Origin of the sequence: Micromonospora sp. NPDC005087 (assembly GCF_042872965.1) — a bacterium.
Classification (GTDB): domain Bacteria; phylum Actinomycetota; class Actinomycetes; order Mycobacteriales; family Micromonosporaceae; genus Micromonospora.
Genome location: NZ_JBIALB010000012.1, coordinates 171,587 through 212,524 on the forward strand (window position 1 = coordinate 171,587; position 40,938 = coordinate 212,524).

42 protein-coding genes and 2 pseudogenes are annotated in these 40,938 nt (G+C 70.0%); 14 read left to right on the forward strand and 30 right to left on the reverse strand.

Annotated elements, in window-relative coordinates; all coding sequences use genetic code 11:
- Positions 1–316: 316 nt before the first annotated feature.
- Positions 317–796: a hypothetical protein gene (locus ACFYPS_RS25620; RefSeq protein ID WP_354965752.1), complete on the reverse strand. Its 480-nt coding sequence runs from the start codon at positions 794–796 to the stop codon at positions 317–319.
- Positions 797–861: 65 nt separating this feature from the next.
- Here ACFYPS_RS25620 and ACFYPS_RS25625 point away from each other — a divergent pair, with 65 nt between their 5' ends.
- A complete protein-coding gene (locus ACFYPS_RS25625; protein ID WP_354965753.1) occupies positions 862–2,409 on the forward strand; it encodes a gluconokinase in 1,548 nt (515 codons plus the stop codon).
- On the opposite strand, the gene ACFYPS_RS25630 is transcribed toward ACFYPS_RS25625, so the two are convergent.
- Genes ACFYPS_RS25630 through ACFYPS_RS25645 form a run of 4 tightly spaced genes read right to left on the reverse strand, consistent with a single transcriptional unit; the run spans position 2,387 to position 6,511 of the window.
- A complete protein-coding gene (locus ACFYPS_RS25630) occupies positions 2,387–3,274 on the reverse strand; it encodes an ABC transporter permease (RefSeq protein WP_354965754.1) in 888 nt (295 codons plus the stop codon). The two genes, ACFYPS_RS25625 and ACFYPS_RS25630, sit on opposite strands and share 23 nt — an antisense overlap.
- Positions 3,274–4,173, reverse strand: a complete 900-nt coding sequence (locus tag ACFYPS_RS25635) for an ABC transporter permease (protein ID WP_354965755.1) — start codon at positions 4,171–4,173, stop codon at positions 3,274–3,276. The genes ACFYPS_RS25630 and ACFYPS_RS25635 overlap by 1 nt, the downstream gene beginning before the upstream one ends.
- Positions 4,170–5,294 carry an ABC transporter ATP-binding protein gene (locus ACFYPS_RS25640; RefSeq protein ID WP_387327578.1) on the reverse strand — a complete coding sequence of 375 codons (1,125 nt, stop codon included), beginning with the start codon at positions 5,292–5,294 and terminating at the stop codon, positions 4,170–4,172. The genes ACFYPS_RS25635 and ACFYPS_RS25640 overlap by 4 nt, the downstream gene beginning before the upstream one ends.
- Positions 5,291–6,511 carry an extracellular solute-binding protein gene (locus ACFYPS_RS25645; protein WP_354965757.1) on the reverse strand — a complete coding sequence of 407 codons (1,221 nt, stop codon included), beginning with the start codon at positions 6,509–6,511 and terminating at the stop codon, positions 5,291–5,293. The genes ACFYPS_RS25640 and ACFYPS_RS25645 overlap by 4 nt, the downstream gene beginning before the upstream one ends.
- Before the next feature lie 255 nt (positions 6,512–6,766).
- On the opposite strand from ACFYPS_RS25645, the gene ACFYPS_RS25650 reads away from it, so the two are divergent.
- Positions 6,767–7,849 (forward strand): LacI family DNA-binding transcriptional regulator, encoded by a 1,083-nt coding sequence (locus ACFYPS_RS25650; RefSeq protein ID WP_354965758.1) that lies wholly within the window; start codon positions 6,767–6,769, stop codon positions 7,847–7,849.
- Positions 7,850–8,345: 496 nt separating this feature from the next.
- Positions 8,346–9,323 (forward strand): glycoside hydrolase family 11 protein, encoded by a 978-nt coding sequence (locus tag ACFYPS_RS25655; protein WP_354965759.1) that lies wholly within the window; start codon positions 8,346–8,348, stop codon positions 9,321–9,323.
- Positions 9,324–9,488: 165 nt separating this feature from the next.
- On the opposite strand, the gene ACFYPS_RS25660 is transcribed toward ACFYPS_RS25655, so the two are convergent.
- Positions 9,489–10,943, reverse strand: coding sequence for a protein kinase (locus tag ACFYPS_RS25660; RefSeq protein ID WP_354965760.1), 1,455 nt, complete (start codon positions 10,941–10,943; stop codon positions 9,489–9,491).
- Between the two features lie 108 nt (positions 10,944–11,051).
- On the opposite strand from ACFYPS_RS25660, the gene ACFYPS_RS25665 reads away from it, so the two are divergent.
- Positions 11,052–11,777 (forward strand): TOPRIM nucleotidyl transferase/hydrolase domain-containing protein, encoded by a 726-nt coding sequence (locus tag ACFYPS_RS25665; protein ID WP_354965761.1) that lies wholly within the window; start codon positions 11,052–11,054, stop codon positions 11,775–11,777.
- A gap of 88 nt (positions 11,778–11,865) precedes the next feature.
- Here the strand turns inward: ACFYPS_RS25665 and ACFYPS_RS25670 are convergent, their stop codons facing one another.
- A complete protein-coding gene (locus ACFYPS_RS25670; RefSeq protein WP_387327583.1) occupies positions 11,866–12,849 on the reverse strand; it encodes an NAD(P)-dependent alcohol dehydrogenase in 984 nt (327 codons plus the stop codon).
- Between the two features lie 114 nt (positions 12,850–12,963).
- Between ACFYPS_RS25670 and ACFYPS_RS25675 the strand changes: the two genes are divergently transcribed.
- Both ACFYPS_RS25675 and ACFYPS_RS25680 read left to right on the forward strand, forming a co-directional pair.
- Positions 12,964–13,680 (forward strand): TetR/AcrR family transcriptional regulator, encoded by a 717-nt coding sequence (locus tag ACFYPS_RS25675; protein WP_387327586.1) that lies wholly within the window; start codon positions 12,964–12,966, stop codon positions 13,678–13,680.
- Positions 13,681–13,827: 147 nt separating this feature from the next.
- A pseudogene (locus ACFYPS_RS25680) lies at positions 13,828–14,105 on the forward strand (hypothetical protein); the annotation flags it as partial.
- Positions 14,106–14,157: 52 nt separating this feature from the next.
- Here the strand turns inward: ACFYPS_RS25680 and ACFYPS_RS25685 are convergent.
- Positions 14,158–15,105 (reverse strand): NADP-dependent oxidoreductase, encoded by a 948-nt coding sequence (locus tag ACFYPS_RS25685; RefSeq protein WP_387327589.1) that lies wholly within the window; start codon positions 15,103–15,105, stop codon positions 14,158–14,160.
- A 101-nt stretch (positions 15,106–15,206) separates the two neighbouring features.
- Between ACFYPS_RS25685 and ACFYPS_RS25690 the strand changes: the two genes are divergently transcribed.
- Positions 15,207–15,770, forward strand: a complete 564-nt coding sequence (locus tag ACFYPS_RS25690) for a TetR/AcrR family transcriptional regulator (RefSeq protein WP_387327592.1) — start codon at positions 15,207–15,209, stop codon at positions 15,768–15,770.
- Positions 15,771–15,837: 67 nt separating this feature from the next.
- On the opposite strand, the gene ACFYPS_RS25695 is transcribed toward ACFYPS_RS25690, so the two are convergent.
- The 4 genes from ACFYPS_RS25695 to ACFYPS_RS25710 all read right to left on the reverse strand — a co-directional run bounded on the left by ACFYPS_RS25695 (position 15,838) and on the right by ACFYPS_RS25710 (position 18,739).
- The gene (locus tag ACFYPS_RS25695; RefSeq protein ID WP_387327595.1) at positions 15,838–16,281 is read right to left on the reverse strand and encodes an OsmC family protein; all 444 of its coding nucleotides are present in this window, start codon (positions 16,279–16,281) and stop codon (positions 15,838–15,840) included.
- A 59-nt stretch (positions 16,282–16,340) separates the two neighbouring features.
- Positions 16,341–16,739 (reverse strand): VOC family protein, encoded by a 399-nt coding sequence (locus ACFYPS_RS25700; RefSeq protein WP_354965767.1) that lies wholly within the window; start codon positions 16,737–16,739, stop codon positions 16,341–16,343.
- A 37-nt stretch (positions 16,740–16,776) separates the two neighbouring features.
- Entirely contained in the window at positions 16,777–17,544 is a 768-nt protein-coding gene (locus tag ACFYPS_RS25705; RefSeq protein ID WP_387327599.1) for a hypothetical protein, read from the reverse strand.
- Between the two features lie 109 nt (positions 17,545–17,653).
- The gene (locus tag ACFYPS_RS25710; protein WP_387327602.1) at positions 17,654–18,739 is read right to left on the reverse strand and encodes a hypothetical protein; all 1,086 of its coding nucleotides are present in this window, start codon (positions 18,737–18,739) and stop codon (positions 17,654–17,656) included.
- A 216-nt stretch (positions 18,740–18,955) separates the two neighbouring features.
- Here ACFYPS_RS25710 and ACFYPS_RS25715 point away from each other — a divergent pair, with 216 nt between their 5' ends.
- Positions 18,956–19,669: a hypothetical protein gene (locus ACFYPS_RS25715; protein WP_354965770.1), complete on the forward strand. Its 714-nt coding sequence runs from the start codon at positions 18,956–18,958 to the stop codon at positions 19,667–19,669.
- Between the two features lie 234 nt (positions 19,670–19,903).
- On the opposite strand, the gene ACFYPS_RS25720 is transcribed toward ACFYPS_RS25715, so the two are convergent.
- The gene (locus tag ACFYPS_RS25720) at positions 19,904–20,293 is read right to left on the reverse strand and encodes a RidA family protein (RefSeq protein WP_354965771.1); all 390 of its coding nucleotides are present in this window, start codon (positions 20,291–20,293) and stop codon (positions 19,904–19,906) included.
- A gap of 115 nt (positions 20,294–20,408) precedes the next feature.
- Here ACFYPS_RS25720 and ACFYPS_RS25725 point away from each other — a divergent pair.
- Positions 20,409–20,645 (forward strand): annotated as a pseudogene (locus ACFYPS_RS25725) (SAM-dependent methyltransferase); the annotation flags it as partial.
- Positions 20,646–20,681: 36 nt separating this feature from the next.
- On the opposite strand, the gene ACFYPS_RS25730 reads toward ACFYPS_RS25725, so the two are convergent.
- The 16 genes from ACFYPS_RS25730 to ACFYPS_RS25805 form a co-directional block, all read right to left on the reverse strand.
- Positions 20,682–21,041 (reverse strand): hypothetical protein, encoded by a 360-nt coding sequence (locus ACFYPS_RS25730; RefSeq protein ID WP_387327605.1) that lies wholly within the window; start codon positions 21,039–21,041, stop codon positions 20,682–20,684.
- 112 nt (positions 21,042–21,153) lie between these two features.
- On the reverse strand, positions 21,154–22,323 hold the full coding sequence (locus ACFYPS_RS25735) for a hypothetical protein (RefSeq protein WP_387327608.1): 1,170 nt from the start codon (positions 22,321–22,323) through the stop codon (positions 21,154–21,156).
- Entirely contained in the window at positions 22,320–22,835 is a 516-nt protein-coding gene (locus tag ACFYPS_RS25740) for a SigE family RNA polymerase sigma factor (protein ID WP_387327611.1), read from the reverse strand. The genes ACFYPS_RS25735 and ACFYPS_RS25740 overlap by 4 nt, the downstream gene beginning before the upstream one ends.
- Positions 22,836–23,007: 172 nt before the next feature.
- Positions 23,008–23,997, reverse strand: coding sequence for a DMT family transporter (locus ACFYPS_RS25745; RefSeq protein ID WP_387327614.1), 990 nt, complete (start codon positions 23,995–23,997; stop codon positions 23,008–23,010).
- A complete protein-coding gene (locus ACFYPS_RS25750; protein ID WP_387327616.1) occupies positions 23,994–25,424 on the reverse strand; it encodes an aldehyde dehydrogenase family protein in 1,431 nt (476 codons plus the stop codon). The genes ACFYPS_RS25745 and ACFYPS_RS25750 overlap by 4 nt, the downstream gene beginning before the upstream one ends.
- Positions 25,421–26,596: a Glu/Leu/Phe/Val dehydrogenase dimerization domain-containing protein gene (locus ACFYPS_RS25755; RefSeq protein WP_387327619.1), complete on the reverse strand. Its 1,176-nt coding sequence runs from the start codon at positions 26,594–26,596 to the stop codon at positions 25,421–25,423. Before ACFYPS_RS25755 ends, ACFYPS_RS25750 begins: the two co-directional genes overlap by 4 nt.
- The gene (locus tag ACFYPS_RS25760) at positions 26,593–28,203 is read right to left on the reverse strand and encodes a 5-guanidino-2-oxopentanoate decarboxylase (RefSeq protein WP_387327622.1); all 1,611 of its coding nucleotides are present in this window, start codon (positions 28,201–28,203) and stop codon (positions 26,593–26,595) included. The genes ACFYPS_RS25755 and ACFYPS_RS25760 overlap by 4 nt, the downstream gene beginning before the upstream one ends.
- Positions 28,204–28,215: 12 nt before the next feature.
- On the reverse strand, positions 28,216–29,025 hold the full coding sequence (locus ACFYPS_RS25765; RefSeq protein WP_387327625.1) for an SDR family oxidoreductase: 810 nt from the start codon (positions 29,023–29,025) through the stop codon (positions 28,216–28,218).
- The gene (locus ACFYPS_RS25770) at positions 29,022–31,121 is read right to left on the reverse strand and encodes an acetate--CoA ligase family protein (protein WP_387327628.1); all 2,100 of its coding nucleotides are present in this window, start codon (positions 31,119–31,121) and stop codon (positions 29,022–29,024) included. The genes ACFYPS_RS25765 and ACFYPS_RS25770 overlap by 4 nt, the downstream gene beginning before the upstream one ends.
- Complete coding sequence (locus ACFYPS_RS25775) at positions 31,118–32,287, reverse strand: acyl-CoA dehydrogenase family protein (RefSeq protein ID WP_387327630.1); 1,170 nt, start codon at positions 32,285–32,287, stop codon at positions 31,118–31,120. The genes ACFYPS_RS25770 and ACFYPS_RS25775 overlap by 4 nt, the downstream gene beginning before the upstream one ends.
- A gap of 65 nt (positions 32,288–32,352) precedes the next feature.
- Positions 32,353–33,480, reverse strand: a complete 1,128-nt coding sequence (locus ACFYPS_RS25780) for an ABC transporter ATP-binding protein (protein WP_387327633.1) — start codon at positions 33,478–33,480, stop codon at positions 32,353–32,355.
- 24 nt (positions 33,481–33,504) lie between these two features.
- Positions 33,505–34,308 (reverse strand): ABC transporter permease, encoded by an 804-nt coding sequence (locus tag ACFYPS_RS25785; RefSeq protein ID WP_387327636.1) that lies wholly within the window; start codon positions 34,306–34,308, stop codon positions 33,505–33,507.
- Positions 34,305–35,234, reverse strand: a complete 930-nt coding sequence (locus tag ACFYPS_RS25790; RefSeq protein WP_387327639.1) for an ABC transporter permease — start codon at positions 35,232–35,234, stop codon at positions 34,305–34,307. The genes ACFYPS_RS25785 and ACFYPS_RS25790 overlap by 4 nt, the downstream gene beginning before the upstream one ends.
- Positions 35,231–36,286 carry an ABC transporter substrate-binding protein gene (locus ACFYPS_RS25795; RefSeq protein WP_387327642.1) on the reverse strand — a complete coding sequence of 352 codons (1,056 nt, stop codon included), beginning with the start codon at positions 36,284–36,286 and terminating at the stop codon, positions 35,231–35,233. The genes ACFYPS_RS25790 and ACFYPS_RS25795 overlap by 4 nt, the downstream gene beginning before the upstream one ends.
- Before the next feature lie 282 nt (positions 36,287–36,568).
- Positions 36,569–37,207 carry a TetR/AcrR family transcriptional regulator gene (locus tag ACFYPS_RS25800; RefSeq protein WP_354965786.1) on the reverse strand — a complete coding sequence of 213 codons (639 nt, stop codon included), beginning with the start codon at positions 37,205–37,207 and terminating at the stop codon, positions 36,569–36,571.
- A gap of 278 nt (positions 37,208–37,485) precedes the next feature.
- Positions 37,486–38,103 carry a DUF2249 domain-containing protein gene (locus ACFYPS_RS25805; protein ID WP_387327645.1) on the reverse strand — a complete coding sequence of 206 codons (618 nt, stop codon included), beginning with the start codon at positions 38,101–38,103 and terminating at the stop codon, positions 37,486–37,488.
- Positions 38,104–38,157: 54 nt separating this feature from the next.
- Here ACFYPS_RS25805 and fdxA point away from each other — a divergent pair, with 54 nt between their 5' ends.
- From fdxA to ACFYPS_RS25825, 4 genes are read left to right on the forward strand one after another with little or no spacing between them, the layout of a single operon-like run.
- Positions 38,158–38,514 carry a ferredoxin gene (fdxA, locus tag ACFYPS_RS25810; RefSeq protein WP_354965788.1) on the forward strand — a complete coding sequence of 119 codons (357 nt, stop codon included), beginning with the start codon at positions 38,158–38,160 and terminating at the stop codon, positions 38,512–38,514.
- A gap of 5 nt (positions 38,515–38,519) precedes the next feature.
- Positions 38,520–39,185 carry a helix-turn-helix transcriptional regulator gene (locus ACFYPS_RS25815; protein ID WP_387327648.1) on the forward strand — a complete coding sequence of 222 codons (666 nt, stop codon included), beginning with the start codon at positions 38,520–38,522 and terminating at the stop codon, positions 39,183–39,185.
- Positions 39,182–39,607 carry a hypothetical protein gene (locus tag ACFYPS_RS25820; protein WP_387327651.1) on the forward strand — a complete coding sequence of 142 codons (426 nt, stop codon included), beginning with the start codon at positions 39,182–39,184 and terminating at the stop codon, positions 39,605–39,607. Before ACFYPS_RS25815 ends, ACFYPS_RS25820 begins: the two co-directional genes overlap by 4 nt.
- A 40-nt stretch (positions 39,608–39,647) precedes the next feature.
- On the forward strand, positions 39,648–39,980 hold the full coding sequence (locus ACFYPS_RS25825; protein WP_354965791.1) for a cupin domain-containing protein: 333 nt from the start codon (positions 39,648–39,650) through the stop codon (positions 39,978–39,980).
- A 20-nt stretch (positions 39,981–40,000) separates the two neighbouring features.
- Here ACFYPS_RS25825 and ACFYPS_RS25830 read toward each other — a convergent pair whose 3' ends face one another.
- Positions 40,001–40,675, reverse strand: a complete 675-nt coding sequence (locus tag ACFYPS_RS25830; RefSeq protein ID WP_387327654.1) for a hypothetical protein — start codon at positions 40,673–40,675, stop codon at positions 40,001–40,003.
- Positions 40,676–40,717: 42 nt separating this feature from the next.
- On the opposite strand from ACFYPS_RS25830, the gene ACFYPS_RS25835 reads away from it, so the two are divergent.
- A partial coding sequence (locus ACFYPS_RS25835; RefSeq protein ID WP_387327657.1) for a transposase occupies positions 40,718–40,938 on the forward strand: 221 nt, incomplete at its 3' end.

Below are 40,938 nucleotides of genomic sequence, written 5' to 3' on the forward strand. Positions count from 1 at the left end.
CCATCGGAGCTGGCGCGAAGCGCGCTCCAGCGAATCCACCAGGCTGCCGTGAGACATCGGGACCTTGAGCTACACCACGCGGCCGACGACATCGTCCGAGCGGCCCTGGCGAGGGGCCTCGATCCGGGGCCTGTCGAGTCGTACCGCCCCTGCCCCATGTGCGGTGCCGAGGCGGGACAGTTGTGCATCAACGTCCCTGGTCACCCCGTGACCCCGGCCGACATGCACCTTGAGCGTACGCAAAAGGAGACCCCGTAGAGACCTGGTTTGGTCCCGGTAAGCCCTCGAAGGCGACCTCGCCAGGCTCTGCGGGCAGCTACCGCACGCAGCCCATCTCCATCAACGGGGCCTTGACCCTGTTCGGTAGGCCGACCGCGCGAAGCATGCGGTCGGGTTGGCGGCGCAGTCGCTCCATCGCCCGCGCCGTCGCGTCATCGGCCGGCAGGAGAACGACCAGCTCCTGCGCGTCGGTTCGCGGCAACTCGAGCTTCTCCCGCTGCCACCGAAGCTCCTGCCCGATGGGATGGTTGAGCCGAAACGGGGCGGGCGGTGGGGGCAGGTGGCGGTTGAGTCGTCGGGTGAACTCCATGCCAGCCAGGGGGGCGAGCTCGGCACGGAACCATTCGGAGGTTTCCGCAGAAGGCCCCAGCCACAGGTCGAAGGCACGCTCGTCGGCCACCTGCTCCCAATCGGGGAAGAATGTCCGGGCACGCGAATCGGTGAACACGTAACGCGTCAGGTTTGGCGTTCCGCTCTCGAGCAGCCCGATCCCACGCATCAGCAAGTTGTTGCTCAACCAGGGCGACGACAACTGCGCGCAACCGCTTGCCGGCCCACCGGACGCCGCTCGACCATGTGCGCATGCGGCCAGGACGTCGTGTCATTCTCGGGGTCGACGTGGGCGCCACGGCGGTGCGGGCGGCCGCGTTCGCGCTGGACGGCACCGCGCGACACGTCGCGAGGCGGAAGTACCCGCTCCTGCAGCCGGCGCCCGGCTGGCAGGTACAGGATCCGGACGTACTCGTGGCGGCCACCCTGGAGGCGACGTCCGCGTGTGTCGCCGACACCGCCGGGGCGGAGGTCGTCGCCCTCGCGATGAGCTCCGCCATGTACGGCCTGATCGGGCTCGGCGCGGCGATGACGCCGGTGACGCCGCTGCTGACCCGGGCCGACTCGCGGTCGTCGGAGGCGGCCCGCGACCTGCGGATCTCCGGGCAGGGCCGGGAACTGCACTGGTTGACGGGCACGCCGGTGCACCCGATGAGCCCGCTGTGCAAGCTCATGTGGTTTGCCCGCCATGAGCCGTACCTCTGCACGGCGACCCGGTGGTGGATCGGCCTCAAGGACTACCTGCTCTACCGGCTCACCGGCAAGCTGGTGACCGAGCTGTCCTCGGCCTCCGGAACCGGGATGTTCGACGTCCACCGTCGGGCGTGGAGCCGCGCCGTGCTCGACCTCGTCGGTGTGTCGGAGAGTCAACTGCCCCCGGTCCTGCCCACGACCGCGGCGTTGCGGCTCTCGGCCCCTGCCGGACGGGCCGTCGGCCTCCCGTCCGGTACACCCGTCGTCGTGGGTGCGGGCGACGGCCCTTTGCACAACCTCGGCGCGGCGGCGATCGACAGCACCGTCGGCAACCTGTCGCTCGGGGCCACCGGGGCCCTGCGCACGGTCGTCTCGGCTCCGCTCGTCGACGAGGCGGAAACCCTCTTCTGCGACGCGCTGACCGAGGACGCGTGGGTTGTCGGCGGAGCGGTCAGCAACGGCGGCAACGTCGTACGTTGGGCGGGACGTGCCCTCGCGCCCGACCTCGACCATGCCGCGCCCACGCTTCTGGATCTCGCCGAGCGGATTCCCCCGGGAAGCGACGGCCTCGTGATGCTCCCCTATCTGCTCGACGACCCGGCAGCAGGATCCGACCCGCCGGGGGCGTACCTGGGGCTGCGGAGCGAGCACTCCCGCGGCCACCTGGTGCGGGCCGCCGTCGAAGGCGTGTGCCTGCAACTCGGTGTCGTCCTCGACCGCGTGGCCGAGCTGACGCCGATCAGCAGCGTCCGGCTGACCGGTGACGCCTTCCGCTCTCCACTGTGGCGCGAGGTGATGGCCGCCGTTCTGGATCGTCCGGTCCAGGCGGCGGGTGACGGCGATGACGCCGCCCTCGGCGCGGCCGCGCTCGGACTCTTCGCGATCGGCCTCGCTCCCGATCTCAAGGGGGCTGTCACCCAGCTCGATCCCGGCCGTGCCCGCAGCGAGCCGATCGCGGTCGACCCCGCCCTCGCCGCGACCTATCGCGGCCTGCGCGCGAAGCTGCCCGCGCTCATCAGCGCCGCGGGCCGGGTGGGTGAGATCCTCGACGAGGTGGCGGCCGGACCGTCCCCACCCGTGGGCTTCAGTGCTCCGGCTCCTCCTTGACCTGGGCCACGAGCTGGGTCGGGTTGACGTACCGCAGCGCGACGACGAGGAGCACGAGCATCATCGAGGTGTAGATCACCGCCATCGCGTCGACTGACTGCTGCGCCCTGATCCCGGACGCGGACATCGAGTAGTAGAGCGCCACGACGATGGTCTGCGAGTCGGGCCCCGCGGTCAGGAAGGTGAGCTCGAACATGCCCACGGTCCGGACGAGCACGAGGATCGCGGAGGCGAGGATGCCCGGCACCAGCAACGGCGTGAGGACCCGGAGGAAGACCGTCCGCAGGCCCGCGCCGCACATGCGCGCGGCGCTCTCGATCCGCGGGTCGATCTGCTCGATGAACGGGGTCATGGTCAGGATGACGAAGGGAACCGACGGTACGAGGTTGGCGAGCACGACCCCGGACATGTTCCCGGCCAGCCCGAACTTGTAGAGGACGGTCGCCAGCGGGATGCCGTACGTGATCGGGGGCATCAGGATGGGCAGCAGGAACACGAGGAAGATCAGCCGCTTGCCGGGGAACGACCGCCGCGCGAGGACGTAGGCCGCCGGCACGCCGATCAGCAGCGAGAGGCCAACGACGAGCACGGAGACCTCGAGCGTCACGACGATGACCTGCATGAGCGCGAACTCGTCCCAGGCCCGGCCGTACCAGCTGGTGGTGTAGCCGTCGGGGAGCCAGGTGTCGAACCAGCGCTGGCCGAACGAGCTGACCAGCACGGACGCCACGACGCCCAGCAGGTTGAGGAAGAAGAAGATGACGACGCCCCACACGATCCAGGCGGCCGGTCGCGCGGCGATGCGCCGCCGCCGGTCGGTGGTGGCGGGGGGCCGCGCTGGTGGCGCCTGGGTGATCGTTGCCATCAGCCCTTGCCTCCGGTGGAGCCGGTGTAGAGACGGTTGCGCGCCGCCAGGACCACCGCGATGATGACCAGCTCGACGAACCCCATGATCATTGCGATCGCCGAGGCGTACGGGTAGTCGTACTGCTCGTACGCCGCCTGGTACGCGGCGAGGGAGATGACCCGCGTCTCGCCCGCCGGATTGCCGACCAGGACGGCCGACGGGAACACGCTGAACGCCAGCACGAACGTCAGGCAGAAGGTCGTGGCCAGGCCCGGCATCAGCAACGGGAGCGTGATCCGCAGGAACCGGCGACGCCAGTCCGCCCCGAGCGTCGCGGCCGCCCGTTCCAGGGTCGGGTCGATGCCCGAGAGATAGGAGAGCACCAGCAGGAACGCGAACGGAAAGCCGGTGATCACCAGCGAGAAGAACACGCCCCAGTAGTTGTGGATCAGCCGCACCGGCTCGTCGACGAGGTTCGTGGCGAGCAGGATCCGGTTGAACCAACCGGTCGGGCCGAGGAAGTTCAGCAGCCCCTGGGCGGTGAGCACCGTGCCGAGCGTGATCGGCACGACCAGCAGTGTGGTGACCAGCCGCTTGCCCCGGAACCGACCGCGCATCCGGTAGGCGATCGGCACGGCGGCGAGGACGTTCAGGAGCGCGGCAGGCAGCGCGATCCGCAGCGTGATCCAGATCGTGCCCCGCTCGTACGCGTCGGAGAAGAACCGGGCGTAGTCGCTGAACGGCCCGCCGTTGGTCGGCTGGAACGAGAGCGTCAGGCCGTAGAAGAACGGGTAGAGGAACAGGGCGATGACGAAGATCAGGGCCGGGACCAGCAACCAGAGTTGCCGATCGACGCCCCGCTCCGCGAGACGGTGCCGCCAGTGCGCCAGCGGCCTGCCCGGCCCGGCGCCGCTCACCGCGCGGCCTCCGAGGTGTCCGCGAGCTGGTCGGGCCGGGGGTCGGTGGCCTGCTCCGCGCCTGCGGAATAGACGAGGAGCCGCTGCGGGTCGATGGCGACCTTGACCTGGTCGCCCGGTGCGATCCGCTGCTCGGTACGCAGGTGCAGCAGCTGTCCCGTCTCGGTGCGGGCCTCGGCGGCCAACTCGCGGCCCTGGTACTCGACCACCTCGATGCTCGCCGACATGGTGTTGTGGGCCTCGCCGGGCCCGTCGACGCGGATGTCCTCCGGGCGTACCGCGACCACCGCCTCCGCACCGGCCTGGAGGTCGCCCATGGCCTCGCCGAGCAGGCGATGACGGGAAGACTCGACCGTGGCCCGGGCGCCGTCCAGCTGCTCCACCCGTCCCCGCCACAGGTTGCGGTAGCCCATGAAGTCGGCGACGTGCCAGTTCGCCGGCCGGTTGTGCATCTCGCGTGGCGACCCGATCTGCTGCACCCGCCCCTCCCGCAGCACGACCAGCCGGTCGGCCAGGGAGAGCGCCTCCTCCTGGTCGTGGGTGACGTAGACGGTGCTGAGCCCCAGCGACTGGTGCAGCCGGCGAATCTCGGTGCGCATCTCCAGGCGCAGTTTGGCGTCGAGGTTGCTCAACGGCTCGTCCATCAGCACGAGGGAGGGCTCGAACACGACGGCTCGGGCGATGGCGACGCGCTGCTGCTGGCCACCCGAGAGTTGGCCGGGCAGCTTGTCGACGTGGGCCTCGAGCCGCACCAGCCGCACCGCCTCCTGCGTACGCCGGCGAATCTCCTCCTTCGGTAGCCGCCGCATGCGCAGCCCGAAGGCGATGTTCGCGCGGACCGTCAGGTGGGGAAAGAGGGCGTAGCTCTGGAACACCATGCCGAAGCCGCGGCGCTCCGGTGGCAGCGTGTCGATCCGGCGCTCGTCCTGCCAGATACTCCCCTGCGTCAACGGCAGGAGCCCGGCCAGGCAGTTCAGGGCCGTCGACTTGCCGCAGCCGGACGGGCCGAGCAGGGCGATGAACTCGCCCGCCTCGATTGTCAGGTCCAGCTCGGTGAGCGCGTCCTGGCCGCCGAACCGGCGGGACACGCCATCCAACCGCAGCTGGGAGAAGGCGCTCATCCCTGCTTGACCTTCCCGCCGCCGATCTCGCGGTCCCAGCGGTTGAACGCCGCCACGAGGCTCTTCGCGTCGAGCGGGACCTCGGTCGGGTTGCCGGCGATCAGCGCGTCGTACTCCGGGCGGCCGAACTCCCGGATCGCGTCCTGGCTCTTCTGCGGCGCCGACGAGAGCTGGACGTCCTTCACCGCCGGCCCCGGATAGAAGTAGCCCTCGTCGTACGCCTTCGCCTGCTGCTCAGGGGTGAGCATGAACGCCAGCAGGGCCAGCACCGCGGCCTGCGTGTCGGTCGACACGCCCTTGGGCATGACGGCGTAGTGCGCGTCGGTGACCCAGTGGAAACCGTCGATCGTGGCGATCCTGGCCTCCTTCGGCACCGTACCCAGCACGCGGGGGTTGATGTCCCAACCGGTCGTGCTGACGATCAGGTGAGCGGTGCCGTTGGCGAGGTTCTTCATCGTCTCGGTGGTGCCGGACGGGTAGTAGTCGACGTACTGGCCCAGCTCCTTGAGAAAGGCCCACGTCTTGTCCCACCCCGCCGCGGGATCCTTCGGGTTCGTGTCGCCCAGGATGTAGGGCAGGCCCATCAGGAACGTCCGGCCCGGGCCGGAGTTGGCCGGCCGGGCGTACTGGAACTTGCGGGGGTTCGCCTTGGCCCAGGCGAGCAGGGCGTCCGCGCTCGTCGGCGGCGCGGAGAGGCGGGACGGCAGGTATTCGAGCAGCGGGCCGGACGGATAGTAGGTGACCGTGACGCCGGCGTTGCCGGCGAGCTGCTGCATCGCGGCGGCCGGTTCCAGGTAGTTCCGCATGCCGCCGAGGCGGTCCTGGAACTTCGGCAGCACGTCCGTCCAGAGCCCCTGCTCGATGCCGGCCGCCAGGCCGTCGACGCCGGTCAGCACGAGACCGATGTCCACCCGGTCGGCTCCCTGCTGAGCCTTGATCTTGCCGGCCAGTTCGGGCGCCGGCGCCTTCGAATACGTCACCCGGGAGATCACGTTGGGGTTCTTCGAGACGAACTCGTCGATCATCGCCTGCGTCAGCTGCAGGTTGCCGGCGACGTCGAGAACGTTGAGCGTCACGGCCCGGGCGGGCCGCTCCGGTACCTCGCCCGTGGTGTCGCCCGAGGTTTTGCCGGGACCTTCCGGCGCCCCACACCCGACCGCGCCCACGAAGAGCGACGATGCCGTGACCATGAGAGCGCCGCGCCGCGTCATACCCATGAGTCGTTCCCTTCATCGACTACCCGGGCCGGCCAGGTAGGTCCACGCTCTGCCCAGGTGGGTCGCCTCGGCGAGGCCGCCCTACATGCGCCATCTGTGGAGCATTGAGACAGCCTGCGGGGCCGAACAGCAACGGGTTGCCATGTATTGCCTCGCGCGAATGCGCGCAGGAGAACCGACTGTTGCGAGGGCATTGCCGAGTACTCACCGGCGTCATAGCATGATCATGGCGCGTAGCCCGGGGGGAGCATGAAGATGCCCGACCACACCAGGCCGCCAGACAAGAGGGCCACGATCTACGACGTCGCGGCCGAAGCCAATGTCTCACCGTCCACGGTGTCCCGCGCCTTCTCCAAGCCGAGCCGCGTCAATTCCGAGACGGCCGAACGGGTCCGGCAGGTCGCCGAGCGGCTGGGCTACCGGACCAACCCGCTGGCACGCGCCCTCACCACGTCCCGGACGCACATGATCGCGCTCGTCATCCCCGACATCACCAACCCGGTCTACGCCGAGATCGTCCGCGGGGCGCAGGAGGCATCGCTCGGCGGCGAATACACCACCGTGCTGATCGACGCCCAGGAGTCCGACCGCCTGGAACGGGCGGTGATCGAACGAACGATGTCGACCGTCGACGGGTTCCTGCTGGCCAGCAGCCGGATGTCCGACTCGGCCATCCGGATGTTCGCCAAGCAGCGGCCGGTGGTCGTCCTCAACCGCGCCATCGCCGACGTGCCCTGCGTCGTGACGGACAACCCGCGCGGGGTTCGGCGGGCCGCCGAGCACCTCGGCGAGTTGGGGCACGACCACATCACGTACGTCGCGGGGCCGGAGGCGTCCTGGGCGAACGGTATCCGCTGGCGGTCGCTGCTCGAAGCGGGCATGGAGCTGGAGATCAAGGTACGCAAGATCGGCCCGTTCAGCCCGACCATGGAGGGCGGCGAGCGGGCCGCCGAGGAGCTGTGCGCGCATCCGGCGACGGCTGTCCTCGCCTTCAACGACCAGATGGCGATCGGCCTCATCCGCGGCCTCAGCTGGATGGGGGTCAACGTTCCCGGCGACGTCAGCGTCGTCGGTTTCGACAACATCCTCGCCGCTGACATCGTCACGCCCGGGCTGACCACGGTCGCGGCACCGTTCTACGCGGAGGGCTCGGCCGCCACCCGGCACCTGCTCACGATGATCGAGGGAGCGCCCGGGCACACCGGCAGACCGATGGTCCTGCCGGTACGCCTCGTGGTCCGCCGCTCGACGGCCGAACGCAACCCAAGCCCGGGGCAGGCCCGACCGCCATGGCTACGGCAGCGGCCGGCACCCAACCCGGCGGCCCACCTGTCGTGATCCCGTAAGCCACGGGCCGACGGTGTCTGCACCTACCCCTGGTCAGCCCGGCTGCGGTCCGGAAAGTCTCCGGAAATTCCGACGGTGACAACCCCGATTTCGGCTTCTGGGCCGGGACATCGAGGTGGTCAGCTCAAGCCGAAGTCGATCTGATAGGGCTGTTGGGCAGGATGAATGCCCTCCCGAGGAATGCCGATCGCCCAGGCCAAGCTTCCAACGCTGTTTCCGAAAATTGTTGACAAGCCGACCGGAGGGTCAATACGGTCGCCATCGACGGTGCTCGATCACCGTCGATGGCACCCACCGCGACCCACTCCCCCGGTCGTCGCGCAGGACGACCAACCACCACCACGTGGTACGCGCCGATGCCCGCCCGGCCATCGCCTGGCCGCCGGTTCGTGCCGCACCGCTGGCCTCCCGCCAGCCGTCACGAGGAGGACGCACGTCCATGGACGACATGAACCACACACCCACCAGACCGAGAGGGCGCGGCCGCATGCGGTTGCTCCTCGGCGCCGCGTGCGCCGCGGTGGTGGCCGTCAGCAGCACGGTGCTGGCCACCAACGCGTACGCCGAGGCCGATCGGACCGTCAGCTCGAACGCCACCGGCACGCACAACGGGTTCTTCTACTCGTTCTGGAAGGACAGTGGCAACGCCAGCATGACGCTGCGCGCCGATGGCCGATACTCCAGCCAGTGGGGCAGCGGCACCAACAACTGGGTCGGTGGCAAGGGTTGGGCCACCGGCAGCCGCAGGACGATCAGCTATTCGGGCACCTACAGCCCGAACGGCAACAGCTACCTCGCCCTGTACGGATGGACGCGGAACCCGCTGATCGAGTACTACGTCGTGGAGAACTTCGGCACCTACAACCCGAGCACCGGCGCCACCCGGGTCGGCTCCGTCACCACCGACGGCGGCACCTACGACCTGTACCGCACCCAGCGGGTCAACCAGCCGTCCATCGACGGCATCGCCACGTTCTACCAGTACTGGAGCGTCCGTCAGCAGAAGCGCACCGGTGGCACCATCACCACCGCCAACCACTTCGACGCCTGGGCCCGCGCCGGCTTGAACCTCGGCACCAACCACAGCTACCAGATCATGGCCACCGAGGGCTACCAGAGCAGCGGCAGCTCCGACATCACCGTCCGGGAAGGCGGTGGCGGCAACCCCGGCCCCGGGCCCACCACCGGCAACCCGGGAGGCGGCAACTGCACCGCGACGCTCTCCGCCGGCCAGCAGTGGGGCGACCGGTTCAACCTCAACGTCGCGGTCAGCGGCACCAGCAACTGGGTCGTCAGCCTCGGCCTTGGTGGCGGCCAGAGCCTGCAGAACAGTTGGAACGCCTCCGTCAGCGGCACGAGCGGAACCATCACCGCCAGACCGAACGGCAACGGCAACAACTTCGGCGTGACGATCATGGCCAACGGCAACTGGACCTGGCCGACGGTCACCTGCCGAACCGGCTGACCCCGACCAGCTCCGGACAACCGCACCTGTGGCGGGGGGGGGGGGGGGGCGCGCGCCCCCCCCCCCCGGGGGCGGGGCGCCCCCCCCCCCCCCCGCCACAGCAGGTCTGTCATCATCCCGCCCGCCTCTGGCCCGACCTGGGGCGACTTGGGCCGGATCCCCGGGTCACCCGTCGAGGCGGGCGGTGAGGTCGGCGCCCGTGGCATCCGCCGTCGCCGACTGGACCGGCGCCACCGCGTTGCCTCCGGCCGCCGACTCCTCCGCCGTCGGTGCATCCGCCGGCTCCTCGGTCGGTGCCGCTGTCGTTGCGCCCGTGGGAGCCGGCGTCGGTTCCTGCGGGGCGCTTTCAGAGGTGGTGGGGCCGGGTGAACCCTGACTGCTGTCGCCTGAAGGCGTGGACCGGCCCGTCGTGCCCTCGGCTGCTGGACGGCTGGTCGTCGGGGTCGCGGATGCGGGCACGCGTACCGGCGGACCGGCGGAATTGCGTGTGGCGGGTTCGCCGCCACCGACGCCAGGGCCAGGCTTGTCCTGCCCGGGTGGCACCGATGTCCGCACCGCGGGCGGTACCGCGGGAGGTCCCGACGGTCGCCCGGCCGGGCCCGGCCGCATCCCGGTGGGATCAGCCAGCACCAGGACGGCAGCAACAGCGGCCAACGATCCGAGAAGCACCGCGAGCGTCGTACGTCCGGGACGGACACCCCGGCTCAATGCGCCGCCGAGGGCCAACCGCCGGGTGTTCGGGTGCTCGGTCCGCGGCCCGGTCGCGGTCGCCCAGGTGGCGGCCCTCAGTTGCGGGTCGGACGAGTCCGCGAGCGCCTGCGCCGCGGTGGCCAGGGCCGCCGCCGTCGGGAACCGGCGGGTGGGCTCCTTGGCCATCGCGATGGCCACCAGCTGCCGTACCTGCGCCGGGACGCTCTCGGGCAGCGGCGGTGGTTCCTCTTCGAGGTGGCGCAGCGCCACCGCGACGGCGTTGTCGCCCTGGTACGGGGGTTCACCGGCGAGGCAGTGGTGGACGACAGCGCCCAGCGCGTAGATGTCGATCGCCGGTGTGCTCTCGTTCTTGGACACCTGCTCGGGCGCCATGTACAGGGCGGTGCCGACGACCTGGTTCACCCCGGTCAGGCTCGCCGCCTCCGGCATGACGGCAACGCCGAAGTCGACGAGCACGACGTGCCCGTCCGGCTCGATGATCAGATTGTTGGGCTTGACGTCCCGGTGGACGATGCCGGCGTCGTGCGCGGCCTGCAGGGCTCGGGCGGTCTGCGCGGCGATTGACATCGCCTCGGCCGCGCCCAGCTGGCCGACCTCGGCGATCCGCTCCGACAGGGACTGTCCCTGCACACATTCCATCACGATGTAGGCGAGGACCGGCTCTCCGGGCCGGGACATCTCGCCGTAGTCGTAGACCTGGGCGACACCCGGGTGACGCAGGGCCGCCATGGCGCGTGCCTCGCGGCGGAACCGCTCGCCGAAGCCGGCGTCGGCGACCAGGCGGGGGTGCAGCATCTTGACGGCCACGCAGCGGTCCAGGGTCTCGTCAACCGCCCGCCACACGTCGCCCATTCCGCCGCTGGCGATGCTCTCGACCAGGCGGTAACGGTCTCCGACGACTTGCCCCACACTCGGCATGATGCTTTCGGTACCCCGGACTCATCGTTCTCAAGCACCGCGCCGCCGCCCGGTCGCCCGACCTCCGATATCGGGTTGTCGCCGCCATACGCCTCGACGATGATGGCCACGACCCGCATCCCAGCCGACGGAACCACCATGGATCTCGCCCAACGTCGTGAGCTAGCCCGCAGGGCGCTCGATGGCTACGAGAGTGGCCCTGACGCCACAACCCGGGCGATGACCAGCGCCCGGGCGAAGATGGGCGACGCTGTGGCCCTGGTCCTGGTCGAGGGTCTCAGCGACCAGATCGCGCTCGAGACGGCCGCGACCGGCGGCGGCCGGGATCTCGAAGCGGAGCGCGTCGTGATCGTGCCGATCGGCGGGGCACACGCGATCGGCCGCTTCCTGACCGAGCTGGGCCCGCTGACCACTCAGGTGCGTCTCGCCGGCCTGTACGACGTGCGTGAGGAGGAAGTCTTCCGGCGCGCACTGGTCGCCGCCCAGATCGGCTCGCCCCACACTCGCGCCGACATGGAGCGCCTCGGGTTTCACGTCTGCGTCAACGACCTCGAAGAGGAACTGATCCGGGCCGTGGGCGCCGCAGAGGTGGAAGCCCTGTTCGACTCGCAGGGCGATCTGGGTTCGTTCCGCTCGCTGCAGAACCAACCCGCCTGGCGCGGCCAGGAACCCGAGCGGCAGATGTGGCGGTTCCTCCGCAGCGGCGCGCGTCGCAATCTGCGCTACGCACGACTGCTCGCCGAGGCGGCAATCGGCCGGGGTGCGCTGCCTCGGCCACTCGCCGCGCTGCTCGAGGCGGCGAGGACCGACAGGGCTGTGGCGTGACAGAGGGATGGGATCGGCGATGGACGGCCCGACCCGGGTTGCGCCGGCCGCCGATCCGACGACCCGTCGATGCCCGCCGGCGCGCACGTCAGACGGTGATGACGACTTTCGCCCGCGCGTGTTCACCTTCGAGGTATCGCATGGCCTGGGGCACCTCGTGCAGCGGATAGGTGCGGTCGATGACCGGGGTGAGGCGGCCGGTCTCGGCGTGCGCGCGGAGCGTGTCGAGGTGCTGCCGGCTGGGTGCCGCCGTGAGGATGACGATGCGGTGTCGGACGAAGGGTGCCAGCAGCCGCCCCCGCGCGATGAGCTTGACCGGTCCGATGAGGCTCCCGCCGCGGTACACGCCGCCGCCGGAGAGCACCAGCGTCCCGGTCGGGGTCAGCACCCGCCGGAGCGCGGTGAGTGAGCGGTTGCCGACCAGGTCGAACACGACGTCGTAGCGGCGGATGTCGCGGGTGAAGTCGTCCTGGGTGTAGTCGACGACGTGGTCGGCGCCGAGGGAGCGGACCAGGTCGACGTTGCGGGTGCTGCACACACCGGTCACGGTCGCTCCGAGCGTCTTGGCCAGTTGGACGGCCATGGTGCCGACGCCGCCGGAGGCCCCGTTGATGAGAACGCGGTGGCCCGACTCGACCTGCCCGACACCGCTCAGGCCCATGAGCGCGGTGATGCCGGCCAGTGGCAGGGCGGCCGCCTGCTGCGGCGTCAGGTTCGCCGGCTGCGGCGCGACAAGGGTCTCGGGTACGCACACGTACTCGGCGAACGCGCCGTTGGCGTCACCGAGGTCGCCGAAGACGGCGTCACCCGGGCGCACCTGGCGAACCTGCTTGCCGACGGCCTCGACCCGGCCGGCGAAGTCGCGGCCGCGGATGCGTGCTCGGGGCCTTGATCGGCCCATGGCCAGCCGCGCCATCCGGGGGTCACCACGCATGGCATGCCAGTCGTACGCGTTGAGCGCGGCGGCCTCCACCCGCACGAGCACTTCGTCGGCGGCAGGGACCGGCGCGTCCACCTCCGCGAGCGTGAGCGTCTCCGGCGGGCCGTAGCGGTCTTGAACGATCGCCTTCATCTTGCTCCCCTTCCCCGAGTGTACGGCGTACACCCTTAGAAACAAGGTAGGTGTACGCCGTACACCTGTCAAGAGGATTATGGTTCAATCGGCCGCCGAACGATGAGGAGCGAGATGGCTGAGCAGGCTGAGACGCTGCGCCGGACGCCGCTGAGCAGGGACCGGGTCCTGCACGCCGCCGTCGCGCTCGCCGACGGGGCCGGGATCGAATCCCTCAGCATGCGCAACCTCGCTCAGGAACTGGGCGTCGTGCCGATGGCCCTCTACAAGCACGTGGCCAACAAAGACGAACTGCTCGACGGCATGATCGACGTCGTCGTAGGCGAGATCGACCCGCCCGTGCCCGACGCCGACTGGAAGCTCACCGTCCGCCAGCGCATCCTCTCGGCGCGGCAGGTGCTGCAGCGCCACCCCTGGGCGCCGCTCGCGATCGAGTCACGGAACATGGCGACGCCGGCCATCCTGTCCTACCTCGACTCGATGATCGGAACGTTCCGGGCCGGCGGGTTCTCCGTCGACCTCGCGCACCACGTCATGCACGCGATGGGTAGCCGGATCCTGGGCTTCAGCCAGGAGCTGTTCGACGCCGCCCGGCGCGCCGGCCGGTCCGGCACGACCACCCCGGAGCCACCGGCGGCCCTGCCCCCGGAGATCGCGGCCAGATTCCCACACGTCGCGGAGATCGCCATGGCGGCGTCCCACGACGACGCGTCCGTCCTCGGGCAGGGCTGTGACGACCAGTTCGAGTTCGAGTTCGCGCTCGACCTGCTCCTCGACGGCATCGAACGGCTGCAACAGCAGGGCTGGGCATCGCCACGCCGGCCTCGCTGAGCCGTCGGCCAGTGGTGGCGGTCCTGCCACCCGGACCATTCAGCCCACCCCTGCCGCGCCCAGCCCACTCCCCCAATCGAGCCGGCGGCCGACCCGTGCACGCACGGTACGGTCGGCGGTCGAGTTGCTAGCGTTCGGCGCTTGTGCGATGAGGAACGGACGGCGGCCGGGGAGAACGCGTTCGGCCTGGCCGCGTTCGGCTCGGCGAGTGAGATCTGCGCCGACGTATGGATCCCCGGTTTCGCGGGCGCGCCCGCGGACGCCCGACCACGCACCGGCGACGGGCACCGGACCGTGCGCGGCGGCACCGCCGACCTCTACCCGTGGCAGGGCTGCGACGAGTGGCTATTGCTGCTTTCCGGCACCGGTACGAGCACGCCCAGTTCACCTCGGTCCGTCCGGTCGCACCGCTGCCAGCCCGTTAGGGTCTGTCGAAGTCGGCGACAGCCCGTGATCTCGTCCGCCGCCTGCGGATCGTCAGATGTCCGCCCGGTCGTCGCTGACGATGATGGCGATCTTGCCGCGGCGGGAGCCTTCGCCTGCGGCGGTATGCGCGGCGGCAGCCTGATCGAGGGTGAACACGGCCTCGATCGGCATCCGGAAGCGGCCCTCAGCGAACAGTGCCGCCGCCTCGGCAAGGCCGTGGCGTCCGTCGGGTTGGCCTCCGAGCTGTCCGGTCGAGATGCGGACGTTGTGCCGGGCCGCGCCGAAGTCGGCGAGGGTCACCACCTTCTCGGGTGTCCCGGTGATCTCGATCAGTTCCGGGAGCGAGCCCGCCCCGGCGATGTCGAGAGCGCGGTCGACCCTGGTCACGCCGAGTGCGGGGATGCGGTGCGCAAGTCCCGGGCCGTACGTGGTCGGGGTGGCGCCCAACTCGGTGATGAAGGCGTGGTTGTCGGACCGTCCGGTCCCGATGACGTGCGCGCCGCGTGCGGCGGCGAGTTGCACGGCGACACTGCCGACACCGCCGGCGGCACCGTCGACGACGATGGTCATTCCGTCCCGCAGGTCGAGGAGGTCGAGGGCCCGGGTGGCGGTTTCGATGCTCGATCCTGCGGCTCCGGCCTGTGCCCACGGCATCGAGGCAGGCTTGTGCGCCCAGAGCCGCAGTACCGCGAATTCGGCGTGGGCGCCGCCGAGCCGGGCGACGTTCACCGTGCCGAACACGTCGTCGCCCACGCCGACACCCGTGACACCCGGTCCGACCGCGTCGACGACTCCGGCCGCGTCGACGCCCGAAATGTGTGGTAGCGACAATCGTGTGCTCATCGGGGTGGCCCCGGACCGGAGGCCGAGATCGACCGGCGAGAGTCCGCCCGCTCTGACCCGCACGCGGATCTCGCCAGCGCCGGGGTGAGGCATGTCGGCGCTACCCACCTGGAGAACCTCGGGGCCGCCAAACTGATGGAACTGAAGTGCGAACACCGCTTCCTTCCCTGGCCGGAGGGTCCGGCTCCGCAGTACCGTAACGACGAAACGGAGCAGGTGTTCCAGATGCGGTCGAGGTGAGAGAGCAGGGACAACGGATGTCTCGGATCGAGCGCTCGGACGCTCGGGCCAACCGCGAACGCGTCGTGACCGCGGCGCGCGAAGCGTTCGCCGAGGGTGGGCTCGAGGTACCCGTCCGGGAGGTGGCTCGCCGTTCGTCGGTTGGCATCGCGACCGTCTACCGGCATTTCCCGACCCGGGCGGACCTCATCACGGCGGTGCTCTCCGAGCGGGTCGCCGTGTGCGGTGCCGAGATGCGTCAGGCGCTGGCAGACCCGGACCCGTGGCGGGCGCTCTCCGGCACGATTCTGCGGTTCGCGGACCGACAGGTACAGGACCGAGGGCTCAACGAGGCGCTGCTCGGATCACACGAAGCCGGGCTCGCGTTCAGACGGGAACGGAAAGAGCATTCAGCAGCCTTCGAAACGCTCGTCGGACGGGCACACGCCGCGGGAGTTCTCCGCGAAGGTGTCACGGTCGACGACGTCCGGGCTGGCCTCCTGGCGATCGCGTCCTTCCGGGCTCTGCCGCCGGAGAGAAGCGCAGTGTTGATTCGACGGCTGGGCAGACTGGTGCTAGCGGGGCTGCGCGCTCCGAACTGACACCTGCGCTGCGTCGCGTGGCTCGGGTGACGTGAGGAACGGACGTCCGCTCGTCCGCCCGGAAACCTCACTCCTCGTCGGGTCCGGCAGCCTCGACGATCGAGACGGGAGTGCCAAGTTCGACGGTACGGGAGACGGTGCACAACCGTTCGTGCGACTGCTGCAACGACCGGGGCAGCGCCTCGCGGGCCCTGTCGCCGTCCTCGCCCACCGGGAACGTCACGGTGAACTCGACCCTGAGGTTCTGCATCCGGTTTCCTCCGGCCTCATCCCGGATCTTGTCGCCCGTGACGTCGACGGAGAACCGGGTCGGCTCGGCGCGGCGGCTGGTGATGTGGTCCACGTCCACCGCGGTGCAGCCGCCGATGGCAGCCAGCAGCAGTTCCACCGGCGTGAAGCTGGCGTCCTCGCCCGTGCCCATCGACAGCGAACCGCCGCGGATGTTCCGGGCGACGTAGTTCCCCAGACCGGTGCGCTCGATCTCCACCGAGCGGAAGGTGTCGTCACTCATGACAGGAAACTACCCAACCCTCCTGGTCCCCCGAGCCACCGGCCTGCGCTGGGAAGGAGTCAGACGTCGGCTTCGAGCGCGAAGGTGTTGCCGTCCGGGTCCTGGAACCACGCGATACGTCCACCGCCGGCCCGAGCGGTGATCCCCTTGGCGTCGTGTGCGAACTGGTCGTAGCGCGTGAACTCGACGCCGGCCGAGGTGAGCTCGTCAACAATCTGGTCGATGTCGTCGACGTACCACGTCGCGAGCGTCGCCGAGGTCTTCCCGGCAGTGACCGACTGGTACACGTTCAGCGCCGGCCCGCCACCAGACCCATAGACACGGCTGCCATCGGCGATGGTGGCACTGGGGCCGGACCGCAGCGCCTGGAGGCCCAGTTTGCCTTCGTAGAAGGCGACCGCCTTTCGTATGTCGGACACGGCGACCGAAGCTCTGAGGTGGTACCTGTTCAAGGGCATGAGCCACCTTCCCACACCCGCGGAGCCGGGCCGACGGTCAGCCGCCCATGCCCAGCTGGGGATACAGGGCGTCGGGGGCGGCGACCGCGCCTCGCGGCCGCGTGACGTCGATGGCCGCGCCGAAGTCGCTGTAGCGAAGGGACGCGTTCGGCATCCCGCTGGCGGCTGGGATCAGGAAACTGACCAGCCGACCCTCGGTGTCCAGCGTTGCGCGGAACGCGTGGCTGCGCACGCTGTCGGGAAACGTGCCACCAGGGCCGGGGTTGAAGTTGATCCCGTTGCCGGCGCCGATCCGGGTCACGTCGATCGTCCCGGTGATGTGCGAGCCGTCTGCTCGTGCGGTGACGATCGCGTTGATGAGGCGGGCCGAGCCGCCGGGGTCGTTCTTGCCTGGGGCGAAGCTCAGGGCGAAGGCTGACGGCACCCGGGCCGGGTCGAGGGTCATCCATTCGTGGCCGACACCCGGCAGGTCCACGTCGGTCTTCATGTAGACGTCGTTGTCGATCATCCGGATCTCGGTGATCCGGCCGAACGTCGAGAGCGTGGCGTCGGCGCGCTTGTTGACGTTGTCGGCGTGCAGCAGTGACGTGACCTGACTCGCGATGTCGACGTCGACGCGAAAGCTCGTGTGATCGATGAACTTCGTACCTGCCCGCAGCAGGTCGATCGCCTTGGCCGTCGTGGCGGCCTCAACGTTGACGGTCGGCACCGGGGCGGGTTCGCTTCCCGTCCGCGGGCCAGCCGAGTAACCCAGAAGAAGCAGTGTTCCCGCGAGAATGCCGGCCATCGCGGCTCGACGTGTCATAACCACACATGGTATGCGGCTGTCGCAGTGCAACGGCATTTGTCGATCAATCCACCTGGTCCCGCACCGTCGGGTCGGCCTCGTTCCCTGCCGGCGCGTTCACCCGTGCTCAGGCGACTTTGAGGCTGAAGGCGCCGACCTGGTTGCCGCGCTGCACGTAGTGCGGCAGGTAGAGCTTCCACGTGACCGTCAGCTCCCGCCCCGGGTGCATGGAGGCCGGCACCTCGGCGACCATTTCGAACACGGCGGTGCCCCCGGCGGGGATCTTGGTCAGCGGACGGCAGTTCAGCCGGTACAGCTGAGACGTGTTCACGGCCTCATTCGTCGCATCGCCGAGGGAGAAGCGTTCCATCAGATAGCCCGGACAAGGGTCCAGCGCGAGCGGGCCACCGGTCGGGTTGCCGAGTGTCACGCGGAAGGTGAGCCGCGACCCGGCCGCGGCGGCTGGCGGCCCCGCGACAGTGACGGTGAGCTCGTCGAGCGGCGAGGATGGAGGCCTCGACGCCGCGACCGGCTCGGTGAACCCGCTCACGTACAGCGTCGCCCGCGCGTTGGGATTGACCCCCTCGCCCTGCTGGCAGCCGGGGCGGTCGTCCGCGGTGATGGGTGCGCGTAACGTGCCGCCGCCGTCCGGCACCTGGATCGCAAGCTCCAGCGCCCCGTCAGTCGGTTGGCAGAACGGCCCGGACCAGTCCAGGCGCAAGCTGGCGTGGCCACCGGCAGGCACGGCGACCACCCGGGCCCGAGCCTCGCCGTTGATGCCGTGCTCGTAGAGCATGGGAATTTCACGGCCGTCAGCGAACATGGTGGTGGGCACTTCACCCTGCAACGTGCACTCGACCTTCGACGAGTTCCGCACGTCCACCTCTCCGATGAGCTTGCCGATGGCGGCATCCCTGCCGCGGGGTGTCTCACCGCCGTTTCCGGGCCGCGTCCAGCGGACGAGTCGGCCGGACAGCTGCTGCGCCCGGCACGGCTTGCTTGCGGCTGCCGGGACCCGTGGTCCGGCCGGGCGCCCGTTGAGGTCCTCCGCCGTGATCTTCAGGTCAGCCCACGGGACGCTGCCGTCGGCGAGCAGCGAGGTGGGCGCTGGCTCTGCGGCCGACCGGTCCGGACGACCCGGCTGGGCATTCGGCCCGGCGCAGGCCACGGCAACAGCGAGCACGATCAGCAGCTGCGGTAGCAGTCGACGCATGACCACCACCCTCGCACGACGGGACGGCACGGCGCCTAGGTAGCCGTGCTCAGAGACAGGGTCATACGCCCCGTGCAGGTCACGAGCTCGCCGGCCGGGCGGGCGTACACCGCCAACATGGTCAGAGACCATTCATCCCACCCCGTCCCAATGCGAGGGAGGCCCGAGGCACTAGCATTGCCGCGGTCCGGGACGGCTCTGCTGAAACGAGGCGAAATGCGGTGGCTGCGGCGGTTGCTGGGCGGCGGGCGGGTCCAGCTTGATCCCGAGCGGCAGCAGGCGCTGCTACGGGACGTCCAGTACCGGTACGGCGCCCACGCGCAGATCCGGTTTTCCGAGCAGGTCGAAGCGGTCACCGCACTGCTGAAGGGCGACGACGGCTTGGTGGTGGCAGCCCGGATCGTGAGCCAGGTCGCCGACGAGGCCCATGCGGACCTGCAGGCCCAGGCCCACGACATACACCGCCGGACGGGCCGGCGGCTCCTGGTGCACCGCCGGAACTCCCGGCCGCTGTGGAAGGAGGCCGGCCCGGCCCTGCGGTGGCCACTGTTCGCGTTGCCGTGCGGCTTCCACCCGTACGCGCAGGTGGCCGCCGCGGTCGCCGTCGTCGGCGACCATGCGGGGCGGCTCGACCGGGTGACCGACCCGAACCCACTCGTGACCCGCGTGTTCGAGGTGCTCGACCTCACCACCGCCGGTTGGGAGTACGGGCGGGTGCGGGTGGACACCGACGCCGCCGCCCTGGCCGATCGACTGATCTCGACCGCCGGGCAGGTCCTCGCAACCATGGACGACCCTCCCCGGCTGCCACCTCCGGTCCGTGAGCTGATGCGCCGCAACAACACCCTCGACGTTCATGACCCGACCGGCCCTCGGGTGGTAGGTGCGATCAACCTGGGTGCGAAGATGCGAGAGCGCCTCCTGGTCTGACCTCCGCTTCCCAGAAGGGGCCAAGGCGGAGCACCGCCGATCAGCTGAATCGTGCCGTGAATTGGTCCAACTCGCTGACCTCGTCAGACATTGTTGAGCACTAATCTGGGCCGGTGCAGGACCAGCGGCCGGTGGAGCCAACGTTCCGCGGAGCGTCCCGCCGCCTGCTCGTGGATGGGCTGGTCGGACACTTCGACGACGCCTCCCGTTCCCCCAGGCCTGGTGCGCGGGCCGCTACGTGGTGGCTCGCCGTGCGTACACCTCGATTTCGATCTTCATCCGAGGGTCGGCGAGGCCGCACACGAGCATCGTGGCGGCTGGCCGGACCTCGCCGAAGGCGCGACGCAAGGTCGGCCAGCAGGGCTCGAAGTCGGCCCGTTCGGGCAGCAGATAGCGCACCCGGACCACATCGGCGAAGGTGCACTTCGCCTCGGTCAGCGCGGCATCTATGTTGCGCAGGCACTGCTCGGCCTGCTCCACCACGTCGTCGGAAATCGTCATGGTGGCGTAGTCGAAGCCGGTCGTCCCGGACACATGCACCCAGTCGCCATCGACCACGGCGCGGGCATAGCCGATCTGCTCCTCGAACGTCGAGCCGCTGAGGATGGAACGTCGCTCTGTCATGCGCCGAACACTAGGTGACCGGCACAGGGGGGCGAGGCAGCTGTGCCCCGGGGCAGCACACGACGGTACCCCTCGGCGCGCATCCGAGATGGTTCCTATAGTCACCCGGTGACCATTGAGCAGGTTCGGGCGAGCCATGGCCCCGTCCGGAACGTTGGTGCTGGGCTTCTTCGACGGTGACGAGGTCGCGGCCTTCGACCACAAGGTCGTGACCGCCTATCGCTGGCCCGTCGACGAGCTCTCCGAGCGACTGACGCGCGCCGGCTTCACCGAAGTTGAGCGCCTGCACCGGCCCGCCGACGGCACTCATCGGCCGCACGCCGCCATCGCTGCCATCGCCACCGAAGGCTGAGCCGAGCGGATCGCCTCGAACTACTCCACGCGTTGCCTACCGCAGCCACCGCAGTGCGGCATCGGCAGTGTCCTCAGGGCTGCTGTTGAAGGCGATGGCCGCCCGGGGCGCGTGCTGCCGAACAAGGTTGACCACCTTCTCGAAGAACTCGAGCAGAGGCTCATGCTTGCGGATACCGCCCCCCACCACCACGCAGGCGTAGTCCTTCCCGGTCAGAGCCTCAACGATCGCTCCCTCGGCGTTCTCGTCGGGTACCACCAGGCACATGTCGGCCTCGATGCCATGATCAGCGAAACGGGCCTGGCCGCGCGCGATCGCCGCTACGACCGGTTCAGGATCCCAGCCAGGAATCCGGACGGGATCGAGACCAATCACCAACACTCGCCCCGGTGCCATGCATGCTCCTTCTTCGTCCACCCGATGCTGCCACAGGTGGTGCCAGGCGTGCTCGGTCCCCGGCCGCCGCAGCCGACACCAGTGCCAGCGGCAGGGACCGAGCGCGCGACCTTCAGCGGTGGCAGCGCCACACCAGCGGCCGGTACACCTGGTTCTCGTAGACCGCGCCGACCACGGTCAGACCGTCGTCGCTGATCCCATTGGCCGTGTACGTGCCCGCCTCGGTCGCCCGGACCTCGGGCCGACCCGGCAACCGGCGGGACGTGCCGTCCGGGGCGACGACCAGCGGTGCGCCGTCGCCGACCAGCAGGTCGCCGTTGCCGGCGATGCCGGCCGCCCCGGGGAACGGCAGCAGGTTCACCGCCCCGGTCGTGAGATTCCAACGTACCGGCAGCATCTGCACGGCGCCGCCCTGCTGCCCGCCCGGAACCATGCCGATCGCCCATTCGCCGTGCGCCGAGTCGACCGATGCGCGCGGGTAGCCGTCGGGCACCGCGAGCGCCGCCCCGCGGCCCTGCGGCGTCCACCGGTAGGGCAGTTGGCCCATCGCGCCTACGACAGTGCCGTCCTCGGTGATGCCGGTCGCGGTGGATCCCGGCCGTCCGACGAGTCGGTACTCCTGCGGGCGGTCCACCGACCACAGCACGGCGTGGTGCGAGTCGCCGGCTCCGCTGGCGGTGCCGGCGATGTCGCCCCGGCCGTTGACCGCGTGCACGAGGACCGCGTGGTAGCCGGGTGGGGTGGCCAGGAAGCGCAGCTTTCCATCCCGGTAGACCCAACCGGTGCCGTCGCCGTTGGTGCCGACCACGACGCCGTCAGCGTTGACCGCGGCCGCGTGCCGCGCCCCGGCCGGCAGGACGCCTGCCCGGCCGTCGGTCCACCGGACGACCCGCCCGTCCTCCCGCCCGGTGCCGATGTCGCCGACGATGTACCGGCCGGTGGGGTCGACGCCGTTCGCCACCGCGACCGAACCGTCGATCGGCTGCGGCAACCACGACGCCTCGCAGGTGACCGGTGAGACCGGAGCGGTCGACCTGGTCCCGGCCGGTGAGTCCGCGAGGGCCGGCGTGGTCGGAGCCGGCCCACCGACGGCCCCGGTGAGCTGGACCGCGCCGACGACGCCGAGCCCGGCCAGCACCGATACTGCGGCGATCCCGCCGACGCGGCGGCGCTGGCGGCGACGCCGGCCGTCGCGGATGGCGCGGCCGACGTCAACCCTCGGCTCGGGAACCGGCGCCGATCGCAGCAGTTCGGCGATTCGTTGGTCGTCCAACGTGGTCATCTTGCGTTCCTCCCGGACATCTCGGTGACGTCGAGCACCTGGCGGACCGCTGCCAGCGCCCGAGCCGTCTGCGACTTCACGTTGCCTTCGGAGCAGCCCATCGCGGCGGCTGTGTCCGCCAGCGACAGGTCGCGCAGGAACCGCAGGACCAGCACGGTGCGCTGGCCCCGGGGGAGGTGGGCGAGCGCGGCGACGAGGCTGTCCCGCTCGGCCAGCTCGTCCTGCGGGGTGACCGGCGGGCGCTCTGGAGCTGGCACCGACCCCAGCAGCTGGACCTTCGCCCAGCCCAACCGCTTCTCGTCGACGAGCTTGTGGACCAGCATCCGGTGCACGTACGCGTCGACGTTGTCGGCCCGGCTCACCCGCCGCCAGTTCACGTACAACGCCGTGATCGTCTGCTGTACCACGTCGTCCGCCAGATGCGCGTCGCCGCACATCAGAAACGCGGTCCGATGCAGGCTCGGCAGTCGCGCTGACACGTACTCCACGAACTCATGCTCGGCATCCACCATCGAGGCTCCCTCCTCCGCAAGCTCGACGGGTCCGGGCGACCACCAGGTTGCGTCCACGCCGAAGTTCGAACCACGATCAGCCCTCGGTGGCGGTCGGGAAACCACGTCGGTCAGGTTTCGTCCCCTGGCGGCGGTCGCAGATTGCGGGCGGGTGCGACAGTGGCCTGGCCCGTCATGGTCTCCTACCTTCCAGCTGCCGCCCCGGCGGTGTCTGACGAGGCGCGCGGGCAGCGCCCGGTCGCCGTCGCGACGAGAACATGGACGCTGCCGGCGGTCCCGGCGCCGGTCGACGGGTCGTCACCACAAACAGCATCGCGACCAGTACCAGGGACCCGCCGGCGACGCCGCGTAGGTCGAGGGTCTCGCCCCACAGCGCGAACCCGAAGAACGCCGCCCACACCGGTTCCAGCACCATCAGCACCGCCGCCCGGGCCGCGGACACGTGCGCCTGCGCCCACGTCTGCACCAGCATCGCGACCGCTCCGGCGACGACTGACAGGTAGAGGAACGACAGCAGGTCGCCCCACTGTGGGCCGTGCAGGCCGTCCGCCGCCCCGATCGCCAGAAAGCAGACTCCCATGGTGAGCAGCTGCACGAAGGTGAGCGGGTAGGCCGTACCCGCCGACGTCCAGTGGCCGAGGGCGAGGATGTGGACGGCGTACAGCAGTGCCGCCACCATGGTGAGCACCTCACCGAAGCCCAAGGCGTAGCCCCGTAACGACATCGCCGCCACTCCGGCCGTAGCCACAACGGTTGCCAGCACGGTCAGCCGGTCCGGGCGTACCCGCAGCAGCAGCGCGCCGAGCAGCGGCGTGAACACGACGTACATGGACACGACGAAGGCCGAGACGGTCGCGGCGGTGTGCTTCAGGCCGACGAACTGCAGCAGTTGGCCGGCGCAGTAGACCAGGCCCAGCGCGATGCCGATCAGGGCGCCACGCCGGTCCAGCCGCAGGATGGCCCTCGGGCGTACCAACCCCACCACCAGCGCGGCGAGCAGAAAGCGCAGCGCGAGGTAGTCGGTGACCGCGATCCGGGTGAGCAGGTCCTTCGACAACGAGAACGTGGAGCCCCAGATCACGGTGACCCCGACCAGCGCCAGCGCTGCGGAGCTGAGTGCTCGTCGGTGCGGCGGTCCGGGCGTGACCGCCTGCGCTGTCACCATTGCACCGACTTGGTCTCCAGGAACTCCTCGATGCCCCACCGGCCCAACTCCCGGCCGTTGCCGGACCTGCGGTAGCCACCGAACGGCGCGACAGGGTTGAAGGTCCCGCCGTTGATGTCGACCTGGCCGGTTCGCATGCGACGAGCGAAGGCGAGCGCGCGGTCCTCGTCGGCGGCCCACACCGCCCCGGCGAGGCCGTACGTCGTGGCGTTGGCCATCGCCAGGGCCTCGGCCTCGCTGTCGTACCCCTGCACAGTGAGGACCGGGCCGAACACCTCCTCGAGGACGATCTCCGCGTCGGGCCGCACGTTGGTGAGCACCGTGGGCCGCACGTAGTGGCCCCGGTCGAGGCCGTCGGGTCGCGCGTGCCCGCCCGCGGCGACGACCGCACCGGCTTCGACTGCCCGGGCCACGAAACCCAGGACGGTGTCCCGCTGGGCGGCCGAGACGACCGGTCCGATGGCCGTGGCGGCGGCGGTCGGGTCTCCCACGACGAGGCGCGCCGTGGCCTGCCCGGCCACGACGACCGCATCGGCCAGCAGGTCGGCCGGCACCAGCAGCCGCGACCAGGCGCTACAGGTCTGGCCGGAGTTCAGCATCGCGGACTCGACGGTGGCCGTCACGGCGGTGGCCAGGTCCGCACCGGGCAGTACGACGCTCGCCGACTTCCCGCCCAGCTCGAGGCAGACCCGCTTGATGGTGGGTGCGGCCAGCGCCGACACGCGGGCGCCGACAGCGGTCGACCCGGTGAAGGACAGCACGTCGATTCCGGGATGGCCGGCCAGGGCCTCCCCCACCACCCGACCCGCCCCGGGCACCAGGTTGAACACGCCGGGTGGCAGGCCAGCGTCCGCGGCGGCGTCGGCAAGCAGGTACGCCGACAGCGGGGTCAGCTCCGCGGGTTTGAGTACGACGGTGCTGCCCGCCACGAGTGCACCACCGACCTTGGCCAGCACCTGGTAGAGCGGGTAGTTCCACGGGGTGATGCACGCGGCGACCCCGGCCGCTTCCCGCAGCACCAGCGAGTTGCCTACCCGCTCCTGCCACACCACGTCCGGCGCCGCGGTCAGGTAGCCCGACAGAACCGCGAGGCCGCTGTCGACGTGCGCCTGCTCGGCGACCGTCCGGGGCGCGCCGACCTCGGCGATCGTGGTTTCGACCAGCAGGTCCCGCCGCGCATCGAGCACCTTCAGCCAGCTGGTGAGCAGGTCTACCCGCTCGTCGACCGGTCTGGTCGACCAGTCGACGAAAGCCGCCGTGGCCGCGGCGACCGCATCGTCGACCTCACCCACGCCGGCATCCGCGGCGGCGCCGATGGGCTCTTCGCTCGCCGGGTTGTCGACCGCGACGGTCCGTCCGTCACGCGTGGGCCGCCAACGGCCACCGACGAACACCTCCGCCCGGTGCCACTCCGCGCGGCTCACCCGGTCACTCCGGCGCGCTCGGTCACCGCCTCGGCATTGCGCCGCGCCAGTTGCAGGGCACATGCACGCAGGGTGCGGCCGGTGCGATCGGCCTCGACGCTGACGGCCTCGACCAGCCGGCGCATGGTGCTGTCGATCTTCGAGTAGGACGAGGCGGCGGTCGGCTCGATGTCACCGAAGACGATCCACCACCACCACGCGTTGGTCATCACGTTCGCCAAAAAGTCGGGGACGACCGGGATGCCCCGTGTCACCAGGGCGGCCTCCGCCTCCGGGAGGGTGGGCATGTTCGCACCCTCGACCACCACCCTGGCCGTGATGCGGGATGTGTCGGCCTCGGTGATGACGTACGACATCGCCGCCGGGACCAGCAGGTCGCACGGGACGTCGAGCCAGGCCTCACGCGGGCCGGTGCGGTCCTCCGGGCGAAGCACCGCCCGGTCGATCACGCCGAGACCGTCGCGGGCGCCAAGGAGCAGTTCGACGTCCAGGCCGGCGTCGTTGCGGATCAGCCCGTCCCGGTCCGCCACCGCGATGACCCGGACCCCTGCGGCGGCCAGATAACGGGCGACCGCACCGCCGATCGAGCCGAAGCCCTGCACCACGGCGGTCACCCGCTCATGGTCCAGGCCCATGCGTTCGGCGGTCACCAGGCACGCCTGGGCGACACCGTACCCGCCGACCAGGTCGGCCAGGCAGAGGCCGTCCACGTTGACGGCGAACGCCTCGGCCAGCCGCTGCCGTGCGGCGTCGGCATCCGGGAGGATGGCGAACACGGCCTCCACGGTGGAGGCCAGACCGAGATCGGCGGCGACCTTGTCGAGGGTCTCCTGGCGTAGCCCGAAGTCCTCGCCGGTGTTCCACTGCTCCTTGACGATCGGACGTACCGCGGCGAGGAACCGGCGTAGAACCTCGGGTGCCTCCGGGTCGCCGGGGTCGATGTCGATACCGCCCTTACCCCCGCCCAGCGGGAGGTAGCGGTCGGCCGGGTCGTAGACCAGCGACTCCTTGCGGGTCATGCCCTGGGCCAGGCCGCGAACCTCGTCGAGGGTGCAGCCGTCGCGCAGCCGCAGGCCGCCGCTGGCCAGGCCGCGGATCAGGGTGTCGATCACCACGTAGCCTTTCCGCGACGTGACGGGGTCTGTCCAGGTGATCTCGAGTAGCGAGCTCATGCGAGTGGTCCTTCGGAGGCGATGGCGGCGGGGTCGTGGTGCTTGAGGTGGATCACCGTGGGCCGGTCGGCGGCGAGGGCCTCGCGGACCGCGGCGGTCAGCGTGCCGGGGTCGTCGAGGGTGACCCCGTGGCAGCCGAGGGCACGGCCGAGGGCGGCGAAGTCCGGTGCGGTGAACGTGACCGCGTGCACCGGATCACCGCGATCGACCATCTCGTTGCGGATCTCGCCGTAGCCGCTGTTGTCGACGACGACGACCGGCAGCGGCAGGCCGAGGGCGGCGGCGGTGGCGAGCTCGGCGACGGTGAACATGACGCCGCCGTCGCCGAGCAGGGCGACGACCGGCCGGTCCGGGTGTCCGACCTTGGCCCCAACCGCGGCGGGAAGCCCGTAGCCGAGGGTGCCGTATCCGGTCGGGTACAGGAACGACGAGGGCCGGTAGGTCGGTAGGTTGGCCAGCGCGCCGTAGTAGCAGACCATCGCGCTGTCGGCGCTGACCACCGCGTCACGGGGCAGCGCGGCGGCGAGCGCCTCAATGACCGGTAGCCATTCCGCTCCCTCGGTCCGCGCCTCCTTGAGCTTGCGCTGCCGCCACCGGCGGGCGGTTTCGACGGCCGCCGGGGCGGTGCTGGTCGCCGGGAGAGCCGCCAGCAGCGCACGCACCGCGGGCGCCGCGTCCGCGATCAGGACGATGTCCGGTACGGCGTTGGTGACCGCGCCGACCGGATCGATATCGACCCGGATCAGCCGGCCGTTGAGCGGTAGGGGACCGTTCCACAGGTCCGAGGGTGCGAGCTCGGTACCGACGGCGAGTACCGCGTCGGACTCGGCCACCAGGTCACGCACCGACGGCAGGTGTATCCCGGCGCCGAGCGCGAGAGGGTGGTCCTCGGCCAGCACTCCCTTACCGTTGGTAGTGGTGACCACCGGAGCGCCGAGGCGTTCGGCGAGCAGTCGCACCTCCTCCCCCGCCCGACGTGCACCACCGCCGGCGAGGATGACCGGTCGGTGCGCCGCGGCCAGCCGGTGCGCCGCGGCGGTGATCTGTTCGGCCAGCGGGGCCGGCCGGGGCACCTGCACGGGCCGGGGAATGTCCACCGCGCCGGTCTCGGAGAGGACGTCGAGCGGCACCTCAAGGTGCACGGGTCGGGGTCGACCCGCCGTCATGGTGGCGAACGCCTGGGCGACCGCGATCGGGATCTCGGCGACGCTGGCGGCCCGGATGCTCGCGGCGGCCACCGCGGCCAACGCGGCACCCTGGTCCCTGGTCTCGTGCAGGAGTCCGTTGCCGAGGCCCGGATGGCGTAACGGCAGGCCGGGCGACACCAGCAGCACCGGCACTGAGTCGGAGTAGGCCTGGCCGACCGCGGCGGCCGCGTTGAGCACCGCCGGGCCGCTGGTCACGACAGCCACCCCCGGCCGGCCGGTGGTACGGGCGTAACCGTCGGCGGCGTAGCCCGCGCCCTGCTCGTGGCGGTGGCTAATGTGCCGTACCCCCTGCTCGGCGAGGTGGCGGTAGATCTCCAGGTTGTGGGTGCCCGGGATGCCGAACACGGTGTCGACGCCGTGGGCGACGAGGGCGGCGACGAGCGCCTGACCACCGGTCATCTGCGTCATGGTCTACCGCCCGGCGGAGGAGTTGGCGTACACGACCTTGCCGAGCCACTGGCCGCCGTCGACGGAGAGCACGTCGCCGGTCACGTAGCCCGCGCGCCGCTCGTCGAGGAGGAACGCGGCGGACTCGGCAACCTCCTCCGGCCTGGTGAACCGACCCGCCGGCACGCTGCCGAGCACCCGGGCCCGGTCCTCGGCCGTTGGCCACAGTGCCGCGCCGGCGCCTTCGGTCTCCGTGGGGCCCGGCGCGATGCAGTTGACCCGGATCCCGCGGGCGCCCCACTCGGCGGCGAGGGTGCGGGTCATGGCGAGGACGCCGCCTTTCGCCGCGGCGCTGTGCACGGTGCCGGGATGGCCGTGCCAGGCGTAGCTGGCGATCACGTTGAGGACCGCTCCACCGCCCGCCGCCAGCATGTGCGCGGCCGCGGCGCGAGTGCAGTAGAAGGTGCCGTTGAGGACGATGTCCACCACCGCTCGCCAGCCGTTGGGCGACAGATTCTCCGCCGGGCAGACGAAGTTGCCCGCCGCGTTGTTCACCAGGGCGTCCAGTCGCCCGTGGTCGGTCACCACCCGGTCCACCGCCGCGGTCACGGCATCGGGGTCGCGCACGTCGCAGCAGGCCACACCGGCCTGGACGCCGTACTTCTCGGCCATCCGGGCGGTCTCCTCCAGCGGCTCGCGGCGGCGCCCGAGCACCACGACCTCGCCACCGCCGGCGGCGTACCGCAGGGCAATCGCCCGGCCGATGCCGGAACCGCCGCCGGTGACCAGCGCGACCTTGCCAACGAATTCGTTGTACGGCGATGTGCCGATCATTGGTTTGCTCCTGTCAGTACCGGATCGGGTGCCACGTCGTCACTGGGGAGCGCGGTGAGCACCAGAGCATCCACCGCCAGAGCGCCGTCGGGGGCTATCCGCAACGGGTTGATCTCGCACTCCACCACGTCTGGTTCCTCGGCGAGCAGGCGGGACACGGCGGCGACAACCCGGGCGGCGGCGTCGACGTCGACCGGCGGGCGGCCCCGCCAGCCCTGCAGCATCGGGTAGGCGCGCAGGGATTCGAGCATCCGCTTGGCCTGCCCCTCGCTGACCGGCGCCAGGGCGAGTTGCACGTCGCGGTACAGCTCAGCCTGCACGCCGCCGAGCCCGACCAGCACGAGCGGACCGAAGGACCGATCGCGTCGGGCGCCGACGATCAGTTCGACCACGTCGGGCCGGACGTCCATTTCCTCGAGTACGTAGCCGCCGGCACCCAGTCGTCCGGACATGTCGGTGAACGCGCCGACGGCCGCTTCGCCGTCGGCCAGTCCGACGACGACGCCCCCGACGTCGGATTTGTGCTCCAGCCAGTCAGCCTTGAGCACGAAGGGCCCGGTCATCGCCGCCGCGGCGACGCGGAGGTGGTCCGCCGACGCGACGGCCGACGCCCTCGGGTACGGCACGCCGTGCCGGGCGATGCGATCGCGTCCGTCGAGGTAGAGCGCGGCCTCGCCCACCGTCACGGCGGCGGGCGCGGCCTCCCTGAGCTGGTCAGGGACGCGGTCGAAGAGGTTGGCGGCGAGTCCCAGGGAGCGGGCCACCCCGTCGATGGTGTGCAGCGTGGGCACCGCCTGAGCGCGCATGGACTGCACGGCTTCGGAGTCATGGCTCATGCTGTGCACGACGACCGGCCGTTCGTGGCGGCGGACCGAATCGGCCAGCATCTCGACGACCTCGAGTTCCCGGTCCACCAGTGCGGGGGTGTCCGAGCCGTACGACCCGAAGTAGCCGGACAACACCACGGCGTCGACCTCGTCGCTGGCCAGTAGCATCTCGACAATCCGGGAATAGGTGTCCAGGTCCTGCTCGCCGGCGCCGGCCAGGTCCACGGGGTTGGCCAATGCCGCGGCGGCTGGCAGGACTGCCGCGAGCGCGTCGGAGAGAGCCGGGGACAATCGCGGCACCGTGAGCCCTTCGCGGCACAGGATGTCCGCGGCTAGGGCGCCCTGACCGCCGCTGTCGCTCACGACGGCGACCCGGTGGCCGCGCGGCAGCGGGCTGCCCACGAGCAGATGCGCGAGGTCGATGGCCTGCGCCGGGGTCTCGACGAGCAGTGCTCCGGCGGCACGGCAGGCGGCGGCAACCACGTCGGTCGACACGGTCAGCGCTCCGGTGTGCGAGCGGGCCGCGATCCGGCTGGCCTCGCTGGTACCCACGGTGAGCACCACGACCGGTTTGCCGGCCGCGCGCAGCCGGGCCATGGTGGCGACGAGGTCCCGCCCGGAGGCGAAGCTCTCCAGGTACAGCACGACCGCCTTGGTCGGCTGATGGTCGACGAGGTCTTCGAGCAGGTCTGCCGCGGTGACGTCGACCTGGTTGCCGACCGAGACGAATCGGGAGACGCCGAGGCCGGCGTGCGCGGCCAGGCCGGCGATCTCCAGACCGAGCTGCCCGGACTGGGAGACGATGCCGAGGCTGCCGGGGTGAAAGCTGCCCCAGGCGAGCTCGAGCTGGTGTTCGGCGTCGTAGAGGCCGAGGCAGTTCGGGCCGACCAGCCGGGCCCCTGCCGCGCGGATGCGGGCCGCCAGCCGGCGTTCGAGGCCCGGTTCGCCGTGTACGGCATCGATCCCGGCGGTGATACCGAGGAACCCTGTGGCCCCCAGCGCCAGCGCCTCGTCGACCACGGCCGGGATGCTGGCCGCGGGCGCGCACAGCACCACGAGTTCCGGAGGCTCCGGCAGGTCGCGCAGCGAAGCGTAGGACTGAACTCCCTCAATCGTCGGGGACTTCCCGTTCACCAGGTACACCGAGCGGCGGTCGGCGCCACGCATCGCGCCCCGAGCGAGCCAGTAACCCCACTTCGCCGGGTCGCCGGAGGCACCGACCACGGCCACGCAGCGGGGATCGGAGAAGACCGACAGCGAGGCGCTCATTTCTTCTGCGCCAGGGAGCGGGAGATGATCAGCCGCTGGATGTCGGAGGTGCCCTCCTCGAGTTCCTCCAGCTTCGCGTCGCGCAGCCATTTCTCCACCAGGTACTCACGTGAGTAGCCCCAGCCGCCGTGGGTCTGCAGTGCGGCGTTGGTGACCCAGGTGGTGTTCTCCGAGGCGGTGACCTTCGCGATCGCCGATTCCGCCGCCACGTGCTCGCCAGCGTCGAACAGCCGGGCGGCTCGCATCGTGACCAGGTGCGAGATGTCCGTCCGGGCGGCCATGTCCGCGATCCGGAACGCCACGGCCTGGTGCTCGATGATCGGCTTACCGAACTGGACGCGCTCGTGGGCGTACGTGATCGTCGCGTCGAGCGCGGCCCGGGACAGCCCGGTCGCACCGGCGCCGATCAGAATGCGGGACGCGTCGAACGTACGCATCAGGCCGTAGAAACCCTTGCCCTCCGCGCCGAGCCGGTGCCCGACGGGTACCCGCACGTTGTCGAGGAAGATTTCGGCGTTGACGATGCCCCGCTGACCCAGCTTCTTCATCGGATTTCCGATGGCGACGCCGGGCGTGTCCCGCTCGACGAGGAAGGCGGTCACGCCTCTCGCCCGCAGCGCGGGGTCGACGGTCGCGAACACCACGATCCACTGCGCGTAGGGGGCGTTGGAGATCCAGGTCTTCTGGCCGTTGAGGACGTAGTGGTCGCCGTCGCGCACCGCCCGTGTCTGGATGGCGGCGGAGTCGGACCCGACACCGGGCTCGGTGACCGCGACCGCGGTGACCGGCGGCTGCTGACTGGCGAGTGGGGTGAGCCAACGCTTGCGCTGCTCCTCGTTGCCCAGTTCCAGTACCGGCCCGGCGAAGAACGCGCTGGACGTCAGGAAGTTGCCGATGCCGATGTCGCCGTAACACAGTTCCTGCTGTACCAGGCACTGGGTGACCAGGTCGCTGATACCGCCGCCGCCGTACTCGGCCGGCAGCATGTACGAGGCCAGGCCGACCCTGGCCGCCTTGGCCCACAGGTCGAGCGGGGACTCGGTGTCGGCCTCGTCGACCTCACGGGCACGAGGGCGGATCTCCCGCTCGGCGAAGTCACGGGCGAGCGCGACGAACTCGCGCTGCTCCTCGCTCAGTTCGATGCCGTCACGGATGCTGCGGGTCATGGTGCCTCCTTGCAGGGTTCAGCGGACGGCCCTCCCAGGTAGGGCCGTCGACGTACGGGACCAGGTCAGTTGACGCTTGCGGCGCGGTCCCCGCCATTGATGTCGTCCTGGACGACGAGCGAATGCTCGCGATGCCAGTGGGCGAGCACCGCAAGGCCGGGCTGCGGGGTGAACCGCCCCCGGGTGGCGGCGCGGGCCACCAGGTTCCGACCGTCCGGAAGGGTGATCTCGACGCGCAGCCCGCTGCCGAGGTAGACCACGTCGCGGACGACCCCGTCGACGGCGTTGTCCTCGGCGGGCAGATCGGTGCCGGGCTCGGCAAGCTGCACGTGCTCGGGCCGCACGACGAGCGCGGAGCCGCTGCGGGCCGTGTCCGCGATGGCGAACACCGCCTTCGAGGCCTCGTCGACGAACTTCTGCCCGTCACTGTGGCCGGCGAATATGTTCGACTCGCCGAGGAACTCCGCGGCGTAGCGGCTGGACGGCCGCTCGTACAGCTCTTCGGGTGTGCCGACCTGGACCAGCGCGCCGTCGCGCAGGACCGCGATCCGGTCGGACATCGCCAGCGCCTCCTCCTGATCGTGGGTGACGAAGACGACGGTGGTGCCCAGCTCCCGGTGCAGTCGTTTGATCTCAAGCTGGAGCTGTTCGCGTAGCCGCTTGTCGAGCGCGCCGAGCGGTTCGTCCATCAGCAGCGCCTGCGGCTGGAAGACGATGGCACGGGCCAGGGCCACCCGCTGCTGCTGCCCGCCGGACAGTTGGGCGGGCCGCCGCTTGCCCAGGTGGCCGAGTTCCACCACCTCAAGGGCCTGCTGCACCCGTCGGACAACCTCGCTGCGGCCCACCGTCCGGCGGCGGCGCAGCGGGAAGGCGACGTTGTCGAAGACCGACATGTGCGGGAACAGCGCGTAGTGCTGGAACACCATGCCGAGATTGCGCTTGTGTGAGGGCACTCTGGTGAGGTCGCGGCCGTCCACCTGGATGCGCCCCGCGTCGGCGTCGATGAAGCCGGCGATGATGTTGAGCAGCGTCGACTTCCCGGACCCGCTCGCGCCGAGCAGAGTGAGGAACTCGCCGGGCCGCACGTGCAGGCTCACGTCGTCGACCGCGGTCATGCCGCTGTAGCGCTTGACCACGTTGACGATGTCGATGGATGTCCCTGCGCCGCCGAGTTCTGCGAGCTGATTGTTCATGGCGTGGTGTCCTTTGGCAGAAGGTCAGGCTCGGTTGAGGCGGCGGTTACGCAGGGCGCGTGCCAGACCGACCGAGGCGAACAGGGCCAGGGTGACGAGCAGCAGCATCGTCGAGACGGCGGCGACGGTCGGATCGATCTGGACCCGGACTCCGCTCCACATCTGCACGGGCAGCGTCGTCAGTTCCGGACCGGCCAGGAAGATGCTGGTCACCACCTCGTCGAACGACGTGATGAAAGCGAACAGGGCTCCGGCCAGCACACTGGGCGCGATGATGGGCAGGGTGACGCGGAAGAAGGTGCTCAACCGTCCAGCTCCCAGGCCCGACGCGGCCATTTCGAGCCTGCGGTCGAAGCTCACCAGCGCCGCCGATACGTTGATCACCACGAACGGCACCGCCAGCGCGGTGTGCACCAGCACGAACCCGAGCGTCGTCTGAGTGAGCCCCAGTCGCAGGAAGGCGGCGTACACCGCGAGCCCGACGATCACGTAGGGCACCAGCACCGGCGCGAGCACGAGACCACTCACCGCCGCTCGCAGCGGGTAGCGGCCGCGCACCATCGCCAGGGACGCCAGCACGCCGAGCACGACGGACAGGGCGGTGACCAACAATCCGATCTGGACGCTGTTGAGGGTGCTGGAGATCCAGGTCTGATCCTGGAAGTAGCTCTCGTACCAGCGCAACGACCACTTCTCGGGAGGGAACGCCAGGAACGAGCTGTCGTTGAACGAGGTCGGGACGACGACGAACACCGGGGCGACCAGGTAGATCCCGGTCAACGCCACCAGCCCGGTCAACGCCGCGCGGACCACGGTGCGTGAGGTCATCGCCCACCCGCCACGAACTTGTCGATCTTGACGATGCGAGAAACCAGGAGCAGCAGCACGCCGGTGACCACGAAAAGCACGACCGCCAGTGCCGACGCGAAGCCCCACCGCAGCACGGCCGAGAGTTGCTGCACGATGAGTTCGCCGATCATCATGTCCTGCGGGTTGCCGAGCAGCGCCGGCGTGACGTAGAACCCGATTGAGGAGATGAACACCAGCAGGCTGGATGCGGCGACGCCGGGCACGGTCAATGGGGCGTACACCCGCCAGAACGCCGACACCGGTCGCGCGCCGAGTCCTTCGGCGGCCTGGACGAGCCGCCGGTCGATGCCGCGCATGGTGGCGAACATCGGCAGTACGGCGTACGGCAGCATCACCTGGACCACGCCGATCACCACGCCGGTGGACGTGCGAATCATCGCGATGGGCTCGTCGATGATGCCGACACTGATCAGGGTCTGGTTGACCACCCCGGTGTCGCCGAGCATCAGCACCCAGGCGAAGGTGCGGACCAGCAGGCTGGTCCAGAAGGGCACCAGGACGGCCACCAGCAGCACGCCGCGCCAGAACGGTGAGGCGAGCGTCATCAGGTAGGCGTAGGGAAAGCCGAGGAGCAGGGTCACCAGGGTGACCAGCCCGGAGATCCGGAACGTGTTGACCAGGACATCGACGTAGACGGGTGAGGCGAAGAAGTCCCGATAGTTGTCCAAGCCGGTGACCGGGTCAGTGAAGCTGCGCGCGAGCACCAGGACCAGCGGGGCGACGTACACCGCCAGCAGGAAGAGCACCAGGGGAAGCAGCAGCAGTCCCCACCCGTCGAAGATCCCACGCCTTCGCCCGTACGGCTGCGAAGGGGCCGGGGAGCCGGGGTCCGCGCCCCGGCTGCCCGATGCCACTCCGTCCGGCGCGGACGCCACCACGCTCACTTGACCGCCCATTCGGTGAGCCGCTCTGTCACGCTGTCGTAGTGCTCCGCCCAGTAGGAGTAGTCGATGATCACTGAACGCTTCGCGGCGTTCTCCGGCGACGTCGGCAGCTCCTTGGCCACCGCCGGGTCGATGTGTTCCAAGGCAGCCTTGTTGACCGGCGCGTACGCGGTGGCATTGGAGTAACCCGCCTGACCCTTCGCATCCATGAGGTAGTGGGCCAGCCACTCCTGCGCCTGGGCCGCCTGCGGGGAGCCCTTGGGAATGACGAACTGGTCGTAGGCGACCATGTGCTCGTTCCACTCGTTGGCCACCGGCTGGCCGGCCTTGGCCGCGGAGTAGATCCGCCCGTTCCAGGCCTGGATCAGCGGAGCCTCCCCGGTGGAGACCACCTGTTGCTGCTGCTCACCGGTCTCGTAGAAGACAATGTCCTTCTTGATCGTGTCGAGCTTGCGGAAGGCGCGATCGATGTCCAGCGGGTAGAGGTTCTCGGGCTTCACCCCGTCGGCCAGGAGCGCGGCCTCGAACATGGCGCCGGTGGCGTACCTCCAGAAGCCCCGCTTGCCGGGGAACTGCGCGGTGTCGAAGAACTCCGCCCAGGTCGTCGGGTGCCGATCGGCGAAGGTCTTGGTGTTGTACGCGATGGTGAACGCGTACTCCAGGGTCGGCACGGCGCAGTCGGTGACCTCCACCGGGTTGACCTGCGACGTGTCCACCTTGGCCTTGTCGAGCTTCTCCGCCCAGCCGTTGGAACAGGCGGTCTTGGCGAAGTTCGGCTCCACCTCGACCACGCCCCAGCTCACCTTGCCCGACTCGACCTGGGCGCGGAACTTCGCGTAGTCGGTGGGAGAGTCCTGCTTGACCGTGACACCGTTCTGGTCCGCCCACGGCTGGACCGCCTCCCGCACGTGGGTCTTCTGATCCTCGCCGCCCCACATGACCACGGTCAGCGACTTGCCACTGGCCCCGCCGGCGTCTCCACCACATCCGACCAGGGCGACCACGGCACCCGCCGCGACACCGGCAGCGAGGACCCGCTTCGGAACGTGCACTAGTCCCCCAAATTTGATTGGCGCGTCAGTTATATGAGCACGATCCTGTGAGGCGAGTCACGACGTGTCAAGGGGGTCTTCGGGGGTTTCTGGCGCCGAAGCGCGTCTGATTCAGGGAAAGCCTTGAAGATCACCGATAGCTGGGTCGATCGACCCGCACGGCAAAACGCCACCCCGCACATCGGAGCGGGGCGGCGTGTCCGCGGGGAGAAGCGCGGCCAGCGCGGCGGCGACAACGCCCGGGCGGAGTGCGCCGGCCGAACCGGGCCGGGCGGGCGCGGACTACGGGCGCGGTACGGACACCGGGGCGTGGGTACCGGGTGACTGTGACGGAGCCTCGAGAGTGCGCAGCATTTCCTCGCAGGCGGCACGCATCCGGGCCACGGTCAGGCTCTTTGATCCAAGCAGCACCTGGAGACTGAGCCCGTCGATCATGCCGATCAGACCGTTGGCGAGCAGCACCGGATCGCCCTCGCGGAAGTACGCGGCGGCCTGCCCGTCGCGGATGATCGCAGCGACCGTCCGCCGCCACTCGCCGTAGACCCGCTCGTTCAGGTCCTGCAGGTCCAGGTCGTGCAGAGCCTCCACCCACAGCTCCGCCCACACGTGCCACGCACGCACGGTGACTTCGTCGGCCGGCAGATACGACTCTACGAACGCACGCAGCCTGTCCCGTGGGTCGGGGTGCTGCTCCATGAGCGGCGCCCGCCGTCGCAGGGACTGGGCGAAGTTCCATTCGAACGCCGCGTGCATGAGGTCACGCTTGGTGTCGAAGTAGTAGTGCACGGTACCGGTGCTGGTCTTCGCGCGCCGGGCCACATCGGCTACGCGCAGGGACTTGAAGCCGATCTCGGAAAGGACCTCGCAGGCGGCCGCGAGGATCTGACCCTTGCGCTCCGCCTCCACGCTCACTCGCGCCATGGGCCCCATCCATCCGTCTGGCCGACCAAGCAGTCCCCAAACCACCAATACTGACGCGTCAGTCAAACATCTCCAGTGAGCAGCCGCAAGCAGCGCCCGCCCGACACGGTGAGCACTCCGAGCCGACCGGGCCAATTGTGGAAGACCGGCCGACGGGCCGCCAGTGGCGACGCCGAATCGCGATGGCGCCGCTCACCTCCGGCCGTCGGGACGTTGACGAGCGGCCGTCCGCGACATCGAGGCGGATCACGAACCCTCAGGTCACACTGGCCCACTCATCAGTCGGCCCGCCGCACCGTGGTGTCCACGAGAAGAGCCTGTCGGCGCTGGTGGACGGTGAAGTAGCGCAGTCCGTCCGGCCCGCTGGTGAACTGACGGCGCGACCGCCGGGGCAGCCACACCAGGGCGCCGGACCGCAGGTCCACGACGCCGCCTTCGGTGGCGAGCTGCCCGGACCCGGCCAGGACGTGGATGAGGACATCGAGGTCCGGGCCGGCGTGCTCGTCGATGACGCCGCCGGGCGGCAACGCGATGATGTTGGCGTCCAGGTCCCGTTCGCGCGCCTGCAACTTCCACACCGCCCCGGTCACATCCGGCTCACCGGTGAGCTCGGCGAGGCCGGTCGTGTCGACGAGAGTCCGGGGAAGCGGCGTACTGGTGAGCTTGGTGATCCGGATCCGCCAGTTGCGGGGCTCCCGTGCCAGGTACTCCCAGCCGACGCTGTCGGGGTGGTCAGCCTCGAACTCGTTGCGCAGGTGCCTGGGGTCGTGGTCGTTGACGAGCACGAACGACCCGTTCGTCGGCAGCTCGGCATAGCGGGCGAAGATCGTCGGGTGCTTGTCGGTCTTGCGAAGTTGCCGTACGTCGAGCTCTGACTCCGTGCTCTTCTGCTCCATCTGGTTCCTCCCACCCATGGGTTTATACAAGCCGAACTTGTGTAAACTATAGGCATGACGTACGTGATCGGTGAACCCTGCGTAGATGTGATCGACCGCGCATGCGTGGAAGAGTGCCCGGTGGACTGCATCTACGAGGGGGCCCGCAGCCTCTACATCCAGCCGGACGAGTGCGTCGACTGCGGGGCCTGTGAGCCGGTCTGCCCGGTCGAGGCCATCTACTTCGAGGACGATCTGCCCGAGCCGTACCGTCCGCACCTCGCCGACAACGAGGCGTTCTTCGTCGAGACCCTGCCGGGCCGCGACGGGCCCCTGGGCTCGCCGGGCGGTGCCGCGAGGATCGGCCCGCTGGGGGTGGACACGCCGATGGTGGCGAATCTCCCGCCGACGAACGCCGCACAGGAAGGGTGAGAATCATGGCGACCGAGTCCGAGCAGCCGGCGGGGCCACGTCTGCGGGTCCTGCGGGTGCTGAACGCGGCGATCGCCCCGCTGAGCATCGTGGCGATCGCCGGCCAGTTGGGCGTGCATCCGAACACCGTCCGGTTTCACCTGGACACCCTGGTCGGTCAGGGCCGGGTCGAACGTGTGGTACCCGAGCAGAACCGCCCCGGCCGTCCCCCGCTGCTGTTCCGGGCGGTGCGAAGGATGGACCCGGCCGGGCCGCGGCAGTACCGGGTGCTGGCCGAGATACTCGCGTTGAGTCTCGCCGGCGACGCTGATCCCGATGCGAAGGCGATCGAGGCCGGTCGCCGGTGGGGCCGACAGATCGCCTCGTCCACCGACGACGACGGGGCGGGCGGGAAAGCGGCGCCGGTCGACCATCTGATGTCGTTGCTGGAGACGATGAACTTCGCTCCTGAACGGCGTGACGCCGACGGGCAGGTACGGATCGGTCTGCGGCACTGCCCCTTCCTCGAACTCGCCGAATCCCAGCCCCACGTCGTCTGCCCGGTCCACCTGGGGCTGATGCGAGGTGCCATGGACGCCTGGCAGGTGCCGGTCATGGTCGACCGGCTGGAGCCGTTCGTCGAGCCCAACCTGTGCCTCACCCACCTCACGGTCACCGGGGCAGCCCGATGAACGCCGCCGCGGCGGTCGCGGTCGCGGTGAGCTTCGTCTGGTTGGGCATGGTGCTGGCCATCTCGTTCATCGAGGCGCCGCTGAAGTTTCGTGCCCCCGGCGTGACCGTGCAGATTGGGCTGGGCATCGGTCGGCTGGTCTTCCGTGTCCTCAACGCCATCGAGGTCATCCTCGGCATGACCATCCTGGTCGCGTTCGCGTTGAACCCGCCGCCAGCGCGGGCGCTCGCGGCCATCATGGTCGCCGTCGCCGTCCTGCTGGTCCAGCTGCTGGCTGTCCGGCCGCGGCTGGCTCGGCGCTCCCGCGCCGTGTTGGCGGGCGAGAATGCACCACGCTCGCACGCTCACTACGCCTACGTTGCCCTTGAGCTGGTCAAGGTGGTCGCCCTGCTCGCGGGCGGCGTCCTCCTGCTGGCTCTCTGACCCAACGCGTTGATCCCGGACGAGACGAAGGGCTCTATCGATGAAGTCGACCTCCCTCCCCACACTGGCGGAGGAACAGCTGACCTTGGCTCGAGAGGCGCACAGCGGCCGATCGGCCCACACCATCCACGGCGGCCACGACCAGGCACTCCGCCATACCGTCCTGGCTCTGCTCGCCGGGCGTGAGTTGGCCGAACACAGCAGCCCGGGCGAGGCGACCTTGCTGGTCCTACGCGGCCACGTCCGGCTCACCACGTCGACCGAGGCATGGGAGGGCAGGGACGGTGACCACGTCGCGATCCCGCCACAGCGGCACGCCCTGACCGCGGTCGAGGACTCAGTCGTGCTGCTGACCGTCGTGAGCCCGCGATAGACCTGCACGATCGCCCATGTCTACTTGACCTGCGGCCAGCCGTTCGCCGCTGTGAAGAGGGCCTCGGTGAGTTCGTCCCACTGCCGGAGCCGGGGCATCTCCTGGCCGAGGGCCCCCGCGAGGAAGCGGAAGTCCTCTTTCAAGACGTCGATCGTCCTCATGTAGGTGTGCGCGTCCAGCGACTTCAGCGTGAACAGCGTCGCGTCCGCGATCTGTTGCACGTTGAAGAGGTGCTCGGAGCCGTGCGGGATCAGGGTCCGCATGATGTCGGTCTTCGCTCGGTGGACGTAGCGGATCACGTGTGAGGCCGGGTCAATGCGGATCATCTCGGCGGCGACGCCGGCGTTCTTGGGCACGAGGAACGCCTGGAAGGCCAGGTATTCCGGTACGGCCTCGGTCCACTCGCGGAGCCGTCGGATGAAGCGCTGTTCGATGATGTGATCCAGCTCGAACAGGTACCCGAAGCCGGACACCTTGCGGACCTTCTTCTGCATCTCGTTGTACTGGTTGATGCCCATCTTCGCCACGGTGTCGTAGTGGCCCAGCATCGCCGTCGTGAGGGTCACCCGGCCTGGCAGCCGGCCGTGGGCCGCCTTGATGATGGTGCGGTAGTCGTCGCCCAGGTGCGCCTTGAGGTAGGCGTGCACCCACTGACGTGTCGTGCCGAGCAACCAGTCCAGCGGTGTGTCCCGCACCGGGTTTGATGGAGACATCGAAACCTGGGAGGAACACCAGCGATGCCCGCACCGAAGAAGTACAACGATGAGCTGCGTGAGCGTGCGACCCGGTTGGCGGTCGAGGCCCGCCGGGATCCGGCGTCGGCGGTCGGAGCGATCCGGCGGATCGCCGGCCAGCTCGGGGTTCATCCGGAGGCGTTGCGTACGTGGGTGAAGAAGGCCGAGACCGACGCCGGTGACCGGCCGGGCACCACCAGCAGCGACGCGGAACGCCTCGCGGC

Bases quoted from the DNA above. Each gene is read 5' to 3' on its own strand.
- ACFYPS_RS25815 (WP_387327648.1), top strand. From the start codon at position 38,520: ATGGCGACCGAGTCCGAGCAGCCGGCGGGGCCACGTCTGCGGGTCCTG.
- fdxA (WP_354965788.1), top strand. From the start codon at position 38,158: ATGACGTACGTGATCGGTGAACCCTGCGTAGATGTGATCGACCGCGCA.
- ACFYPS_RS25720 (WP_354965771.1), bottom strand. From the start codon at position 20,293: ATGACAGAGCGACGTTCCATCCTCAGCGGCTCGACGTTCGAGGAGCAG.
- ACFYPS_RS25730 (WP_387327605.1), bottom strand. From the start codon at position 21,041: ATGGCACCGGGGCGAGTGTTGGTGATTGGTCTCGATCCCGTCCGGATT.
- ACFYPS_RS25735 (WP_387327608.1), bottom strand. From the start codon at position 22,323: ATGACCACGTTGGACGACCAACGAATCGCCGAACTGCTGCGATCGGCG.
- ACFYPS_RS25820 (WP_387327651.1), top strand. From the start codon at position 39,182: ATGAACGCCGCCGCGGCGGTCGCGGTCGCGGTGAGCTTCGTCTGGTTG.
- ACFYPS_RS25695 (WP_387327595.1), bottom strand. From the start codon at position 16,281: ATGAGTGACGACACCTTCCGCTCGGTGGAGATCGAGCGCACCGGTCTG.
- ACFYPS_RS25625 (WP_354965753.1), top strand. From the start codon at position 862: ATGCGGCCAGGACGTCGTGTCATTCTCGGGGTCGACGTGGGCGCCACG.
- ACFYPS_RS25755 (WP_387327619.1), bottom strand. From the start codon at position 26,596: ATGAGCTCGCTACTCGAGATCACCTGGACAGACCCCGTCACGTCGCGG.
- ACFYPS_RS25800 (WP_354965786.1), bottom strand. From the start codon at position 37,207: ATGGCGCGAGTGAGCGTGGAGGCGGAGCGCAAGGGTCAGATCCTCGCG.
- ACFYPS_RS25645 (WP_354965757.1), bottom strand. From the start codon at position 6,511: ATGGGTATGACGCGGCGCGGCGCTCTCATGGTCACGGCATCGTCGCTC.
- ACFYPS_RS25650 (WP_354965758.1), top strand. From the start codon at position 6,767: ATGCCCGACCACACCAGGCCGCCAGACAAGAGGGCCACGATCTACGAC.
- ACFYPS_RS25780 (WP_387327633.1), bottom strand. From the start codon at position 33,480: ATGAACAATCAGCTCGCAGAACTCGGCGGCGCAGGGACATCCATCGAC.
- ACFYPS_RS25655 (WP_354965759.1), top strand. From the start codon at position 8,346: ATGCGGTTGCTCCTCGGCGCCGCGTGCGCCGCGGTGGTGGCCGTCAGC.
- ACFYPS_RS25690 (WP_387327592.1), top strand. From the start codon at position 15,207: ATGTCTCGGATCGAGCGCTCGGACGCTCGGGCCAACCGCGAACGCGTC.
- ACFYPS_RS25825 (WP_354965791.1), top strand. From the start codon at position 39,648: ATGAAGTCGACCTCCCTCCCCACACTGGCGGAGGAACAGCTGACCTTG.
- ACFYPS_RS25805 (WP_387327645.1), bottom strand. From the start codon at position 38,103: ATGGAGCAGAAGAGCACGGAGTCAGAGCTCGACGTACGGCAACTTCGC.
- ACFYPS_RS25665 (WP_354965761.1), top strand. From the start codon at position 11,052: ATGATGGCCACGACCCGCATCCCAGCCGACGGAACCACCATGGATCTC.
- ACFYPS_RS25710 (WP_387327602.1), bottom strand. From the start codon at position 18,739: ATGCGTCGACTGCTACCGCAGCTGCTGATCGTGCTCGCTGTTGCCGTG.
- ACFYPS_RS25705 (WP_387327599.1), bottom strand. From the start codon at position 17,544: ATGACACGTCGAGCCGCGATGGCCGGCATTCTCGCGGGAACACTGCTT.
- ACFYPS_RS25640 (WP_387327578.1), bottom strand. From the start codon at position 5,294: ATGAGCGCCTTCTCCCAGCTGCGGTTGGATGGCGTGTCCCGCCGGTTC.
- ACFYPS_RS25785 (WP_387327636.1), bottom strand. From the start codon at position 34,308: ATGACCTCACGCACCGTGGTCCGCGCGGCGTTGACCGGGCTGGTGGCG.
- ACFYPS_RS25675 (WP_387327586.1), top strand. From the start codon at position 12,964: ATGGCTGAGCAGGCTGAGACGCTGCGCCGGACGCCGCTGAGCAGGGAC.
- ACFYPS_RS25740 (WP_387327611.1), bottom strand. From the start codon at position 22,835: ATGGTGGATGCCGAGCATGAGTTCGTGGAGTACGTGTCAGCGCGACTG.
- ACFYPS_RS25775 (WP_387327630.1), bottom strand. From the start codon at position 32,287: ATGACCCGCAGCATCCGTGACGGCATCGAACTGAGCGAGGAGCAGCGC.
- ACFYPS_RS25670 (WP_387327583.1), bottom strand. From the start codon at position 12,849: ATGAAGGCGATCGTTCAAGACCGCTACGGCCCGCCGGAGACGCTCACG.
- ACFYPS_RS25770 (WP_387327628.1), bottom strand. From the start codon at position 31,121: ATGAGCGCCTCGCTGTCGGTCTTCTCCGATCCCCGCTGCGTGGCCGTG.
- ACFYPS_RS25700 (WP_354965767.1), bottom strand. From the start codon at position 16,739: ATGCCCTTGAACAGGTACCACCTCAGAGCTTCGGTCGCCGTGTCCGAC.
- ACFYPS_RS25765 (WP_387327625.1), bottom strand. From the start codon at position 29,025: ATGATCGGCACATCGCCGTACAACGAATTCGTTGGCAAGGTCGCGCTG.
- ACFYPS_RS25760 (WP_387327622.1), bottom strand. From the start codon at position 28,203: ATGACCGGTGGTCAGGCGCTCGTCGCCGCCCTCGTCGCCCACGGCGTC.
- ACFYPS_RS25630 (WP_354965754.1), bottom strand. From the start codon at position 3,274: ATGGCAACGATCACCCAGGCGCCACCAGCGCGGCCCCCCGCCACCACC.
- ACFYPS_RS25715 (WP_354965770.1), top strand. From the start codon at position 18,956: ATGCGGTGGCTGCGGCGGTTGCTGGGCGGCGGGCGGGTCCAGCTTGAT.